Raw genomic sequence first — 56,985 nt, 5'->3', positions numbered from 1 at the left:
AAGGTACGCGGCCAGTTCAAGGACGCTTCAGCCTCCCTCGAAGTTGGCGAAACCCTGGCCGACTCCAAGGTCACCGCCACCATCCAGACCGCCAGCTTCGACTCCGGCGACGTCAACCGCGATGGCCACGTCAAGGGCGAAGACTTCTTCGACGTGGAGAAGTTCCCGGAGATCACGTTCGTGTCCCGCCACGTCAAGGCCAACGGCAACAGCTTCGACCTCGTGGGCGATCTCACAATCAAGGGCGTGACCAAGGAAGTATCCATCGAAACAGAATTCAACGGTGTCGCAGTGGATCCCTTCGGCAACACCCGCGCCGGCGTTTCCGGCGAAACCACCATCAGCCGCAAGGACTTCGGCCTCACCTGGAATGCCGTTCTCGAAGCCGGTGGCGTGTTGGTCAGCGACAAGGTTGTCATCAACCTGGAACTCGCTTTCATCGCACCGGCCGCCGCATAGGCCCTCTCTCCAGACGCGGATTCACCCCAACGGCGCCACCCACAGTCCCCGGCTGTGTGGGGGCGCCGTTTCGCATATCCGGAAGTCACCCCGCAATTGTTCGGCAAACAGCCTGTATTTACCTGCGAGTTGGCTCCGAAGTTCCTATGCAACCTTCAACCTGCGGTCTACAGTGATGCCATGAGTACCCCAGACGAAGCACCACAGCCACAGCAGCCCGGCTCCCAGCCTCCGCAGCCCGGCAATGTTCCTCCTGCGGGTTACCAGCCTCCGCAGGGCTACCAGCCACCCCAGGGTTACCAGCCGCCGTCGCAACCGGGACAATATTCACAGCCCGGCCCCACGCAGCCTGGCCCACCGCAGCCTGGCCCGGGGCAGCCAGCCCCGGGGCAGCCTGGTTTCCACTTCGAGATGCCCACTGACGGGCCCCGCAACTTCAACGACGTCATGCCCCAGGGCGGATTCTCGGGAATGTTCAAGACCCAGGGCCTCCCCACCGAGCTGAAGGTTTCATACTTCATCTGGGTGATCTCCGGACTCCTTGGCCTGCTGTTCGGGCTGATCGGATTCTTCGCGATCATTGCCCTCTTCGCTTTCGCCCCTGGCGTTGCAGCCATCCTGCTGATCATCCTCATCCTCAGCCTGGCGGTGGCAGCGGCACAGGTAGTCCTTGCGATGAAGATGAAGGAAGGCAAAGAGTGGGCCCGCCTCGCCCTCACCATCGTGGCCGGCATCTCCTTGCTCCTCACCATTTTCAGTGCGGCCAGTGCCGGCGGCTCCAGCACGGGCCTTGGCAGCAACTGGTTCGGCTTCCTCGTCAGCGCCGTAGCCGTAGTCCTGATGTGGCTTCCGAATTCCCAACTTTGGTTCAAGGCAGTCAAGGGCCACGCTTAGCGCTGACGCAACTGCCGTCGTCGTGCCTTATCGGCGCCAATACAGGCTGAAGGCCGCGGTAAATCCTGTCGGATTGCCGCGGCTTTCATCATGAAGGCGTAAGCCAACATGATGATTTTTGCCGTGAGCCGGAAATACCTGCGTGGGATCACCTGCAGGGTCAGACCCTGGAGGTACGGTGGAAGCAGAACCACGCTGGGGGCAGGGTCATTTTGCTGATCCCGGCGGCCGCACCAGCAGTCGAACAAGCAAAGGAATGCCATGAGCAACCCTCCCTACCCGCCGTCAAACCCGGGCGATGCCAACCAGCCCGAGCAGCCGGGCACCCAGCCAGCCGCGCCGCAGTACGGCCAGCAGAGCCCCGCCGCGCCGCAGTACGGCCAGCAAAGCCCCGCCGCGCCGCAGTACGGCCAGCAAAGCCCCGCCGCGCCGCAGTACGGCCAGCAGTCATCCCCGTACGGCCAGGCTCCCGGCGCTCCGCAGTACGGACAGGACACCAACTGGCCCAGCCAGCAGCCCGGTCCCACCGCTGTGCCGCCCATGGTTAACTACGCCTTCTGGATGATCGTTGCCGCCGGCATTCTTTCCGCTATCAGCTCGCTTCTGTTGGCCACCACTGGTGCTGATGCCTTCATCAGCGCCATGAACCAGCAGGCAAGCCAGCAGGGTACGGACCTCCCCGAAGGGTCCATGGAAGGCATGCGCGGTGTGATCGGCGTCAGCGCCGTCGTAGGCGCTGTTCTGGCCCTCGGTCTCTACGCCTTGGTCGCTTTCCCCGTCCGCAAGGGCAAGAACTGGGCACGGATCCTGGGCACCGTCTTCGCCGCCATCTCCGTCCTGGGCCTCACCGGCCTGTTCCAGTTCGGTGCCACCTACGGCATCCTGCAGCTCATCGTGATCCTGCTGGGAGTCGCGGCGATCGTCATGCTGTACCTGCCGGCGTCGGCCCCGTACTTCCGCAAGGCGCAGCCCTTCGGCAACCCGTACCAGAACCCGTACGGCCGCTAAACACCCAGAGTTCAAGACGCTTCAAACGCGGGCGCGGACCCGGCGAAGGCTAAACAGCCTGGCCCGGTGTCTGCGCCCGTTGTGCGTGGTACGCCAAAATCTGGAGTTCCGTGGCCATGTCCACCTTGCGGAGGTTCACGTGCGGAGGAACCTGCAACAGCACCGGCGCGAAGCTGAGGATGCTCCGGATCCCGGCGGCAATCACGCGGTCGCATACAGCCTGCGCTACGGTGGCGGGCAGGGCCAGCACCACCATGTTGGTGTGGGTCCGTTCAAGGACCCGCTCAAGCTCCGCGGAGTCGCTGACGCGAAGCCACCCTACTTCGTTACCGATCACCATGGGGTCGGCGTCGAAGATGGCTACAACGTCGAAGCCGCGGGACTCAAAGCCGCCATACCGGGCCAGGGCCTTGCCGAGGTTACCTGCGCCCACGATGGCAACTTTCCAGTCATGGGTCAGACCCAGGGCGGCGGCAATGTGGCGGCTCAAGTACTGGACTTCATAGCCGACACCGCGCGTCCCATACGAGCCCACATAGGAAAGATCCTTGCGCAGGGTGGACGAGCTGACACCTGAGGCTTCCGCCAATGCTTCGGACGAAACCCGCTCCACGCCTTCGGCCAACAGGGAGTTGAGCGCGCGCAAATAGAGCGTCATCCGGGCCACGGCCGCGGGCGGGATCTGCTTTGTGGCAGGTTCGTTGTCCCCGGTTGCAGCCTCCGGGGACGGTTCCAGCGCAGTCACGGTATTCTCCATTGCGTCGCTTTGTTGTTCCACTCTATGACCCCCGGGCGGACTCAACAAAAGCCATTACCAACGGGTAACCCCTCAGCCCTCCAGGACCTTCTTCAGGGTGCGGGTGAGCCGTTCCTCGTCAATCTTCCAAAAATCTCGCTGGACGCCGTCCACCAGCACCACGGGAATCTCTTCCGCGAAGCGCTCTTGCAGTTGGGGGTCGCCGTCGATCAGCTGCTCCTTCCACTGCACGCCAAGACTTTTAGTGACACGCTCGACGGCGGCACGCGCCGCGGTGCACAGGTGGCAGTCAGCTTTGGTGAGGAGAACGACGTCGGGAATAGCCATATCTCAAAGGTACCGGCCAACCCTCTCTCACATCCCGAGCCCTTCCGGCTAACCCTCTCTCGCATCCCGAGCCCTTCCGGCCAACCCTCTCTCACATCCCGAGCCCTTCCGGCCAACCCTCTCTCACATCCCGAGCCCTTCTGTGACGCCACCGTGCGCCCTCGAACGCGGACCGCGGCGATTGACTAGACTCAAGGCATGCCCGAGGAGAAGAACGCCGCCGTGGTCGCAGATGCCTTGGTGCAGAAGCCCATAGTGCAGAAGGCCAACGTGCAGAAGCGCACGGGCGAGGCCGCCTTCTTCGACGTCGACAACACCTTGATGAAGGGCGCCAGCCTCTTCCATGTGGCCCGCAAGATGTACGAACGCAAGGCCTTCACATTGTCGCAAGCGGCCGGCTTCGCCTGGAAGCAGTTCAAATTCGTCATGCGCGGCGAGAACATGGAAGACGTCCACTCGGTCCGCGACTCCGCGCTTACCCTTGCTGCCGGCATCACTGTGGATGACATCAAGGCCCTGGGTGAAGAGGTCTACGACGAAATGATCGAGTCGCGGATCTGGCCGGGGACCAAGGCCCTCGCGGAACAGCATCTCAGGGTTGGACGCAAGGTCTGGCTCGTCACGGCTACACCCATCGAGGTGGCCACGGTCATTTCCACCAGGCTCGGACTCACCGGCGCCCTTGGCACCGTGGGTGAAGTGGAAGGTGGCATGTACACAGGGAAACTTGTGGGCGACATCCTGCACGGGCCGGCGAAGGCAGTCGCAGTTCAGCTCGTCGCCGATCGTGAGGGCCTGGATCTGGATCATTGCTGGGCGTACAGCGATTCCGCCAACGACATACCTTTGCTCACCATGGTGGGTCATCCCGTGGTGATCAACCCGGACGCCAGGTTGCGCCGGCACGCCCGCGAGAACAACTGGCCCGTGTACGACTTCCGTTCCGGTCGCCGCGCAGCAACGCTTGGGCTCAAGGCCGCCACGGTTGGCGGGGCGGTCTACGGCCTGTGGCGGGGTTTCTCAAGGTTCCGCGGCCCCCGCATCTGACCCTCTCTCACATCCCTCGGGCTTGACCCGGGCCCTCTCTCACATCCCTCGGGCTTGACCCGAACCCTCTCTCACATCCCTCGATGGCCTCAACGAGCCTGTGGATAACTTACGATGACTCAAGCGTTTCTGGGCGAGAATGCCAGATATGCAGAACGCCAGGCCCCTTCCGCCCCGACTGACCAACGCACCATTCACCATTGACGAGGCCGAGGCCGCAGGCCTGAAGCAATCGCACCTGTGGAATCGTGTAGGAATAGATGGGGTGAGCCGGGGCCTTTACCGTCCATCGGATTGGGATTTTGAGCTATCGGCGGCTGCAAGGTCACTGTCAGCCGCAAGTCCAGGGGCCTGGATATCCCATGTAACGGCTGCGAGGCTACATGGCGTGTGCCTTCCACCGTGGCTGTCTGATTCCAATGAATTGCATCTCAGCAAGCCGAGGCATCTCCCGTCCGTCCGCCGCAAAGGCGTAATCGGACACACGGTAGTGGCCTCCGCCGACGAGATCGAGAATGTTCAGGGCATCCGGATCAGCACTCGGTCGCGTACCTGGTTGGATCTTGCAAGACGCCTTCCGCTCGCCGACCTGGTCTGCATGGGTGACGAGCTCATTCGCAGACCCAGGCCGGACTTCGAAGCACGCGATAAACCGTTCACCACGCTGGAGGCACTTCGCGGGCTGGTGGGCAGGCACCGCAATCTACAGGGCGTCGTCAGGGCACGAGAAGCATTGGAGCTCATGCGTATTGGCTCCGACTCCGCGCCCGAGTCACTGCTCCGCTTGGCAATGTTGGACGCCGGTATCCCCGAACCGGAGTTGCAGGTGCTACTCCGCCCGAACGATCCTTTTTCGCCGTCCGCGGACTTGGGCTTCCGTGGCCGGCGGGTAGCAATACAGTACGACGGCGGCCATCACCTTGGGCGCGAACAGATATTTAGCGATCGGCGACGCGACAAGGCGTTCGAAGCAGCAGGCTGGACGGTCCTGAAATTCGGAAGGGATGACTTGGCGGACAACTTTTCGTCAGCCACGCAGAAGATCAAGAGCGCTCTTGGATCAGCATGGCGGGACCCCGCGGTCAGTTCGGGTTTCTCCCGAGGGACCTGAGAGAGGAACCCCACCAAACCCGAGGGACCTGAGAGAGGAACCCCACCAAACCCGAGGGATGTGAGAGAGCGTCGGGGACGCAAAAATGCCCGCCACCTCGAGAGGCAACGGGCATTCACGCTTGGTGAAGTATCTCTACTTCTTATTGCGGCGCTGGTGGCGAGTCTTGCGAAGCAGCTTGCGGTGCTTCTTCTTGGCCATACGCTTGCGGCGCTTCTTAATAACTGAACCCACGAAAGTTCCTTACAAACTAGAAGTTCCTGTCTGTTGGAACAGATCCGCGGAAGCAGACAAGTACAACTGACAGATTCTTACATTGACGTAAAACGTTCCTTAACAGAGTACCGCTTCAAAGGGGCACCCTGTGACCACGGTCCGCGGGACGGACCCCGGCAGCCTCAGGCGGTCTCGGATTGTCCGTCCACCACGGCACCCTTGAGGTACTGGGCAACGGCCTCTTCAGGAACCCGGAAGGAACGCCCGAACCGTACGGCGGGCATTTCCCCTGAGTGGACCAGGCGATACACGGTCATTTTGGAAACACGCAGGACGTCGGCCACTTCGGCCACCGTCATGAAACGCGCATTCGAGAAGTTAGTCTCTGCGGACATTTCCCATATTCCTTTGCTCTCAGCCGGTTAGGACACCCCCAGTAGAACGGTGTGCCGATGCTGAGCCATCCAACAACCATGTGCTAGATACTCTAGAGGCTGATGGGGCCAATGTGAAAGCCTTTCCCGTAAGTGGGATGCCGCTCCCCCGGCCGAGCAAGACCATAACGGGGACTCGCTGCGGGCATGCCGAACTTACGGCATGATGCGCAGCGAAGCCAGGAAACGGATCTACTCCGCAACCACCGCGCGGCGTTTCCGGGCCGAGGCAGCGAGCTGCTCCAGCACGGAAGCCGTAACGTCCCATTCCATGCAAGCATCGGTGACGCTCTGGCCGTAAACGAGTTCCTGCTCCCCCGCAAGCTGCTTGGCGGTGTCCAGGTTCTGGGCTCCGCCCACCAGGAAGCTCTCCAGCATGACGCCGGCGATCGGCGAGGTCTCCCCGGCTTCGAGCTGCGCACCGATTTCCAAGGCAACCTCAGCCTGGCGGTGGTGGCTCTTGCCGCTGTTGGCGTGGCTGGCGTCCACGATCAGGCGCGGGTTCAGGCCCTTGGCAGCGAGCTTGGAGGAAGCAGCCGCGACATCATCCTGGGAGTAGTTGGGTCCCTTGCGTCCGCCGCGCAGGATCACGTGGGTGTCAGGGTTGCCTGAGGTGGCTACGAGAGCCGCCCGACCGTCGTCGTCGATTCCCAGGAAGGCCTGCTCGGCGGCAGAAGCGCCGCAAGCGTCGATGGCCACCTGGAGGTCGCCGTCGGTGCCGTTCTTGAAGCCGATGGGCATGGACAGTCCGGAAGCGAGTTGGCGGTGGATCTGGCTTTCGGTGGTGCGGGCACCGATCGCGCCCCAGGAAACGAGGTCAGCCATGTATTGCGGACTGATCGGTTCGAGGAACTCGGTGGCCGTGGGTAGTCCGAGGGCGGTGACCTGCTTCAGGAACCCACGGGCCGCGCGCAGTCCGGCGGCGATGTCGTGGCTGCCGTCCAGGTGGGGATCGTTGATGAGGCCCTTCCAGCCAACGGTGGTGCGCGGCTTTTCGAAGTAGGTCCGCATGACGATCAGCAGGTCTTCCTTGTGCTTCTCCGCCTGGCTCACCAAACGGCGGGCGTATTCGAGGCCGGCCTTGGGATCGTGGATGGAGCACGGCCCGACGATCACCAGCAGCCGGTCGTCCACGCCGTCCATGATGGCGCGGACCTGGTCACGGCCACGGTCGACGACGGCAGCTGAGCGGGCGTCCAGCGGCAGCTCTGCGATGAGGTCCTGGGGTGCCGGCAGCGGCTCGAAGCGGGCGACCCGCAGGTTGGACGTGGAAGGATGCGCGGCATCAGGGGAGTCGAGCGATTCGGTGGGTTCTGCAGCGATGCTTGTCATGTCTGGGTCCTGTTCCGGGATGCGGAGCGGGCCCCTTTTCAGAACCCGCCGGATATGGCGAAGGGCAGAGAATGATCTCTGCCCTGTTGGCTCTGAAGGAAAGTTGGATGCGTGTCAGTTAGACGCGGGCCCCTCCAGAGCCAACGAAAAATACGCATACCAACGGTTTGTCATAGCCACACCATAACCGCGGTTCTTCACACCGGGCAAATCGCGTCCGCCATCATGACAAATGTTTGCGCAGGAACTGCAACTGCTTGATCCAGTGGTGTTCCTGCCCGCCCTCATGGTTGTTGAAGCGGTAGACCTCGATGTCCTTTACGGGCGCACCGCCGGGCACACCCTCGGGCGCACCGCCGGGCGCAGCCGAGGAGCCGGTGCCGTAGCTGTTGTAGCTCGCGAAAACGGTGGACGGAGGGCAGATGTCGTCCATCTGCGCAGCGGAGAACAGTGCAGGAACGGTGGCGGCACGGCCTAGGTGGACGCCGTCGAAATAGTTCAGGACGGCCAGCGTTGGCTCATACTTTTCGCGGTGCCGGCCCAGGAAACCGGCGATCTCCGGATAGGGCCCTCGCGGGGTGATGTCAATGGCGCGGGGGAAGTCCTGCAGGAACGGGACGTCGGGCAGCGCGGCGATGACGCCGTCGAGCCTTCCAGCCGTCAGCCCAGCGGCAGCAACAGTAATGCCGCCACCCTGGCTGACGCCTGTCAGGACTACCTTGGAGGGGTCGACGGCGGGATGGCTCTGCGCCGCTTCTACCGCACGGAACGCGTCCACGTACACCCGCCGGAAGTAGTAGTTGTCCTGGTGGTCGGCGCCCCTGGTCATGAGCCCGGCATAGTTGTTTCCGCCAGCGGACGGATGCGGATCCGGGGTGTCGCCCGAGACGCCGCCGTAGCCCTGCCCGCGGGTGTCCATGATGAAGTGTGCGTAGCCTGCTTGGGCCCACTTGGTGTTCTGGTTGACCAGTCCGCGGCCACCGGAGTAGCCGATGTACTCCACCACCACGGGAAGTTGCTGGCCCGGCTGGCGGTGTGACGGCAGGTGCAGCCAGCCCTTGATGCGGTCTCCCCCGAAGCCGGCATAGGACACGTCGAAAGTGTCGATCACTGCGAGGTAGTTGTCCACGGGTTCGAACACAGCGTCAAGAGGCAAAGCCCTGGCCTCGGTGATGGTGCGGTCCCAAAAGGCATCGAAATCGGCTGGCGGGACCACGCTTGAGGTGTAGTCGCGGAGCTGCTCAAGGGAAAGGTCAAAGAGGGGCATGTGGACATCCTACGTCATGGTTTCGTGTGCGCTGTCACAGGGCGCCAGGGCTGCAACTGGGTAATGGAGAGGTTCCGGTAGGCGGCTCTCAGGGGTGCCATCTGGCGAATTCCGAAGTACCCGCCCCTGAGGGGTGCGCCCGTGGGATCGGTCCATTCAAAGAGCAACAGCTGGTTGATGGAGAAGGCTACCCGGGGGCCGTCCTTGATCACTTCCATGCGATAAAACCCATCGGCATCCCCGGCAGGTGGAAGCGGGTCGGCTCCCTGCGCCACGAGCTCGAAGCCCGCGCTCTTGCGCAGATTGCAGGTTCGGAACGCGCGCTCGGAAGCGTGCTTGTGCCGGAAGTAGGAGACGTGGAGGGCGTCCATGTCTCCCGAATGGTATTGCGGATAGAAGCCTGTGCGGGGAGCCAAAGCGGGAGAGAACAGATCTTCGCCTCTGTGGCCGGCGGCTGCGAAGAACACCATGGCGAGGCCTGGCTCCTCCAACGGGAGGAACTCCCACGAGATCCTCACGTGATCAGGAAGTTTCTCCGGGCACCAGAGCGTCCAATGAGCGTTGTCTCCGTACTCCTCCGCATCGAGGGAGCCCGACAGAACCAGAGCGCTGGTGCCGTCGCCGCACGAGCCCGGGCCGCCGTCGTCGTGCGCCACCTCATGCGTTCCGAACTGAACAGGCCCCTCCGCCACCCAATCAGCCACATCCGCAGGACCGCGCAGCGGGTTGGAGTGAATCATGCACGTGCGCCCGCGTTGAGGGTTGCCGACAGGCCGTAGCCGAGGGATTCCAGCTGCTCCGCCACGAAGGAAGCGATCCGCCGGGCGCCCTTCTCATGGAAGTGGGTGTTGTCCTCAAGGCCGCCGGCCCAGTGTGCGTGCTCGCCCGGAGCAAAGTGGAAGAAGAGCTCCTTGGAACCTTCCTCTCCCAACTCCTGGTAGAGGGAACGCGTCCACTGGTTGAGGTCGATGACGTCCAGGCCGAGCTCGAGACCAAGCTCCCGGACCACCACGGGGTAGTCCCCCAGGGTGACCTCCAGTTGTCCGTCCAAAAAATGCCTGCGTTCCACCGAGGTGCACAGGATGGGAATGCCACCCTTGCTGCGGACCTCGGCCACCATGCGCTTGAGGTTGTCCGCGTAGCCCGTGCGCGCGGCCAGGTGTTCACGTTTCTGGTCGTTGTGCCCGAACTGGATGAGGACCAAATCGCCCTGGACGGTCTGGTTGATGAGCTGGTACCAGAGGCCTTCCTCGCGGAACGACTCCGTGGTGGCACCGCCCTTGGCGTAGTTGTGAACGGCAGCCCACCAGTACGTCTCGGGCGCAAGATGGGCGCCCCAGCCACTCATGGGGTACTCGAAGCTGGGGCAGGCGGCAACGGTGGAGTCGCCCGCGAGGAGGATTTTCATGGGTGTCCTTTCAGATGATGCAGCGGCAATACGCGGCCGCCTTGCTGCAGCGGCGCCTAGCCCTTGACCGAACCGATCAGCATGCCCTTGGCAAAATGCTTCTGCAGGAAGGGGTAGAAGATCAGGATGGGCAGGGTGGCCACCACGATCACGGCGAACTTGATGCCCTGTTCCGGCGGAATATAGGAGGGATCCACATTGCCGGTGCCCAGGAGGTCCGAGGCTGCCGTGACCTGGCGCAGGTACATCTGCAGGGTCCACATGTTGTTATCGCTCAGGTAGAGCAAGGGTGACATGAAGTCGTTCCAGATTCCCACCGCGTAGAACAGCGCGAACGTAGCCAACACCGGCTTGGACAACGGCAGCAGGATCCGCCAGAGGATGCCAATTTCCGTGGCACCGTCCATTTTGGCGGATTCTTCCAGCTCCTGGGGGAGTTCCTGGAAGAAGTTCTTGATGATGATCAAGCTGAACGGGTTGATGGCCGCGGGCAGGATCAGCGCCCAGTAGCTGTTCAGCAGGCCCAGGTCCTTGACCAGCAGGAACGTGGGAATCATGCCGCCGGAGAACACCATGGCGAAGACCACCAGGGACATGATCAGCTTCCGGCCCCGCAGGTTTTTCTTCGCCAACGGGTACGCCATGGTGACAGTAAGGATGAGCTGGATCAAGGTGCCGACCAGCGTCACCAGGACGGTGGTGATGAGAGCCCGTGTGAAGGCGGGTGTGGAGAAGATGTATTCGTAGGCGCCCAGCGTGAATTGCTCGGGCCAGACGAAGAACGCCCGCCGGGTGATCTCGGCCTCGTTGGCGAAGGACCCGGCGATCACGTAGACGAACGGCAGCAGGGTGATGATGCCTACCAGGCTCAGGAAGACGTAGTTTGCGGCATCAAAAACCCGTCCGCCGCGGGTGTTGTGGATCTTCATTAGAAAAGTCCGCTCTGGTTGAACCGCTTGGACAGCCAGTTGGTGCCAAAGATCAGCACGATTCCCACGAGGGACTTGAACAGCCCGACGGCGGTGCTGTAGCTGTAGGCGCCTTGGGTGATGCCCACGAAGTAGACGTAGGTATCGAAGACGTCGGCCACGCTGCGGTTAAGTGCGTTGGTCATGAGGTAGATCTGCTCAAAGCCGGTGTTGAGCATCTGCCCGATGGCCAGGATGAGCATCACAATGATGGTGGAGCGGATGCCCGGCAATGTGATGTGCCAGACGCGACGAAACCTGCCGGCGCCGTCGATAATTGCTGCCTCATACTGGTCCTGGTCCACCGTGGCCAGCGCGGCGAGGAAGATGATGGTGCCCCAGCCGGTGTTCTTCCAGATTTCCTGGAGAACGATCAAGGGCCGGAACCAGTGGGGATCGGACAAGATGTCCACGTTGGTCCCGAACAAACCGTTCACGAACTGGAACAACGGTCCGATGTCCAAGGCGAAGAGCAGGAAGCTCAGCGACGCCACGATGGTCCAGGACAGGAAATGCGGGATGTAGACGAGCGTCTGGACGGTGCGTTTGAGCACCGACAGACGGACCTCGTTGAGGAGCAACGCCAGGATGATGGTGAGCGGGAACGCGATGCCCAGGTTCAGGAACGCCAGGATCAGCGTATTGCCCAGCAGCCGTGGAAAGTCCGGGTTCGAGAAGAAGTCCGTGAAGTGGGTGACACCCACCCAAGGGCTGCCATTGACGCCAAGGAACGGAACGTAGTCCTTGAAAGCGATGGACACGCCGTACATGGGCCCGTACCTGAAGATCGCGAAGTACAGGACTCCAGGCAGCAACAGCAGATACAGCCACTTGTAGTGCGCGAAGTGGACGGCGAACCCGCGCCGCCGCACCGGCGCGGGCGGCTTGGTGGCCGCCCGCTCCGAGGCCTTGGCTTCCATAACCGGGGTTGTCACTTCTTGTTTTCCTGCCAGAGTTTATTAATTTCTTCCTTGACCTTGTCACCGCCGCTGGTGTTCCACAGCTTGATGGCGTCCTTCAGGCCCTGCTCGTCGGTCTGCCCGGCGAGGTACTTGATACGGGCGTCCGCCACGATGTTGTCCAACTGCGCGCCCTTGGCAACGTAGGTGGGCGAGACGAAGGCAGCTGCCGGGTTGTACACGGCGCTCTTGAGGTCCTCTGCCATGACGGCGACGCGGTCATCGAAGACCTTCTGCTCGTACTCGGAGGCCTGCTTGACCGGGTAGAAATTGTTACCCGTGACGTTGGTGCCAAGCTGGGCGAAGCTCTTGATGTCAGTGTTGACCACCTTGCCCTCAGGGGTTTCAGGCTTGATGGTGGCAGCCAGGCCCTCTTCGAGGGTGAAGTTCACGCCCTCGATGCCATTGTTCATGAGCACGGCAACGTCCTTGCTGTTCAACTTGTCCAGGAAGCTGAGGACGTTCTTCAGGTCAGCCTCGGTCTTGACGCTGGACTTGGGAATGGCCAGGAAGCCGGAGTAACCGTCAGTGGGGTGGGCGTGCAGTTCGCCGTCCGGTCCCTTGAGGCTGCCCACGAAGCCCACTTTGTTTTCAAAGTCGTTCGGGTTGGCCTGCTTGAAGAGGTTGATCAGCACGCTGACGCGGGAGTCAACGTCCACGATGATGCCGCCCTTGCCGTTGAAGAACGGTTCGTTCCACTTGGTGCCGTCGAACGTGGCGAAATCGGGGTTGATGAGTTTCTCGTCCACCATCTTCTTGATGAAGCGGTTGGCTTCGAGGAATTCGTCGGTTTCGAAGCTGGGGACCAGTTTGCCGTCCCGCTCGGTCCAGCGGTTTCCGGCGCCGTACCAGGTCTCGATCAGGTCATAGGGGCTGTTGGTTCCCAGCGCGCCCCATTTGGGGATGGTGATCCCGTAGGTGTCGTTCTGGCCATTGCCGTCCGGATCCTGTTCGGTGAACGCCTTGGCTACTTTGTAGAGGTCTTCGGTGGTCTCGGGCGCCTTCAGACCCAGCTTGTCCAGCCAATCCTGACGGAACATGACCGCTGCACGGATCGGGTTGCGGCCGCGGTACACGCCGTAGACCTTGCCGTTGACGCTGGCATTCTGCTGGACCTCCGGGAAGGTGGTCTTCAGGTTCGGATAGTCGTTGAGCTTGTCCGTGAGGTCCCAGAAGGCGCCCGCTTCGGCGTTCTTCACGAAGCCCGGCGTTTTGCCCTGCACCACCAGGACATGCGGAATCTCCGAAGATGCCAGCGTGATGTTCATCTTGTCTTCGTAGGACGCGTTGGGCGTCCACGTGATGTTGACGTCCTTGCCCGTGAGTTCCTCAAGCTTCTTCTGTACGGCGCCATCGGCTGTTGGCGGCTGCGCCTCCAGGAATGGCGCCATGATCTTGACGGAGGAAAGGTCCGACGCCGGCGCTTCGCCACCACAGGCGGTCAGCGCCAGGGCTGCGGAAACGACGACGGCGGCGGCCAGCGTGTGTTTTCTACGGATCATTTTCTTACCTGCTCCACTTCATCGGGGTTGGTGTCTTTCGACTCTTGGTATGACGGCACACCCGGGAATCTTTTGAGGGTCCACATGTGCTGGCCACGTGCATCTTGATACGTTTCATTAGTACTCGCGCCGGAGGCATTCGGGACGAGTTCGCTGCTTCCTTGGACATCGAGGGAACGGTGAAGGACCGGCGGCCCGCTCAATGCGGGGCGGGCGCGGGTGGGTTCAGACAAGGCTGGCCTCCGTACTGTGGGTCGTGGTGGAAACAGGGCCGCCGCCAGTAGCTGACATCGCCTCATCGTTGGCCGTAAAGAAGCGGTCACAGAGCCACCCCGTGACATAAAGCCATGCGCCAACGCCGAAGAACGGAATCAGCCCCGGAACCGACCGGCATACGAACAGGGCGGCCGCTGTGATGAACAAGAGAATCACAGTTCCCGCCAGATGGCGCATCGCAAAGCGTGAGGACATCAGGAAGTACTGCGGAATGGAAAGCTCGTAGCGGGCGAACATGGGGAACAGGTAGCAGACTGTGCCGGCGGCAAACAGGGCCGCCATGAGGATTCCAGCGGAAGCGATCTGCGAGCCAAAGTCCCAGCCTGCAGAGAAGTAGCCCCAGTTCAGGGTCAGGGCAATGCCCACCGCAATCAGGGGCAAGCCCAAGGCGTTGCCCTTGCCGAAGTTGCTGAAGTACTCCTTCGCGAAGCGCCGCATCAACGGCGCGGCATCTCCCCGTACCTTGTTGCGGACCAGGACGTGGGCCGCAGCGGTGCTGGGGCCGATTCCCAGGACAACTCCACCGAGGACAGTGAAGGCAATCCACAACACATTCAGGCAAGCTATCCAGACGAGTGTGTCGAAGAGCGTGTACGCACGGAATCCAAATCCACCCGAGGCCATGGCACTCCCCCTTTCTCCATCGTTGCAGAACAGGCCCGCGTGACCATGGATGGCGATTGTTGAGGAGTCTCATAGCAGCCGCTGCAGCCGGTCAGTTGGGGTCGGCCCATGTGGGCCGCATCACTAAGCAAACGCTTTCCCGTCAACTTAGACGCTGGGCAAGGGTGGAGTCAAGATCATTCTTGAATCGTTACATTAGCTGTGAAGCCGCGCTACACTGGGCGGGAGCCGGAATTGGGAAAGCGCTTGCTGGGTATAGCCTGAACCCGCCGGATACTTACATGAACACCCTGACGACGGCGTCACCGCCTTCGTTGCAGCGCCAGCCGAGGAGAGCCATGGACACCCCTTCCATCGAGTCCATCACCAGCCCGCGCGGGGCCGCACCGTCGCCCGCGCCGGTACCCGCACCCCGGACCGCTCCCGCCAGGATTGCCCTGGTAGGAGTCCACGGCTTCGGAGCACACCACCTCCACAACCTTCATAGGCTGAGCGCGCAGGGAGCGGTGGAACTCGTTGCCGTGGCGGACCCCAATCCCCCGTCCGCCGGCGCGTTGCCCGGGACAACTGCTGTCCATGCCACCCTCGATGACCTGCTGGCCGGCGATCACCACCCGGAGGTGATCATCGTGGCTACTCCGATCCAGACCCACGCCCCGTTGGCTTTGTCCGTCCTCGCATCCCATTCCCACCTCTACCTGGAAAAGCCCCCGGTAGCCTCCATGAAGGACTTCCGCCGGCTCAAGGAGGCCGCAACTGCAGCCGGACGCAGCGTACAGATCGGTTTCCAGAGCCTGGGTTCCCATGCATTGGCCGCTTTGGAGCAGCTGGCCAACGGCGAAGCCACGAAGGAACTTCCCGGCATCGGCACGCTCAAGGGCATCTCCGCTACCGGCCGTTGGGTCCGCGACCGCGCCTACTACAAGCGCTCGCGCTGGGCGGGCAGACGCAGCCTCGACGGAGTGGACGTGGTGGACGGCGTCGCCACCAACCCATTGGCCCACGCGATTGCCACTGCCCTCCGCATCGCAGGAGCCCGCCAAGCAGAAGACCTGGCATCGGTGGACACGGACCTCTATCGCGCCAATGACATTGAAGCGGACGATACCTCCGTGATCCGCATGAAGACCGTCAACGGACTGCCCATCACCTGCGCCCTCACGCTGTGCGCCACCGAATCCGTGGAACCGTACGTCACGCTCCACGGCACCGAAGGAACAGCGGTGTTCCATTACACCGAAGACCGTGTCACGGTCCGCACCGAAGCAGCTGAAACCACCCATGTCTTCGGGCGGGACGATCTGACCGAGAACCTGCTCCAGCACCTGAGCCAGGGCACCGCCTTGCTCAGCCCCTTGGATCACAGTGGCGCTTTCATGCGCGTCCTGGAAGCCATCCGGACAGCCGCGGCTCCTGCCGTGATTCCCCCGGAATTCCTGACCTGGGTGGGATCCGGCGATCAAGCCCATGCAGTGATCCCCCGCATTGAGGACATCCTGGAACGGGCCACCTTGTCCCATGCAACGTTCTCCGAACTCGGCCTGCCGTGGGCGCGACCAGCCGCGGCGGGCTCCGAGGCTCTCTTCGCCCCCGCTGCGGATTCTGAGGGTGCCGGTGATGGAGATCCCAAGGAAGAAGCTCCTACTGCCATCTTCCGCAGTGGAAGCGGGCTCAACACGGCGTTGTCGCCGCGGCCTTACCTTCATCCGGTGACCACCCGGGGCGGCATCGTGGTGACAGACCACCTTGCTTCGGACCACGTGTGGCATCTCGGCGCCGGATTCGCGCTGCAGGACGTCAACGGCAGCAACTTCTGGGGTGGACGCAGTTATCGCCGGTCCGCAGGAAAATACGTGGATCTGAACGACCACGGCAGAATCGAGGTCACCGCAATCACCCAGGGCCCGGAGCACTCCACAGCGGACCTCCACTGGCTGGCCGCCGACGGCGGCTTGCTCCTGGAGGAACGTCGCTCGTTCCGTCGTTCGCTCATCACCCCACGAACGTGGCGGCTGGACATCACAACGGAACTCACCGCCGTCGTGGATGCCTCGCTGGGTAGTCCTGGCTCGCACGGTGCCGCGGGAAGTGGCTACGGCGGCTTCTTCTGGAGGCTTCCTGCCAATGCCTCTCCGCGTGTGTTCTCCTCCACGGCCGAGGGCGAACCCGCCGTACATGGTGCAGTGACGCCGTGGCTGGCGTGGACCGGAGAGTTCGACGGCGGCCCTGCCACTCTGGTGTTTGGCGCACCTTCCGAGTCCCCGGACCCATGGTTCGTGCGATGCAGCGGCTACCCGGCCGTGGGTTCGGCGCTGGCGTGGGACTCCGCCGTGGAGTTGGCTGCGGGCGAAGCACTGACCCGTTCCATCGCGGTGTGGATCAGTGACGGAATACTCGGCACCCCTGACATCGAGGACTTGGTGTCGGCTCGATGATGTCCAACGCCCCGGCATCACCACTCCTCGCGACGAGCCTCACGGTGGAGGGCCGGACGCATTGCCTGATGGCCCCGGCACGGCCCAGGTTCGCCTGGCTGCTGGATGCCGGTCCTTCCGCAGACACACGGCAATCGTTCCAAGCCGCGTACCGAATCCGGGTGATGGACCGCGACGGAACACAGGTGTGGGATTCGGGCACTGTGGTCACAGACCAGCAGCACCACCAGTCCTCCACAAGCCCCGAAAACAGCCCCAACCTCAGCCCTGACAGTGACTACCAGTGGACCGTCCAGGTCACGGACTCCACCGGTGCTGTGGGTGAGCCGGGCGCTCCGGCATGTTTCAGCACAGGGCTCGCCGAATCGGGAACCAGCTGTTGGAACGCCGAGTGGATCCATCGTGCCCCAGGAGGCCGCGCGCCACTGGAAATGGTGGAAGGGTTGCTGCGTGTGAGCGGCTCGCCACATCTTCCCTGGCCTGTATCAGCCAGCGGCAGCACGGTGATCACCGCCCGCTTCCGCTTGCGTCTTGGTACTGCCGGGATTCTCCTCCGCAGCGAAGGACCCGGAACCGGGCTGCTGCTGGAAATGAAACCCAACAGTACAGCCGTCCTCCGGCAGGCTCCCGCCTGGGAGATCGGCGCCATGGCTGCGCCCGCCACGGAGGCACTGGCTGAAACCCCGGACTTTGGGGCAACCGCTGTTTCACGGGCGGGTGCCACTCCCCACGACGGCTGGCAGGACCTGGTGGTCACCGACGACGGGCAGCGCATCACCGTCACCATTGACGGCGCCACGGCCTTGGACTCGGACGTTGAAAACACCGGGGGCACGGGCATCGCCTTCCACCAAGGACCACGGAGCCAGGCCGAATACCTCTCCCTTGATGTCCGGAGTGACGGGAAGACCCTCCTCAGCAGCGACTTCACCGCCCCTGGCTCCCTGGCAGGCTGGACCACCACCAGTCCCCTCCGCCAGCCCGACGAATGGACCCTTGCCAAGGCAACCTGCAACCTCAAGCGTCCTGTGGTCCGTGCCCGCCTCTATGCTGCAGCGAGCCACCATGCCGCGTTCACCCTCAACGGCACTCCTTGCCTGGAGACCACCAACTTCGGCTACCCGGGCGAACACTTCTACAACGCCGCCGACGTCACGGACACACTGCAGTCGAGCGGCAGCGCCACCCTGACCGCCGTCGCGCATTGGTACGGTCCGGGCCAGGGCCGGGCGGCCGGCCGCCCGGGTGTGCTGGCCCAACTGACGGTGGAGTACGACGACGGCACGCGCGACGTGTTCGGATCAGGGCCGGGGTGGCTGGTCGCCGAGGGGCCCTACCGCCAGAGCGGGTACCGCAACGATGAAGGCGACCCGGTTGAGCACTTCGATGCGACTGCGTGGCCGGCCCCGGAAGGCTGGCACCCGGCGCTCTCGCTCGGGGTCCACCCAGTCCCGGATTTCCCGGCCCTCAGCCCCAACCACGCAAGCGTCGCTCGGAACCATGCCCCCGCCGTCGCCATTTTCACGGCCGCGGACGGCACACCGGTGGCGGACTTCGGCGCAGTGATCCCCGGGCGCCCGGTTGTGGAGTTCCTCCGGGGCCGGCACGGGCGGACCGTGATGCTCCGTGCCGGGTACAACCTGCAGTCCGATGGCCGTGTGGACCCGGGAAAGACTCCCAGCCAAAACACGGACATGGCGTTCCCTTACACACAAAAGGACGGCCCGCAGCGCTACGAGGCAGCGGTGCATCTAGGGTTCCGCTACCTCGAATTTCCCGGTGTGGGCATCGAGGACCTCGGTGCGGTGGGCGCAACGGTCATCCATGCCGAACATCCGGCCGAAGGCAGCTTCCACAGCTCCGACGCCACGCTGAACCGGGTCTTCACGCTCCTTCGCGACTCTGCGTTGCTGGGTGTGCAGGAACAGTTCGTGGACACGCCCACCCGCGAAAAGGGCCAATTCCTGGGCGACGCCGTGAACATCTCCTACGCCACCATGGCGTTGTTCGGTGAGCGTCATTTCACGGCCAAGGCTCTGCGCGAATTCGCGGGATCTGCCAGGCGCTACTGGGATTCGCCCGATCAGCGGGGCCGCTACAACGCGGTGTATCCCAACGGCGACGGCAAGCGCGACATCCCCGACTTCTCGCTCATGATGCCCGAATGGGTGGAGGACTACCACCGGCTCAGTGGGGATGACGCCCTGGTCCAGGAACTCCTCCCCTGCCTCCAGGACACGGCCGGTTACGTGCTCCGGCACATCCCCGCCAGTGGTCCCACCGCCGGGTTGGTCACCGAGCTTGGCGGCGGCGCGGGTCCGTACCTTCACGGCATCGTGGACTGGCCGGCACCGGGCCGCTTCGGCTACGACATGGACTGCGCGGCGCGCACCACGGTGAACGCCCAAGCCTGGTCAGTGCTCGACGCCGTCAGCCGGCTCTGCGGGTCTGCAGGCCTTACACCCGAGGCCGCCCGGTACAGGAAAGCTGCGGATGGGTTGGCCGGGCACATCAACACCCGGCTTCGCGTGGACGGCGTGATGGTGGATGGTTTATACGCCGACGGCCGGCCGAGCCTGAATGCCTCACAGCATGCGACGTCGTACCCGTTATCGCTGGGCATTACCCCGACCGTGCACGCGGCCAAGGACGCCGAACGCATCGCCGGAATGGGCATGCGGCAAGGCCCCATGACGGTGCACCGGCTGTTCCGGGCGTTGCTTTCGCAGGGGCGCGTGGACGCTGTCCTGGATCTCCTGACGGAGCCAGGCCGGCCCGGCTGGGCACGCTTGCTGGAAGCCGGCGGGTCCTTCACCTGGGAGACCTGGGAACTCGACGAGGGCAGCGACTACAGCCAGTCCCACGCTTGGTCTGCCTCCGTAATCCGGGAGATCCTGGAGTATCTCCTCGGTGTCCGGGTGACAGCGCCGGGAGCGTCCGCCGTCGTGATCCAACCGCCGGTGTGCCGTCTGGAAGGTGCCGCGGGTAGCGTGCCCACGCAGCGCGGAGCGGTTGCCGTTTCCTGGCAACGGAGGGCCGACGGCATGGAACTGGAGTGCAGCATTCCCGCAGGCGTAACGGCCCAGGTGGTCCTTCCTGACCGTACAGTTTCGGCCGGGCCCGGCACGTGGACCTTTGGCCCACGAGACGGGGTCTGACGTGGGCTAACCCAGCGCGCTCTTGGCTTCGTCCATGGCCTTCTTGGCAGCTTCTGCGGGTGACATCCGGTTGAAGTGCACTTCCAGTCCATAGCGGCCAAAAGCCTCGACGGCGGAACTGGAACCTGCCGGAGGTACCGGCACTGCGTCTCCCAACTCGGAGGAGATCTCGTCAATGAACTTTGCCGTGGCTGCGTCTTCCGGTGTCAGCTTGGGCAGGACTGCGGCGCGGACTTCCGAGTTGCCCGGGATACCGCGGTCTGCGAGGGCAACTTCGCCGGCCTCCACATTGTTGGCCAGGAAATCGATGAACTTCTGCACCTCGGCCGGGTGCTTGGTGCGGGAACTCGCCGACCAGAACTGTGAGGACTTGTAGAACTGCTTGGCACTCGCGGCGCTGCCGTCCGTGCTCGGTGGACGGTGGATCTCCAAGGGCTGGCCGGACGCTTTGGTCAGGGCGCTCAGCTGGTTGGACCAGTACCAGGCAAGCCCGAACCTGTTGGTAGCCAGGCCCTGCTGGTCCACGGAAGCGGTGGCGTCCTCGGTCATCACCGAGGCGGGCGGCACGGCCTTGGAATCGCGGAGTTCGGCCTGGTATTCGTACCAGCCCGTCAGGTCGCCCTCGTCAAAGCCGAACTTGCCGTCAGAGGTAAAGAGCGACTTGCCGTGCTGACGGAACCAGAGATTCATGGGAGCGTCGCCGCTGACGGCTCCGGAACCATAGACGCCGCTGTTGCTGCCTTCGGTGATGGCGGCCGCCGTCTTGTTGTATTCGTCCCAGGTCCAGGTCTTGTCATCGGGCAACGTGACACCGCTGGCCGACAGGAGCGATGGGTTGGCCAGAACTACCTGGGCGTTCACGCCGGCAGTGACGGCATACTGCTTGCCTTCAACCTTGCCTGCGTCTGCAACGGCAGCATCGAACTTGCCCAGGTCTACGTCCTTCAGTTCCAGGAGGGCGCCGCGCTCGGCGTACTCGCCCAGGTAAGCGGCATCCATTTGAATGATGTCCGGGGCGTCCTGCGAGGCAACCTGCGTAGCGAGCTTGTCCCAGTAGCCGGACCAGTCGCCGTATTCGCCCTTGACCTTGATGGTGGGATTCCGGGCCTCGAAAGCGTCAATAAGTTTTTGGGTCATCTTGTGGCGGACGTCCGAGCCCCACCAGCTGAAGCGCAGGGTGACTGTGCCATCGGGGGCGGACTGCGGCGAGCTCCCGCAGCCTGTCATGGTGATGGCTATAACGGCCGTGGCTGCTGCAGCTTTGAGCGCGAACTTCTTTGTTGCACGGATCGACATCTGGGGTCCTTGTCTTGGCATGGGAATCTTGCAGATGCACGTCGGAGAAAACGCTTTCTCAGCCTAGGTGTGCTCTACGTCACCCGTCAAGGAACTTTTGTGTGTTGATCTCAAACGTTCACAAATCCGCTCATCGCGGGGAACGGGCTCATCGCCGGCGTCGTGAGCAGCTCCACAGCACGAAACCAATCACAGCGGCCGAGGCCATACCCAACGCACCGGTCACTACCAATCCGGTACGGACGCCAAAATCCTCCGTCAGCCATCCCGCCAGCAAACCACCCAGCGCGTGCCCACCCAGAAGCAACGGGAAGTAGAGGGCCAGGACCCTGCCACGAACGCTGGCGCCAGCCTCCAACTGGACGGCGGTAGCTGCGCTTGTGAGGAACAGCAGCGTCATGAAGCCCACCACAATGAGCATCACCACAAACGATTCCTGTGTAGGCATCACGGCGGCCAGCAGTTGCGTCAGGCCGAACAGCCCGGCACTGGCCACAATGCCCTTGCGGCCAAAGCGCTTGATCCGGGTGGCCACCAACGCACCCGCCAAGGCCCCCAGGGCGCTGACTGTGTTGAAGAGGCCGAAACCAGCAGGACCGCTGTGCCACACCTGGTCCGCGAAGGCCGCCAGGACCACGGGTCCGTTCATGCCGAAAGCGCCCAGCAAACCTGCCAGCAGCATGGTCAGGAGTAACGGCGGACGCTCCCGGACAAAGCGGAAACCTGCCAGGATCCGGCCCCGCCGCGGCTCGTGCCCACCGATCTCGGGTGAGTGGTGGAGCTCGCCTGGCCGGATGGACACGATCATCACCAGGACGGCCATTCCCAAGCCGGCATTGGCAGCGAACGCCGCGGCCGGACCTGCCTGGGCAATGACCACGCCGGCAAGTGCGGGTCCAACCATGGCACCCAGTTGGCTAACGGCGCTGTTCAGGCCGATGGCTGCGGGGAGTCCGGTATCGCCCACCACCTCGTTGACGAACACCTGCCGCGCTGGTCCGTCGATGGCACTGGTGATGCCCAAGGCGATGCAGGAGGCGTAGACCACCCAGACGTCGGTACCACCGGTGGCGTTCCACACGGCCAGCCCGGCAGCCAGCAAGACGGCGACGGACTGGCAGGCAAGGAGGATGCGTCGTTTGGGGAAGAGATCCACCAGCACACCACTGATGGGCCCCACCACCAGCATGGGAAGGAACTGCAACGCCACGGCCAGGCCCACCGCCGCCGGGCTCCCCGTGAGCTGGAGAACCAGCCAGTCCTGCGCCAGCCTTTGCATCCACACTCCGCCGCTTCCCACCAGGGAGAGTGCCACGAAGATCCTGTAATTGTGGTGGCGCAGCGGGTAGTGCCAGGTCTCTGTGGAGCGTGTCCGTGGGGCGGATGCTTCGTTTGTCGTGGTGGATTTGGGGCGCAGTGGGAACGGGCGCGGCGACACGGGGTGGACTGCTCGATTCAGCGGGTTGGGTGGTTAACTTCGGTGTGAGCGGATCTTGATGGCCGCGGCTGCCAGGACCAGGGTCCCGGGAACGATCACGAACAACGCCTGCAACATCCAGACAAAGACGACCGTCATGAAGAGGGCGGCGAGCAACAGCAAGGAACCGCTCCAGTCACGCACCGAGTCATTTTTGGCGCTGGAGTAGGCAGCGGCCCAGCGTTGCCGGCCTGGTACTTCAGCAGGCTGCAGGCCTGCATCGCCGTCCCAGTTCACGCCACCGCTCCAGTTGGCGGCGGTGCGGAGCAGGAGAACCGCCCCGGCCGCGGCCAGTATCAGCGTGGCCGGAAGGATAACGGCGCGGCCAGGAAGTTGACCCACCAGGGCGAGCAACAGGTTCAGGACAATCACGACGGCGGCTGCCGCCGTCGTGATGCCAAACTTCCAACTGCCGGGAAGCGCGCGACGGAAATTGCCCCACAAGCTGCGGAGGGAATCGTCCCTGCCGCTGAGGTGCCTTTCCAGGTGCGCGACGCCGGCCGCGTAGGCAGCCGGCGCCGTCACCAAGGGGACTGACAAGAGGAGCACGATGACCCCCGCCAGGATGGTCTCGGCGAAGAGGGCAAAGCGGTTGACCGGAATTCCGGGCTTCCCCGATGACGTGCCAGTGGCATTCATAGTGCTCATTCTTCAGTATTCTCTTCCGTGTCCGTCAGCCTTTGAGGCCTTGTGTTGATACGCCTTCTACGATGTAGCGCTGGAAGACGAGGAAGAAGACCAGGACCGGGAGGAGCGCCAGGACGGACATGGCGATCATGGCTCCGTAGTCCGAGGACTGGGTTTGGTCAACGAAGAGCCGCAGCGCGAGTGGGAGCGGGTATTTTTCGGGGGTGTTCAGGTAGAGCAGCGGGCCCAGGAAGTCGTTCCAGCTCCAGATGAAGGAGAAGATCGAAGTGGAGATCAGGGCCGGTTTCATCAGCGGGAGCATGATGGAGCCGAAGATGCGGACGTGTCCGGCGCCGTCGATGCGGGCTGCCTCATCCAGTTCGGCCGGGAGGCCACGCATGAACTGGACCATGAGGAAGACGAAGAACGCGTCGGCGGCGAGGAACTTGCCGATCAGCAGCGGCACGTAGGTGTCCACCAGGCCAAGCTGCTGGAACACAATGTACTGCGGGATGATCACCACGTGGAAGGGCAGCAGCAAGGTAGCGATCATCATGCCGAAGAACAGTCCGCGGCCGGGGAAGTTGATCCGGGCGAACGCGTAGGCGGAGATGGACGCCGAGAGCACGGTACCCACCACTGCGCCAACGGCCAGGATCAGGGAATTGGTGAAGAACGTCAGGGTGGAGACCCCACCTATGCCTTCCATGGCCGTGACGAAGTTATCGAAGCTGAAGTTGGCTGACCACAACGCGTTGTTGGCGCCGCCGATCTCGGAGTTCGGCTTGAAGGACGCGGAGATCATCCACAGTGCCGGGTAGAGGACCATCGCCACCAAGGCCAAGGCAACGACGTGGAAGATGGTGCTCTTGATCCGCTTGACCGTGGTGGACTCGGACTTCGGGTTGTAGACCGGTGCCGTTGAGGGCTTCGTGGGTGCGGGCTGGGTGGGGGTTGCCATGGTTGTCACTTTGCATCACCGCTGTAGTGGACCCAGGACTTGGAGGTCTTGAAGAAGATCAGCGTGATGATGCCGACCACGATCACCAGGAGCCAGGCCATGGCCGAGGCGTAGCCCATCCGGAAATCGGAGAAACCGCGCAAGTACAGGTAGAGGGTGTAGAAGAGGGTGGAGCCTGCCGGGCCGCCTTCACCGTTGGAGATGATGTAGGCCGAGGCGAAGATCTGGAACGCGTGGATGGTTTCCATGAGCAGGTTGAAGAAGATCACCGGGGAAAGCATGGGCCAGGTGATGTTCATGAACTTCCGTACCGGGCCGGCACCGTCCATCGACGCTGCCTCATACAGGTCCGTGGGGATCTGCTTCAGGCCGGCCAGGAAGATCACCATGGGGGCGCCAAACTGCCAGACGGTCAGCAGGATCATCATGCCCATGGTCATGTTGGGGTTACCCACCCAACCGCCGAGGTTGATCCCGAAAAAGGACAAGCCCTGGTCCACTGGGCCGGAATCGCCGAACATGGCCTTCCAGACGATCGCGATGGATACCGAAGCACCGATCAGCGACGGCGCATAGAACGCGGACCGGTAGAAACCCTGGCCCTTGCGTTTGCTGTTGAGCAGCATCGCGATCGCCAACGCCGCCGCGAGCTTGAGTGGGGTTCCGAAGACCACATATTGCATGGTCACGCCCACCGACTGCAGGAACCGTTCGTCCTGGAAGAGGGTGACGTAGTTATCGAAACCGATCCACTTGGGGGCATCGAAGAGGTTGTAGTTGGTGAAGGACAGGTACAGCGAGGAAATCATCGGACCCACGGTCAGGGCGATGAATCCCAGCAGCCAGGGCAACAGGAAGGTGTAACCGGCGCGGGTGTCCGCCCCACGCCGCCGCGATTTGCGCGGCGGCGTGGGAGCGGAGGCGGCACGCCTGCTCAGGGTTGGGCTTTGCGTCACGAGAATAGTCCGTCAGTTGTGAAGGCCGGATCAGACACAGAAGGTCTGCTTAGGCGTTCTGCTTGATAAGGTCTTCGGCTTCCTTGAACCACGCATCAGCTGCGCCGTCCACGGTCAACTTGCCGTAGTTCAGGTCCTGCGTGACCCGCTTGAACGTGGACTCCAGGGTGCCGAAACCAACAATGGGCGGCTCCGGGGCATCCTTGAGGTACTTCTCGATGGACTTCTCGTAGTCCACCACCAGCTTGTCCGTGCCTTCGAACGTGGTGCCATCGCGCTGGGTCTTCGACGCCGGGACACCGCGGGAGGTCTTGAAGATCTGGCCCACCTCCGGATCGTTGACCATGAAGTCGATGAAGCGGGCAGCGGCGTCCTTGTTCTTGGTTTTGGCGCTGGCCACCATCAACATGGAGGGCTTGAGGAACAGGCCCAGGTTGTCCGGGTCGTCCGACGGAACAGGAACGAGCTTGAGTTCCTTCGCGCCACTGTCCGCGAGGTAGCCGGCCATGAAGTTGTCCCACGTGACTTCCGTTGCCGTGACGTTGGAGCCGAACGGGGACTTGGGCAGCAACTGGGTTGCCTTGTCCTCGCCCACAATCGCCGCGGTGCCGCGCAGGTCACCGGTCAGGTTCCACCACTTCTTCAGATCATCCTTGGAGAAGCCGAGCTTGCCGTCCTCGGTGAACGCCTGGATGTTGTTCTGGCGCAACCAGATGTTGAAGTTCCACCAAATTCCGGTGTAGTCGGTGCCGCCAAACAGGGTGCCGTTGCCCTTGGCGCCGACCTCGGCCAGGAAGGCGTTGAACTCTTTGTAGTTCCAGGATCCATCCGGCTCCGCGATGCCCAGGGAAGCGAGCTTGGCGGGATCGTAGTAGACCGCGAAAGCGTTGGTGCTGGTGGGGATGCCGTAGGTCTTGCCGCGGATCTGGCCCGAGGGAAGGAGGGACTTGTCGAATGCGTCCGTGTTGATCTTTACCGTGCCCAAGTCAAGGAGCTGGTTCCGCTGGCCGTAATCACGCAGGTAGGACAGGTCCCACTGCATCACGTCCGGCAAGCCGCCGCCGGCAGCTTCGGTTGCGCGCTTCTGCCAGTAGCCGGCGAAGTCGGAGAAGTTGCCGTTGACCTTGACGTCCGGGTTCTTGGACTCGAACAGGGCAATGGCCTTGCGGGTACGTTCTGCACGGTCATCGTTGCCCCACCACGTGTACGTGATGGTCACGGGGTTCTCCGCCGAGCCAGTCTGGGCCGGCGATGAGGACTGGCCGCACGCGGCCAGGAACGCGGCAGATGCAGTGCCGAGAGCCACCGTACCCAGGAATTTCCTTCTATCGATCATGAGAGCCTCCTTGCTCAGTTGGTGCAAGCTTGTCGAGTTCTCTACAACGTGGCAGTGATCTCGCTTACACTCGTTCTGAATCGATACAATATCCCTAATTGCGAATCTGGGCAAGCGTTTTCCAAAGAACCTGTTTGCCGGTGATTTCATCGGTACGCTGCTCTTATACGCACCAGCGACAGCAGAGACCCAAACCGCCACCATGATGAAGGAGTCCCCTTGACCTCCCCCGAAAACACCGGCAGTCCATCTGTCTGGAACAGCATCAACGGCCTCGCCTACGGTGGCGACTACAACCCTGAGCAGTGGCCCATGGACATCCGGCTTGAAGACGTCGAGCTGATGAAGGAAGCCGGCGTGAACTTCCTGAGCGTCGCCATCTTCTCCTGGGGCCTTCTGGAACCTACCGAAGGCAACTACGATTTCGGCTGGCTGGACGATGTCCTGGACAACCTCCATGGAGCCGGGATCAAGGTGGCGCTCGCCACCGCCACCGCTTCTCCCCCGGCCTGGCTTGCCCGCAAGTACCCCGAGATCCTGCCCGTCACCTCGGAAGGAGTGCGGCTGGAACGTGGCTCCCGACGCCACTACACGCCGTCGTCGGCTGTCTACCGCAAGTACGCCACCGCCATCACCCGGGTTATCGCTGAGCGGTATAAGGACCACCCCGCCCTGGCGCTGTGGCACGTGGACAACGAACTAGGCTGCCACGTTGGCGAGTTCCACGGCGAAGAAGACGCCGCTGCTTTCCGGGCTTGGCTGGAACGCCGCTACGGCTCCATCGAGGCCCTGAACGAGGCGTGGGGAACAGCGTTCTGGTCCCAGCACTACGCTTCCTTCGAGGACATCATCCCGCCGGGCGCAGCACCCACCACGCTCAACCCGGGCCAGCAACTGGATTTTGCCCGCTTCAACTCGTGGGTGTTCATGGACTACTACCGCGAACTGCTGGCCGTGCTCCGCCAGGTCACCCCGGCCATCCCGGCCACCACCAACTTCATGGTTTCCAGCGCCACCAAAACCCTGGACTACTTTGACTGGTCCAAGGACATGGACGTGATTGCCAACGACCATTATCTGGTGGCCGCGGACCCGGAACGCGAAATCGAGCTTGCGTTCAGTGCAGACCTCACCCGTGGCGTAGCAGGCGGCCAGCCATGGATCCTCATGGAACACTCGACGTCGGCGGTGAACTGGCAGCCGCACAACCAGCCCAAGATGCCCGGCGAAATGCTCCGCAACTCACTCGCCCACGTGGCGCGAGGTGCCGATGCCGTGATGTTCTTCCAGTGGCGGCAGAGCAAGGCCGGCTCGGAGAAATTCCACTCGGCCATGGTCCCCCACGGTGGCCGCGACACCCAGGTGTGGCGCAACGTGGTGGACCTTGGCGAGGCACTGGCCAAGCTGGAACCCGTCAAAGGTTCGCGGGTGGAATCCCGAGTGGCGATCGTGTTCGATTACGAGGCCTGGTGGGCGTCGGAGCTGGACTCGCACCCCAACAATTCCCTGAAATACCTCGATACGATGCGGGCGTTCCACCGCTCCCTGTTCCTCCGCGGAATCACTGCGGACTTCGTCCACCCTTCAGCGGACCTCGCAGGCTACGACCTCATCCTCGTCTGCACCTTGTACTCCGTGACGGACCAGGCCGCTGCCTCGATTTCCTCCGCCGCGGACCGTGGCGCCACGGTCCTCATCAGTTACTTCAGCGGCATCGTCGATGAGCGCGACCACGTCCGTTTGGGCGGCTACCCCGGCGCTTTCCGTGACTTGCTGGGCATCCGCAGCGAGGAATTCCACCCGCTGTTCCCCGGCACCACGGTCACGTTGAACGATGGAACTGCTGGCTCTGTGTGGAGCGAGCACGTACACGTTGCCGGGTCCGCCGGCGCTTCGGCGGAGGTCCTGGCGACCTTCACCGACTACCCGCTCGACGGCGTCCCGGCACTGACGCGCCGATCCGTCGGAACCGGTTCGGCCTGGTACCTCGCCACACTCCCGGATGCCGCCGGCATCGATGCCCTGACCGCTCGCCTGGTGGACGAAGCGGGGGTGACGGCCGCGGCCGAGGCGACTGCCGGCGTCGAACTTTCCCGCCGGCGCGCCGACGACGGCCGCAGCTTCCTGTTCGCCATCAACCACAGCCGGGAAGACGTCACGGTCAAGGCCGACGGCGCCGAACTGCTCAGCGGATTGCGCTTCGCCGGCGTCGTCCCCGCCGGAGCCGTGGCCGTCATCGCGGAAGACTGACCCAAAAGCAGGTGGCGCGCGAGAAAAAACCGCGCCCCGGCCGGATCACGAATGATCCGTCCGGGGCGCGGTTGTTTTCTGAGGAAAGCTAGCTGATGGCGGACTTCATTTCATCCACAGCCTTCTTGCCGGCCTCTTCAGTGGAGAGCCTGTTGAACAGGACCTCCGAGGTGTAGCGTTTGATGATTTCCTGGATGGCGCCTGCACCCTTCGGCGGTGCTGCCGGGGCGTCGCCAAGTTCTCCCTTGATCCCGTCGATGAAGCTGACAACCTTGACGTCGGCCTTGGCCAGCTTGGGGGCGATGGCCTCACGGACCTCGGAGTTCGGGTACACGCCGCGGTCTGCCAGCAGTGCCTCGCCGGCCTTGACGTTGTTGGTCAGGAAGTCGATGAACTTGGCAGTCTCTTCCGGGTGCTTGGTGCGCGATGATGCGGACCAGAACTGGGAAGCCTTGTACCAGAGCTTGGCGTCTTCCGCCTTGCCCGTTTTGGACGGGAAACGCAGGATCTGGAGTTCGCCTCCGGCAGCCTTCTCGAGTGCCGGGAGCTGGTTGGACCACCAGAAAGCCAGGCCGTTTTTGCCGGTAGCCAGGCCACTCTGGTCCAGCGGAGCGGCTTCGGCTTCAACAACCTCAGATGCCGACGGAACTGCCTTCTTCTCGCTGAGTTCCTTCAGGAAGCCCCACCATTCGGCGATGTCCGAAGGCTCAAAGCCCAGCTTGCCGTCCTCCGTGTAGAGGGACTTGCCGTTCTGGCGGAGCCATACTCCGAGGGAAGCTTCGTCCGTGCCGTAAGCGGCGGCGCCGTAGGTGCCCTTGGGCGACTTTGCGGTGACCTCGGCGGCAACGCGCTCGAAGTCCTCCCAGGTCCAGGTCTTGTCGTCCGGAATGGCGACGCCCGCTGCCTGGAAGACTGCCGGGTTGGCCAGGATAGTCGCGGCGTTGATGCCTGCAGCGATGCCGGTCAGGCCCTTCTCGCCCTTGCCGGCTTCCAGCGCGGCTTCATCGAGCTTGGAGGTATCGATCTGGTACTTGGAGAGGTCCAACAGGGCACCGCGGGTGGAGTACTCGGTGATGTACTTCTCGTCCATCTGGATGATGTCGGGAGCATCGTTGGCTGCCACCTGGGTGGCCAGCTTGTCCCAGTAGCCGCTCCAGTCGCCGTACTCGGGCTTGATCTTGATGTTGGGGTTCTCCGCTTCGAAGGCTGCGATGGCCGCCTGGGTTACCTGGGCCCGCTTGTCACCGCCCCACCAAGCGAAGCGCAGCTCCACCTTGCCGTCGGCGCTCTTGGCGTCCGATCCTCCGCCGCCGCCGCAAGCGGTGAGGGCGAGGACGGCTGCTGCGGTGGCTGCGACCAGCGCTGAGGCGCGAACTCTGCGCTTCCTGCGCTGGGCCGTGGGGGCCTGGGCTGTGGGAGCCGAAGGTGTTGCCCCTGCTCCGGGGGCGACTGCCTCACCTTTGGGATGTACCGGCACTGTTGTCTCCGATCTTCATTGATCCTGATGCGATTGGGAAAGCGTTTTCTTGCTGAGAATTATGATACAAGTCACAATCTTGTATTACAAGATGCAAACTTGTCTTAGTTGTTGAAGGGTGCGACGCCGGTACCCAGCATCGCCGGTGCGCATGACGACGGCGGTACGCACCGCCGTGGACCCCTGACCCGGGCGGCACCCACCACAAGGGGGGCGGCAACCGCCGCCCCCTTCAGGCGCTGCTCCCGGCCTATTTGATGCCGGTGGTGGCGATGCCCTTGATGAGGAACCGCTGGCCGAACAGGAAGACGAGGAACACGGGGAGCAAGGACACAATGGACATCGCGAAGAGCGATCCCCAACTGGTGGCCGACTGCGAGTCAACGAAGGCCCTGAGGGCCACAGGGACGGTAAACATGTCCGGGTCCGTCAGGTAGATGAGGGCTCCGAAGAAGTCGTTCCAAGTCCAGATGAACGTAAAGATGGTGGTGGTGGCCAGGGCCGGGACCATCAGCGGCAGGATCACGCGGAGGAAGATCCTGGGGTGGCCGGCGCCGTCGATGCGCGCTGCTTCGTCGAGGTCCTTCGGAATACCGCGGATGAACTGGACCATAAGGAACACGAAGAACGCGTCCGTAGCCAGGAGCTTGGGCACGATCAGCGGCCAGAAGGTGTTCACCCAGCCGATCTGCGAGAAGAGGATGTACTGGGGCACAATCACTACGTGGAACGGGAGCATGATGGTCAGCAGCATGATGCCGAAGAAGATCTTCTTGCCGCTGAACTGCAGCCGGGCGAAAGCGTACGCCGCCATGGAGCAGGAGATCAGGTTGCCCAGGATGGAACCCAGGACCACGATTGCCGAGTTGACCATGTAGTGCCCGAACGGGTGCGTCAGCGCGGACCAGCCATCGGTGTAGTTGCTCATTTCCAGGTTTTCCAGCCAGAGGCCGGGTTCGCGGAAAATCAGATCGTTGGGCCGCAAGGAGGAAACCACCATCCACAGCAGCGGGTAGATCATCACACCACCCACGACGATCAGGATGGCGTGCTTGATCAGGCCTTTGATGCGGGCGCTGCGGCTGAAGGCGAGGCTGCCACGGGATTCGCGGCGGCGCGGGCTTTTTCCGGGCTTGCCGGCTTTGGCGTCGTCGGATGAAGCTGCGGGGAGGGTTTGGAGTTTAGTCATCGTAGAACACCCAATACTTTGAAGCGATGAAGTTGATGGCAGTAAAGACACCGATGATGACCAGCAAGAACCAGGCCATCGCTGAGGCGTAACCCATATCGAACTGGCCGAAGCCCTTTTGGTACAGGTAAAGGGTGAAGAACATGGTGGAGTCGGACGGGCCGCCGTTGCCGCCGGAGACGATGAACGCTTGGGTGAACGACTGGAACGAACCGATGATCTGCAGCACCAGGTTGAAGAAGATGATGGGGCTCAGCATCGGCAGGGTGATCCGCCAGAACTTCTGCAACGTGGTGGCACCATCAACTTCGGCCGCCTCGTAATACATCACGGGGATCTGTCGCAGGCCGGCCAGGAAGATGATCATGGGGCTGCCGAAGGTCCAGACGTGCAGCAGGATGATGGAGCCGAGGGCGGTGTTGGGGTCGGAGATCCAACCGGGGCCTTGGATGCCTGCCATCGCCAGGACCTGGTTGACCAGGCCGGTGGTGCCGAAGATCTGCTTCCACAGGATGGCAACGGCAACGGAGCCGCCCAGCAGGGAGGGCAAGTAGAAGATGGACCGGTAGAACGGAAGCCCGCGGAGACCCTTGTCCAGGACCAGTGCAATGATCAGCGCCACCGCCAACTGCAGCGGAACACCCACCAGCACGTACGTAAAGGTCACACCCAGCGAGTTGTGAAGCCGGGCATCGCCGAACATGCGGACGAAGTTATCCAGGCCCACCCATTCAGGCGGCTGCAGAAGGTTGTAGTCCGTGAAGGACAAGTACAACGACATCAACATGGGGCCAACAGTGATGGCCACCAAACCCACCAACCACGGCGAAAGGAAGATGTACGCGGCCTTGTTGTCGCGGCCGTTCGCCTTCTTCTCCTCCTTGGTCATGGGGCCCTTGCGGCGGGTCATCGTTGAGAGTTCGCCTATGGCGCTCATCGCTTCCCCCTCGCCGGCCCGCGAACGCCTTGCGGCGTCCCCGTGTGCAGTACAGCGGCCATGTGGTCTCCTTTGGTCATCGTGGCCATCCACGGACTTCGAGTCTGGTTGGTGCTTGCCTTCCGGGACGCCGACGCTCCGGCCCTTCCCCTTGAAAGACCGGGATGCAACTCCCGGGCTTCAGCGGCTCCGTACCAAAGTAAACGTTTTCTTGACCCATGTACAGCCTTTTGCTAATTTTTGAGAAAGCGTTTTCTGACGAAGCCGCCCTTCCGATTTCCCCCACGCTGAAGAAGTCCGGCGTGCGCCCCCGCACACCTTGACGCATCGAAAAGGCAGGACATCATTGTTCCCCACCGACTGCCACTGCCATGAGCGCGGCTGACATGGAAGATACGCCCGTCCGCCCCAGCGCATTGACGCGCTACGAAGACTGGCCGGACTACGCCGTCCGCCATCGCTTCAACGCGGCTTCTCCGGCCGCCCAGGAACTGGCCGACACACTTGGCGTCCCTTCCGTAACACCGGACCTTGAGTACACGGTGCACTCCGAGACAGTGCACGACGACGTCACCACCTCCCACTTGTCATGGCAGTTGGGCTTTGGGCCGAGGACAGCGGCTTGGTTCGTCCGGCCCGCCGGGGAAACCGGCCCCCTGCCCGGCGTACTCGCCCTGCACTGCCATGGCGGAGTCAAGGCCTACGGCGCGGAACGGCTCGTGTCCCTTCCGGATAACTCCCTCCCGGCCGAGGTGCGAACGAAACTCTATGACGGCCGTGCTCTCGCCACCTGGATGGCGCAGCAGGGCTTCGCAGTGCTGGCCCACGACACTTTCATGTGGGGAAGCCGGGGCTTTGGCCTTGACACCCTGCCTTGGCGGACCGCCACCGCCGTTAACGGGCAGCGGGCACTTTGGCGGGAGTCCGGCGTCGAACCTTCCGCAGCGGAACAATACAACGCGGCCGCAGCCGCCCACGAGGAAACCGTGGCCAAAGCCGCAACGCTGCTCGGCAGCAGTATCTCCGGAACCGTGGCGCATGACGACCTTGCCGCGCTGGGCATCCTCGCGACGCTCCCGGGGGTGGATCCCGGACGACTCGGCTGCCTCGGGTTCTCCGGCGGAGGCGGGCGTGCCATGGTGCTCGCTGCCTTGAGTCCCCTGATCCGCAGCTATGTGGTGACGTGCATGATGACCACCTTTGGCTCGCTGCTGCCGGCGTACCTGGATGCCCACTCGTGGTTGCTGCACTCCCCCGGTCTAGCCAAGCTGGGTGACTGGCCGGACCTGGCCACGCGCTCCACCGCCAAGATCCTGGTCCAATACGGCATGGCTGACCAGCTTTTCCCTGAACAAGGAATGCGCGATGCCCACCAACACCTGGTGGAGAACCTGCCCTCCCGGTACACCGGCAGTCTTTGGCAGGAACCCCACGTCTTCACCCAGGCCATGCAGGACGAGGCCGCAGCATTCCTTGCCGCCGCCCTGAAACCGACCCCATCCGGCAGTTCCCCCGCACCTGACCCCACTAGGACAGCCTCATGACCCAGCCCTTGACAGTCTCCGCTGCGGAGGTTCACTCCCGGCTCCCCCGTGTCGCACTGGTGGGTGTCCACGGTTTCGGCGAACGGCACCTCGACAACCTGGATCGGCTGGCTGCTGCCGGTGCATTGGACCTGGTGGCCGTCGCCGATCCGCGTCCTCCCGCCGACGGAAAACTTGGTCCCGGAGTTGAGGTCTTCCCTTCCCTCGATGCGCTGTTGGCGGCTGGAGTCGAGCCGGATGTCGTGATCATTTCCACGCCGATCCAAACGCATGCGCCCCTGGCCATGGCTGCACTCGAGGCCGGCGCCGACGTGTACCTGGAAAAGCCCCCGGTGGCTTCCATGGAGCAGTACCAAGAAGTCATGGCAGCGGCCGCGAGCGCCGGCCGCTTGGTGCAGGTGGGGTTCCAAAGCCTTGGCTCCGAAGCCCTTCCCGCCATTGAAGAACTGGTGGCGGCGGGGGAAATTGGTGAGGTCCGGGGCCTCAGCGCAACAGGTTTGTGGCTGAGGACCCGGTCCTACTTCAAGCGTTCCCGCTGGGCCGGCAAGCGCAGCCTGAACGGGACAGACGTGGTGGACGGCGTGGTCACCAACGCCCTGGCACACGCTGTGGCGACGGGGCTGCGGCTTGCCGGGGCACGAACGGCATCCGACGTTGCCTCCGTGGAGACGGACCTCTATCGGGCGAATGACACCGAGAGCGACGACACCTCAGTGGTAAGGATCCGAACCACCAGCCGCCCTGGATTGCCGGGAGGACCTGTGCTGATGCCAGGCCCTGTGCTGACGTGTGCACTGACGTTGTGCGCACCGGTGCAGTCGGCGCCCGCAGTCACCATCTACGGCACGTTGGGGCAGCTGACGCTCTTCTATACAGAGGACCGGGTTGAGATCACCACGCCCTATGGTGTCCGGAGCGAGACCTTCGGACGGACCGACCTGCTGGAGAACCTGCTGTCCGCCAGCAGTGAGGAGGATCTCCTCAGCCCCCTCAGTGGCGTCGGCGCGTATGTGTCGGTGCTCGAGGCGATCCGCACGGCAGAGGCTCCCCGGCTGATCCACCCGGACTACGTCACGTGGGAAGGCGAGGGCGACGACGCCCACCCCGTGGTGCGCGGCATCGAATCGTTGATTCGCCGGGCAGCGTTGGGGCAAGCCACATTTGCTGAGCTCGGAGCGCCGTGGACGGAATCCGCTGCCGGCTCTGGGGCCGTCCCCTCAAACCTGGCCGAATTCCGCGTCAATGGCACGCCCGTCGCAATGCTCCAGGACGGAAACAGCATCCGCCCCACGTCGTCACCCCGTCCTTACCTGCACCCCGTTCGAACACTTGCGGGAACCGTGGTGACGGATCACGTCCCGGAAGACCACGTGTGGCATCTGGGCGCGGGCGTCGCCATCCAGGACGTGGACGGCATCAACTTCTGGGGCGGGCGCACCTACACCAGGGACGCCGGCGCCTACGTCTGGCTGAAGGACCACGGCCGTATCGTCACAGACTCCGCGGACCACGCTGAAGGACAACGGCGCGAACAGTTGAGCTGGCTCGGTCCCGACGGATCACCAATACTCCGCGAACAGCGCGAATGGCGCTGGGCCGCCGTCGGGCATTCTGCGTGGAAACTGACGCTGGACTTCACGCTGGAACCCGCCACCGGACGCCCGGTGCAGCTGGGCAGCCCGGGTTCCAACGGGCGGCCACAGGGTGGTTATGGAGGCTTCTTCTGGCGGCTGCCGAAAGTCAGCGATGCCACCATCTGGACCCCCGATTCGCGCGGCGAGGACGCTGTTCACGGCACCACGGCGCCGTGGTTGGCATGGTCGGGAACCTTCGACGCCGGAACGGCCAGCGCCGCGCGCGTCACCGGCGACCCTGGACTGGGGCACCCGGCAACGCTGGTGTTCCTTGCCTCACCGCAGGCACCGGACCCGTGGTTCGTGCGGCACTCGGGCTATCCCGGCGTCGGACTTTCCTTGGCCTGGGACGCGCCGGTGACCACCGCGCCCGGCAACCCGGTCCACCGGACGGTCACCGTGCTCGTCACGGACGGCTTCCTGGCAACACAAGACATTGAACAACTCATCTCACCTTTGGGGGAACCGGCATGACCACGCCCACTCAATCCACGCCGTTCGCCGGCCAGGCACCAACACCGGCATCGACGCCGGCGGGCGCCATAGCCCGCACGGCACCCGGCAACGCCGCAGACCGCGCAGTGAAGCGCCGGCGTGTGCTGGATATCCTGGACGCCGCAGGCCGCGACTCGCTCCTTCTGACGACCAACACAGCGCTCACCTGGTACCTGGATGGGAGCCGTGTCCACATCAGCCTGGCCGGCGACCCCATCGCAGCCCTCCTGGTGGACCGCGACGGCGACCACCTGGTGACGTTCAACAACGAGGCCGGGCGCATCGCTGCCGAGGAATTGCCCGACGGCGTCAGCCTTCACACCGTGCCGTGGCACGGTCAACTGCATGCGGCGGCGGCTGGCCTTGCCGTTGATGGTGACCCTTTGGTGGAAGCAGCCGTCACCGCAGAACTGCGTGCGGCCCGCCAGGAACTGCTCCCGGCCGAGGCTGCCCGCTATGCCGGGCTGTCCGCTGATGCCGCCGCTGCCATGACGGACGTCCTCACCGCGGCAACCCCGGAGACTACGGAGTTCCAGCTCGTCTCGGACCTGGCCGCGCGGATTGTGGCGGCGGGCGCCGAGCCGTTGGTCCTGCTCTGCAACGGTGCTTCCCGCAGCGACTTCCGCCATCCGCTGGCTACGCACTCCCCCATCGGACGGCGCGCCATGGCGGTGGTGTGCGCCCGCCGGAATGGCTTGGTTGCCAACGTGACCCGGTGGGTAGCGTTCGACGCCGGTACGCCGCAGGAGCTCGACGCCGAGGCCCGGATTGCCGCCGTGGAGGCCGACATCCTCCGTGCCACGGTCCCCGGAGCCCGGCTCAATGGGATCTTCGCCGAGATCAAGCTCGCTTACGCGCGGCATGGCTTCGGCGAGGATCAGTGGACGCTGCATCACCAGGGCGGGCCGGCCGGTTATGCAGGCCGCGATCCCCGGGTCACTGCAGAGGCCACGGATACGGTGGTGGTCAACCAGCCCTTCACGTGGAACCCGTCCGGGCCCGGCGTAAAGATCGAGGACACTGTCCTGCTCACGGATTCCGGCGTGCGCGTCCTGACCACCGACGACCGGTGGCCGACTACCGACGTGGACGGCCGCCGTCGTCCGCTGACGCTGCGCCCGTAACGCCTGACTCCTCACACGAAAGGGGCGGGATCACCGGTGTGGTGATCCCGCCCCTTTCGTCTCCCGTGACCCAAGTGGTGGTTTAGCTGAGCGTCAGCACTCCGTCCACACGCCGGGGGATGCCCAGGGGGTTGGCGTCGCGCAGGGCCGGGTGCAGGACGGTCTCCGGAGCATCCTGGTAGGCCACCGGACGCTGGAAGCGGCGTACAGCGGTAGCCCCTACGGAAGTGAACAGCGATGTGGTGGCCGGGTATGGGCCGCCGTGCTGCTGGGCCCAGTTCACGGCAACACCTGTGGGCCAGCCGTCGAACAGGACCCTGCCAGCCAAACCGCTGAGCTGCTCCACAAGTGCGGAGACGTCTTCACCCGGTTCCGCATGCACCGTGCCCGTGAGGCTGCCCGGAACCTTGGCCAAGGCCGCGGACAGTTCCTCCTGGTTGGCGTACTCGATAAGCAGCGTGGTGGGGCCGAAGCACTCCTCCAAAAGCTCGTCGGGGCGCTCCAGCACGTTGGCTGCACTGGTGGAGAACACCACTGGTGCGGCGCCGTCGGCCAGGCTGTCCTGCTGCACGGTGCCACTGACCACGGCGACACCCGGCTGGTCTGCGACGTTACGGAGTCCGTCCGGGTAGGCCTCGGCGATGCGCTCGGTGAGCATGGCAGCGGTGGGCTTGTCCTTGCTGGCCTCGGCCAGGTGCGAGGCGAAGTCAGTACCGGCCGGGATGAACACGAGTCCCGGCTTGGTGCAGAACTGGCCCGCGCCCATCGTGAATGAACCGGCAAGGCCTGCGGCGAGCTGCCGGCCACGCTCGGCCAAGGCCTCCGCAGTGATGACCACGGGGTTCAGGCTGCCGAGCTCACCGTAGAACGGGATCGGCTCCGGACGGGAGGCCGCGAGATCAAACAGTGCGCGCCCGCCGGGAATGGAGCCGGTGAAGCCAACGGCTTTGATGGCGGGGTCCTGGACCAAGGCGGTGCCCGCCTCGCGGCCGCTGACCAGGGCGAAGATCCCTTCCGGCGCGCCGGCCTTGGCCAGTGCCTCGGTGACAATCTCGGCGGTCCGCTCGGAGAGACGGATGTGGCCCGAGTGCGCCTTGACGACCACCGGGCAACCCACTGCCAGTGCCGACGCGGTGTCTCCACCGGCCACGGAGAAAGCGAACGGGAAGTTCGACGCCGAGAACACAGCTACCGGACCGATCGGACGCAGGATGCGGCGCAGGTCGGGCTTCGGCGGTGTGGAGGCCGGGTCGGCGTGGTCGATCACGGCTTCGAGGTAGGACCCCTCGGTGATGACCTTGGCAAACAGCCTCAGCTGGCCACTGGTCCTGGCCACCTCCCCGGTGAGCCGGACGGTGCCCAGGCTCGTCTCGGAATCGGCGATGGCCACCAGTTCGGTGACGTTGGCGTCCAGGGCGTCGGCGACGGCGGTCAGCCAGGCCGCGCGCTCGGCATCGGTTGCTGCTGCGGTCACCTTTGCTGCTGCCGTGGCTGCGGCGGTGATGGCTGTCAGGTCAAGAGTTGCTGTACTCAATGCGGTTTCCTTTACTCTCAGGGGCGGCGCTCTCAGATGCGGGCAGCGGCGGTGCGGGCGCTCCGGCGAAGTCAAAGCCCAGTCCGGGGCGGCCTGTGCTGCTCAGTGTGCTCTGGCCCTTGCTGTTGTTGATCCGTACCGGCGAAGGCCCGGCCAGTATTCCGAGTTGTTCGAAGGACGCGTCTTCCACGTCCTCCACGCTTACGGTTTCGGCAAGGGTGAGCGCCAGCTGCCCGGAGAGCTCCGGAAGCAGGTGCGGCGCCACCCTGATGCTGTTGGCCCGGGCCAGCTCCACGATCCTGCGGAACGGCGTAATGCCGCCCACCCGGACGATGTTGGGCTGGATGATGTCCACGGCTTCGGCTTCGATGAAGTCGCGGAAACGGTAGATGGTGTGGACGTTTTCCCCCAAGGCAATGGGTACCGGAGAGTGCTTGCGCAAACGCCGGTAAGCCCAGAGATCGTCGGCCCGGATCGGTTCTTCCAGCCATTCCAGTCCGTACTCCCCCAAGACGTCCAAAGCACGGAAGGTATGGGCCAGGTCCCAACGCTGGTTGGCGTCGATCATAAGCAACCGGTCCGGGCCGATGACCTGCCGGACAGCGGCAACGCGTTCGGCATCTTCACGGAGTTCGGGCTTGCCCACCTTGATCTTCACGGCGTGATGCCCGGCAGCAACCCATCGCTGTGCCTGCTCCACGAGCTGCTCCAGGGTGTAATGGAGGTTCACTCCGGAGCCATAAACCTCCACCGATTCCCGGCGTTGGCCCAACAGTCCTGTGACCGAGGTGCCCGCCTGCCGTGCTTTCAGGTCCCACAGGGCCAGGTCCACGCCGGCCATCGCGATGGTGGTGAGGCCTCCCCCACCGGCCTCATGCAGCCGCTTCCAGAGTTGGTCCCACACCATTTCCGGGTTGGCTTCGAGGCCAAGGATGAACGGTGCAATGTCGTAATCCAAGAGGGCTTTGACCGCCTGGGGACCAATGGTGGGTGTCCAGGAGAAACCGTGGCCCCTGCCGCCGTCGTCCGTGGTCAGCTCTGTAACGATCACATGGTTCTCGGGTGCCTCGGCGCCCCAGCTTCGCAGCAGCGGAACCGTGATCAGCCGGGTGGTGAGGCCCGTGATGCGGGCCGTCATCAGCTGCCGGCCAGCTCGTGGCCCTTGGCCAGGATGGACTTGAGCTCCAGCAATTGCTCTTCACTGGGGTCCACCAGCGGAGGACGGACCGGGCCAACAGGCAGCCCGGCCAGGCGCAGGCCTGCTTTGATGAGGGAAACGCCAAAGCCCGGGGTCTGGTCGCGGAGCCGGACCAGCGGGGCGTAGAACCCTTCGAGCAGAGCATGGCGGCGCTCTTCATCACCGGAGACGTAGGCGTCGTAGTAGGCCTTGGCGATTTCGGGGGCCATCGCGAACGCTGCCGAGGAGTAGAGCGGAATGCCGAGGCCACGGTAGGCACCCTGGGTCAGCTCTGCGGTCAGCAGGCCGTTGAACAGGGCGAAGTCGGTGCGGCCGCTGGCGTTGATCGCGGAGACGATTTCCTGGGCCAGGCCGACGTCGCCGATTCCGTCCTTGAAGCCAACAACCTTCGGGTTGGCGGTGAGGCGCGTGATGGCCTCGGCGGTGAACTTGGCCGTACCGCGGTGGTACACGATCACGGGCAGGCTGCTCGCGGCGGCGATGGCCTCGACGTAGGCCACTACACCGTCCGTGGGACCTGTGACGAGGTAGGGCGGGAGCACCAGGAGGGCATCCGCGCCGGCTTCCTCGGCCACTTTGGCTGCCGCGATGGCGTGACCCAACGGTCCACCGGCACCGGAGACCACGGGAACTGCTCCAGCAACAGCCTCGACGGCGGCGGTCACCACGGTGCGGATCTCATCGATGGACAGGGCATGGAATTCGCCAGTGCCGCAGGCGGGGAAGACACCGCCGGGACCGAACGGCAGGCGGGAGGTGATGTGCTCCTTCAGCAACGCCACATCTACGGTGCCGTCTTCAGCAAAGGGAGTGACGGGGAAGAACAGTACGCCGTCGAATTTCATGGGGTCTCCTTGGTTGCTCCCGCCGGGACCAGTCCGGCGTGGTTCTCGTCATTGAGTGCTGCGGGGTTGAGTGCTGCGGCGTTCTGGTGGTCAGACGCAGTGTCCGCGCCTTCGTACGGCGGGGTGAGTTCGGTGCGCCACGAACGCTTGGGTTCCCAGCCGAGGAGCTCTCGGGCTTTGTCGATGGAGAACGCCGGGCTGGTGCCGGTCAGGTGTTCAGTGAGCGGTCCGCTGCCAGGCAGGAATCGCGGGAACAATTCCGCCAGGGGCGCGGTAGCCAAGGCATCCTTGGCGCCCACAAAGAAGACCTGGCCGTTGGGGATGCTGTCCATCTTCTGCAAAAGTACGTCCAGGAAGTCAGCCACATCCCGTGCGTCCACATAGTTGAACAAGGCCGGTGCGGACAATGCGGGATCGTCCAGGCGCTGCCGGATGGTGTGCCCCTGTTGCGTCAGGGCGCCTTCCCATTCCTCCGGGGACAGGACGTAGCACGGGCGGAATGCCGCGTACCGGATCTTGTCGCCCTGTGCTGCGGCGAACATCTGCACGGTCTGCTCAGCGATCAGCTTGGACAACGCGTAGGCGTTCCACGGCTTGGGCGGTGTCTGCTCGTTCAGAGGGAACGACGGCGGCAGCCACCCTGCCGGTGAGCCATAACCCAGGGCGGTGGGGCTGGACGCCGTCACGATCTTCGGGACGCCCGCTTCGGTAGCGGCACTGACCACCGCGTAGGCGAGACGGGTGTTCGTGCTGAAAATGACGTCCTCGGGTGCGCTGAAAGGTACGGCAATAGCAGCGAGGTGGATGACGGCGTCGGGCGCTGTTTCGCGGATGAGCCGCTCCGCTTCCCCCGGTGCCAAAAGATCAGCGGTGTACTGCTCGGCTCCGGCGGGCAGTTGCTCCGCGGGGATGGCGTCCCGGTCCACCGAGATCACCTTGTGGCCGGCGTCTGCCAGTCCAGCCACAACGCTGCGTCCCAGGCGGCCGGAACCTCCGGTAACGAAAATCCTGCTCATGGTCTTGTCCTTGATTGGTAGTGAACCGGTCAGGCCTGGCTGCGGCTGAGGTCGGCGCCGAGTCCCAGTTCGCTGATACGAACGGGCTGGCCGGTGTCCAGGGACTGGTTGCCGGCAATGCCCACCGACACGGAACGGAGTCCGTCGATGTAGCCGGACGGACGGCCCAGTGGATCAATGCCGGGACCATTGAAAAGGTCCGAGAGCAGCAGGTTGTCGCCGCCGCCGTGGCCGCCCTCACCGTTGACGATCGGAACTTCGTAGGCAGCTTCCCAGTGGCGCTGGACCACCAGGCGCTCACCGTTGCGGCGTACGGCATCCTCTTCCTCGATGGGAGTGGCGCTCGGGTCCACTACGGTCTTCTTGTCGGTGCTGGACTCGACGGCGGCGCGTTCCACCACTTCGAGTTCAGCCCGGCCTTCGGTGCCGTTGACGGTGACGCGGTAGCCTTCCCACGGGCTGTGGGCGTTAAGCGAGTAGCTCAGCGTCGGGCCGCCCTGGTAGTCCACCACGAGGGCCAGGTTGTCCTCGATGGTGATGCCCTCGGTGAAGACGTCCTGGTCACGGATGTAGCCGTCGAACTTTTCGTTGTCGTAGTACAGGGCCTTCAGGCGCTCGTCGTCGCGCATGTCCAGGCGGAAGGGATCGTGCTCAAGGCCATCTACGGTGCCGCGCTCCGGACGTGCTCCCAAGCCGCGCTCTGCTGCGTTTTTGTCGCCGTAAAAGCGCAGGCCACCGGAGGCAAAAACGCGCTCCGGAACATCGTTGATCCACCAGTTAACAAGGTCGAAGTGGTGGGAGGCCTTGTGGATGAGCAGGCCGCCGGAGTTTTTCTTTTCACGGTGCCAGCGGCGGAAGTAGTCCGCGCCGTGAACGGTGTCCAGGACCCAGCTGAAGTCGATGGAGGTGACCTTGCCGATCACGCCGTTCATGATGACTTCCTTCAGTGCCGTGTTGCGCGGCGAGTAGCGGTAGTTGAACGTCACCACCACGTTCTTGCCGGTCTTCGCCACCGCTTCCGTAATACGGCGGCATCCGTCAACGTCAATCGTCAGCGGCTTTTCAACCACGACGTCGGCACCCGCCTCGAGCGCCTCAACGATGTAGTCCGCGTGGGTGAAGTCGGGCGTCGTGACGATGACGCGCTCGATGTCGTTGGACTGGATGAAGCTGGTGAGCTGGCCCGGCTCAAAGGATGCAACGGGTTCTGTTCCGCCAAGCTCCTTGATGAGCTCCTGGTAGAAGTCCACCCGGCCCGGGTTGACGTCGGAGAGCGCAATAAGTTCCGCAACGTCCGAGTGCTGCCCATAGACGGCCCGGATATACATTTCCGAGCGGCCACCGGTGCCGATGAGGGCGATGCGTGTCCGGTGGTGGCCTTCAGTCCGGGCAGTGGGTGCGGCCGTTTCGGTCTGGGTCTCGGCTGAGCCGACGGTGACCATGTTTGCCATGAGGGATGCCCCTTTCAAAAGGCAGGAGTGAACCGCTTGACGGCCCGGCTTCGTATGGGAAGAATCATGAGAAAGCGTTTTCTCAGAGCGTTATAAGCTTTGTATCAAGACTCTGGTGGTCACGTCAACCACTGCTCCAACGACGGCGCATTCGGGGGACGACCAATGGGAAGGGGCCACATGGCACGCAGGAACACCAACAGGCGCGTCGGGATAGCTGATGTCGCGGAGAAGGCCGGCGTCTCTCACGCCACCGTTTCACGCGTCATGAACGGTAACGCCGCAGTGGATCCCGGAATCGCGGCGCGGGTTCGGACAGCCGCAGCGGAATTGAAGTACCAGCCCAACCCGGTGGGGCGCAGCCTCGCACTGGGAAAGACGGACACCATCGGCATCGTGGTTCCGGATCTGGCCAACCCCACCTTCCAGGCCATCCTCCGCGGACTCAGTATCGCCGCCGCACAGGATGGTTACCGCGTCCTGATTGCCGACTCGTCCGAAGTCACCAGCGAGGAAGCCATCCTGGCCGGCGAAGCCCGGCGCCGCTGCGATGGTGTGGTCCTTTGCGCACCCCGCATGGCCGACGCCGAACTTGAAGAGCTGGCGCCCACCCTGCACCCACTGGTGCTCATCAACCGCACCACCATCGCCACCAACACTCCGAGCCTCAGCGTGGACTACGGGCAGGGCATCCAGGAACTGGCGCAGCATCTGGTCTCCCTGGGACACCGCCGCCTCGTGTTCCTGTCCGGCCCCGAGCACAGCGCTTCCAACCGCCAACGCCTGGTGGGCCTGGACCAGTTCCGCGCCGAGCATCCGGAGACCGAACTGCAGATGCTCCACGGTGGATCCAACTTCGATTCCGGCCATGAGTCCACGGAGGCCATCATTGCCAGTGGTGCCACCGGAATCCTGGCATTCAACGACCTCGTCGCCATGGGGCTGCTCAGCGGCCTGCATGAGCGCGGGGTGCGGGTTCCGGAGGACATCTCCGTGACAGGCTTCGATGACATCCCCTTCGCCAAATACACCACTCCCCCGCTGACCACTGCTGCCGTGCCCATCAACGAGCTCGGAAGCCTCGCTTGGCGGAGAATGCGCGAACAGATCCAGCAAGCCGGCGAAGCCACCACCCAGGCGCAGGACGAGTTCTCGCCCAGGGTGGAAATCCGCAAGAGCACCGCAGCGCCCGCCCTCAAGCCCGCAAGCTGACACTTAGTGCCCATGTCCCGCGCGGACATTAGCCTTGAGTGTCACCTGGATGAGGAATTTGCGCCCACTCCGGCTTCTTTGTAGAAACCCTGGATGTGGGCGGCCACCAGCTCGGCTGCCTTGCCGCCGTCGTGATTGTTCACAGCGTTAAGGATGGCGCGGTGCTCGGCCCGGAGCCTTGCGGACGTCGCGTTCCAGTCGGGAAGGTTGCCGGTCAGCTCACCTGCATAGTTCTCGATCGCGCCCCGGAGCGAGGCCATCATGGCGCTGACCACGGCATTGCCGGCAGCCTGCGCGAGCGCCACATGGAAGCGGGCGTCCAAGGCAAGGAATGTATCGATGTCCGGGGCAGCGTCCATCTGGTCCAGCAGCTCCGCGGCCTCCTCCAGCTCCGGCGCCCCCACCTGAGCCCGTTCAGCCGCCCACGATTCCAGCAGGACGCGGGTCTCCACGATGTCCGCCACGGGAAGATGGCGCGTGGCCACGTGCAGCCGGAGGGTGGAACCCAGCGCGGAGCCCGGCTCGGCGATGACCACGGTCCCGGCATCCTTTCCGGACCCCACGCCGGCACGGACCACGCCCATCGCCTCGAGGATGCGGACTGCCTCGCGCACGGAGGTCCGGGAAACCTTCAATTGCTCGGCCATGGCGCGTTCACCCGGAAGCCTGCCGCCGAGGGCAAGGTCTCCATCGGACAGCTGCTTCTCGATCCATTGCAGGACCAACTCGTGGGTACGCATAACGGAATACTAGTTGATGTGGTCCAACCACATGGATTACAGTGTGGTTAGACCACAGTGGTAAGACCACAGAATTCAAGGGAGAACCGCATGACCGACACCCTCGATCCCAAAATCACGGCCGCCCCCGCCAACGCCGGGAGCGACGAAAACGTGACACGTCCGCCCCAGCCGCGTCCCGCCGTCGTGCTTCCGCCGGCACTGAAGCGCCGCGTCCCCAAGGTTTCCGACCTGGCTCCGCTCATGCAGTTCAAGAAGCCCGAATTCAGCAAGACTGCCCGACTCAAGCGCGCCAGCACCATCTGGGAACTGCGGGACATGGCCAAGCGCCGCACCCCGCAGGCGCCCTTCGACTACACCGACGGTGCCGCCGAAGAAGAGATCACCCTCCGCCGCGCCCGCCAGGCCTTCCAGGACATCGAGTTCCGTCCCGGCATACTGCGCGATGTCTCCAGGATCGATCTCCGCACCGACATCCTGGGCAAGGAATCACGCCTGCCGTTCGGCATCGCTCCCACAGGATTCACGCGCATGATGCAGTCCGAGGGCGAGTACGCCGGCTCGCAGGCCGCTGAAGCCGCAGGCATTCCCTACACCCTGTCCACTATGGGCACCGCGTCCATCGAGGACGTTGCCACGGCAGCGCCGAACGGCCGGAACTGGTTCCAGCTGTACCTGTGGACGGACCGCGACCGCTCCCTGGAACTGATCGAACGCGCTGCCAAAGCGGGCAACGACACCCTCATGGTCACCGTGGACACTGCGGTTGCCGGCGCCCGCCTTCGCGATGTCCGCAACGGCATGACCATCCCGCCGGCGCTGACCATCAAAACCGTCCTGGATGCGTCCTACCGCCCGGCCTGGTGGTTCAACTTCCTCACGCACGAGCCCCTGACCTTCGCTTCGCTTTCGCGTTACACCGGCACCGTGGCAGACCTCATCAATTCGATGTTCGACCCCACCCTGACCTATGAGGACCTGGACTGGCTCCGCGAAACCTGGAAGGGCAAGCTGGTGGTCAAGGGCATCCAGACCGTGGAAGACGCCCGCAAGGTAGTGGACCACGGCGCGGATGGCATCATCCTGTCCAACCACGGCGGCCGCCAACTCGACCGCGCACCCATCCCGTTCCACCTGCTGCCGGAGGTCACCACGGCACTGAAGGCGGACAACAGCAAGGCCGCGGTCATGCTGGACACGGGCATCATGAGCGGCGCGGACATCGTTGCAGCCCTCGCCCTGGGCGCGGACTTTGCCCTGATCGGCCGCGCATACCTTTACGGCCTCATGGCCGGTGGACGCGAAGGCGTGGACCGCACCATCCAGATCCTGGAGAAGGACATGACCCGGACCATGGCGCTGCTGGGCGTCAGCAAAGTAGCGGACCTGAACCCGGACCACGTGCGGCTGCTCCAGCGCTGACCGCACCCATGTAAGTAACAGCAACTGTCGCAATGAGCGTTCATTGCGACAGTTGCTGTTACTCAGTTGGGTAAGGGGGCTAGATCAGGCCCTGGGCCAGCATGGCGTCGGCAACCTTGACGAAGCCTCCGATGTTGGCACCCACCACGTAGTTCCCGGGCGCACCGTATTCATCAGCTGTGGCAGCGCAACGGTCGTGGATGCCCACCATGATCTCGGTGAGGCGCTGCTCGGTGTGCTCGAAGGACCATGAATCGCGGCTGGCATTCTGCTGCATCTCCAAGGCTGACGTCGCCACACCACCGGCGTTGGCGGCCTTGCCCGGCCCGAAGAGGATCCCGGCTTCCTGGAACACGGATACCGCGGACCGCGTGGAGGGCATATTGGCACCTTCGGCAACCGCGATCAGACCGTTGCTGACCAGCTTGGCGGCAGCATCGCCGTCGAGCTCGTTCTGGGTGGCGCACGGCAACGCTACGGTGCCGTTGACGTCCCACACCGAACCGCCCACAACATGGCTGGCCCCATTACGGCGCGCGGCGTACTCCGTGAGGCGGCCGCGCTCCACTTCCTTGATCCGGCTCAGAAGCGCGACGTCGATCCCCGCCTCGTCCACGATGTAACCGGCCGAATCCGAACAGGCCACTACGGTGGCACCGAGGGACTGGGCCTTGGCGATCGCATGGATGGCCACATTGCCGGAACCGGAGACCACTACGCGCTGACCGTCGAAGGACTGGCCGCGGGTCTTGAGCATCTCCTGGGCGAAGATCACCGTGCCGTAACCGGTGGCCTCGGGGCGAACCAGGGAGCCGCCCCACGAAATGCCCTTGCCCGTCAGGACGCCGGATTCGTAGCGGTTGGTGATCCGCTTGTACTGGCCGAAGAGGTAGCCGATCTCGCGACCGCCCACACCGATGTCGCCGGCGGGAACGTCGGTGTATTCACCGATATGCCGGTACAGCTCGGTCATGAAGGACTGGCAGAAGCGCATGATTTCGGCATCGGAACGTCCACGCGGATCGAAGTCCGAGCCGCCCTTGCCGCCACCAATGGGCATGCCGGTGAGTGCATTCTTGAAGATCTGCTCAAAGCCGAGGAACTTCACGATTCCCAGGTACACCGAGGGGTGGAAGCGGAGCCCGCCCTTGTAGGGACCGAGCGCGGAGTTGAACTCCACCCGGAAGCCGCGGTTCACGTGGACGCGGCCGGCGTCGTCGGTCCACGGGACGCGGAAGATGATCTGGCGCTCCGGCTCGCAAAGACGCTCCAGGACGGCGCCCTCAAGGAATTCAGGATGGCGATCGTGCACGGGGCCGAGGCTTTCGAAGACCTCAGTGACGGCCTGGTGGAATTCCTTTTCCCCCGGGTTCCGTGCCAACACGGTGTCGCGGACAGCTTCGAGCCTTGAATCCATGCGTGTTCCTATCCTCAGTGCGCCGACCCGCGGCGAGACGATCAGTCCCGCTCATGGTTGCATCGAGGGAGATGGGATCTCCATCCGGAGCCAATGTGACCCTCACCGCTGAGTTAACACAACTGTAGAAAATCGTTGAAAACACAAGGAAACGCAAGGTAAACAAAAACTCACAATGTGACGAGGATCACGTTAAGTAGGGCTGCGCTACCGCTTACGCCCGAACTTGGGAAGGTTGGGCAGGTTCGGAAGGTTGGCCAGGAGGTCAGCAGCCTTAGTGGCAGCGCGGCCTACGGTGCGGCCGATTTGCTGGGGAACGGTGTCGTCGGAGGCGGGGTCAAGGGAGACGGGCGTTCCACTCGCGTGGACCTTGACGGCCTGGCCAATGGCGTCGGCACGGTTGGGGACTGACGCGACGGCGGCTTCGGCGGGAGCCGCAGCGGCGGGCACGTCCGTGGCGGCAGTCGCTGAAGTCGCCTCAGCAGCAGGCACGACGACGGCGGGAGCCGGGGTTCCGACGTCGAACGTTTCAAGCCAGCTCGCGACGCCGGCAAGCGGCTTGGGATTCAGGGCATAGAAGCGCTTCTGGCCTTGCGCGCGCATGCTGACCAGATCAGCCTCGCGGAGCACCTTCAGATGCTTGGAGATTGTGGGCTGGCTTGCAGCCAGTTCTTCCACCAGTTCGCCTACTGCTTTATCCCCAGAGCGGAGGGAGACCAGGATGTCGCGTCTGGTTGCCTCAGCTATGACGGCAAATACGTCGTCAGTCACCATGCCTCCCACCCTAGCGACATATACGCCAATTGGCATCCCTGTTTCCTGCCGCGACGGGTACCAAATCGTTGACCCATTGGTGGGCCGATGCTACAACGGAGACACGGTCCGTCCGGGCTCCCAGGCCCCGGCCGCCACAAGCACGGGGTGCATGGCCATGACTGAATTTTTCCGGCGTCGCATCTTTGACATCATTGCCGGCGTGTTCCTCGCCTTGTTTGTCCTCGTATGGACCACTGTCCTGGTGCGGGTGGGGACATGGGTGCCCACAGGAACGGCCGAATCTCCGGAGTTGAACGGCGCCTTGGTGACCGCCGCGGGAGTCCTGGCAACGTCGCTGAGTTCACTCACGGCGTCGGCCCTTGGCTTCACCATTTCCGAGGTCAAACGTGACAATGCCGACGCCGGAGCTCCCAGCCCGTTGGTCAGCCCGGCCGACGTGGCCACGAGGCTTTCCGGGCGGGTGATCTTCGCGATCATGGTTTACATGACCATGGGCATGCTGGTCCTGGTGCTGTGGCTCTTCAAGGGGCAGGCCTCCACGGACCTCATTGGCGCGTTCGCGCTCTCGCTGCTCGGGTGGCTGGTAGGGGCCGCCGGGGTGGTTTTCCAGACGGAGAGGACCGGGCTGTAGCTTTCTGGAGCCAAACGTCAGTCGAACCAGGGGTCCAGGCCGTACAGGGGGAAGATTTCCTTGCGTGTGGCAATGATGGTCCGGTCCACTTCGTCCGCGGGGTCGTAGCCCACCTCCCAGGATCGCCACCACACGTCCACGTCGTCGCCCATGGACTCCGGAGCCCACACACCGTAGGTTTCGCGCACATAGGTCCGCCAAGCTTCGGGCACCGGAGTGCTGAGCGGCACTGGGCGTTGCGTCACCATCCCGATCAGGTGGCTCCATGCGCGCGGCACAACACCGGTGACGTCGTAGCCGCCACCGCCCGTAGCGATCCAACGGTTGTCGCAATAGCGGGCGGCAAGGCTTGCGACGGCGGACGCCGCCTCACGCTGTCCGTCGATGCTGAGGGTCAGGTGGGTCAGGGGATCGTCCCGATGGGAATCGCAGCCGTGTTGGCTCACGATCACCTCGGGCTGGAAGGCACCCACGAGCTGCGGGACCACGGCATGGAAGGCCCGCAACCAGGCCGCGTCCCCCGTGAAAGTGGGCAGCGCTACATTGACCGCGGTCCCGGGCGCGTCCGGGCCACCGGTTTCGTTGGCAAAGCCGGTGCCGGGGAAGAGCGAAAGGCCTGTTTCATGGAGGCTGATGGTCATGACGCGGGGATCGTTCCAGAAGATACTCTGCGTCCCATCGCCGTGGTGCGCATCGACGTCGATGCAGACGATCCTTTGCACCCCGCCGTCGAGCAGCCTTTGGATGGCCAGCGCGACGTCGTTGTAGACGCAAAAACCGCTGGCCCGCTCGCGTGCAGCATGGTGCATCCCGCCGCTGAAGTTCACGGCGCGGACGGCCCGACCCGACAGGATGGTGCCAGCGGCCAGCAGCGACCCACCGGCAAGGCGGGCACTGGCCTCATGCATCCCGGCGAACGCGGGATCGTCCTCCGTGCCCAGTCCACGGCCCTCCTCCGGAGTGGACGGATCCTCGCTGACGCGTCGAACGGCCTCAACGTAGCCGGCACTGTGGACCGTTAAAAGTTCGACGTCGGATGCCACAGCGGGTGCCTCGACGGCCACATGCTGGTGTCCGAACAGCCCCAGGGACTCGGCCAGCCGCGCTGTCAGTTCCAGCCGCTGCGGTGCCATGGGGTGGCCGGGGCCAAAATTGTAGGCAGTCATGGCTGGGTCCCACACCACCGTCGTTGGCAGTGCGGAGCGCGTAATGCTGGAAGCCGTTGTCCCAAGCCTGGAGTTCATCCAGAACAGGCTACCTGAGCCTGACGGGCCCTACTGCCCGGTTACGCCGCGGGAATAGTGGTTTACTACTCAGGAAAGCTTGTTCAACCGAGGAAGAGCGCCATGTCTCAAAGCCAGTCGCGGTCCACGAGCCCGGCCAACTGGCAAACCAACCAGCAGGAGCGGGAAGGTCTCTGGATCTTTACCCGCGTGCGCGACTTCATCGACAACATTGCCAACACGTCACCGGCCCGCTTGGCGTTAACCGTCTTCGCTGTGGTGATCCTGGTCTTCACCGGCCTGCTGTCCTTGCCCGCTGCTTCTGCGGCAGGCACTGTCACGCCCCTGCACCAGTCCATGTTCACGGCGGTCTCCGCCGTCTGCGTCACCGGGTTGACAGTGGTTTCCACGGCCACGCACTGGACCTTCTTCGGCCAGTTGGTGATCCTGATCGGTATTTTCGTAGGTGGTCTGGGCACCTTGACCCTGGCCTCGCTGTTGGCTCTCATGGTCAGCAAGCGGCTGGGCGTGCGCGGCAAGCTGATCGCCCAGGAAGCCATGAACAACGCAGGCCGGCTCGGTGAAGTGGGTACCCTGCTCCGGATCGTCATCGTGACCTCAGTGGTGATCGAGGCCGCCTTGGCCATCGTCCTGATTCCCCGCTTCATGGTGCTCGGTGAGAGCTTCTGGCAATCCGTGTGGCACGGCGTCTTCTATTCGATTTCCGCGTTCAACAACGCCGGATTCACGCCGCACTCCGATGGCATCGTCCCGTACGAGACCGATTTGTGGATCCTCATCCCGCTGATGTTGGGCGTGTTCCTGGGCAGCCTCGGCTTCCCTGTAGTGATGGTGCTCCAGCAGAACGGGCTCAATTGGAAAAAGTGGAACCTCCACACCAAGCTCACCATCCAGGTCTCGTTCATCCTGCTGGCCGCGGGCACGGTCCTGTGGGGCCTGATGGAGTGGGACAACGTGCGGACCATCGGCACCATGGACCTTGGCGACAAGATCACCCATTCGCTGTTCGCGTCCGTGATGACGCGGTCGGGCGGCTTCAACCTGGTGGACCAGAACCACATGGAATCCACCACCATGCTCCTCACCGACGCCCTGATGTTCGCCGGCGGCGGCTCGGCGTCCACGGCCGGCGGCATCAAGGTGACCACCATCGCCGTCATGTTCCTGGCCATCATGGCCGAAGCCCGCGGCGACGCCGACGTGAAAGTCTATGGCCGCACCATCCCCCAAGGCACCATGCGCGTGGCCATCTCGGTGATCGTTGCCGGCGCCACCCTGGTATCAGTGGCCGCGTTCCTGCTGCTCTCCATCAGCGGAGCGTCGTTGGACCGGGTACTCTTCGAATCCATTTCCGCCTTCGCCACCGTGGGACTGAGCACCAACCTCAGCGCCGAGCTGCCGCCGTCGGGCGTTTATGTCCTCACCGCTTTGATGTTTGCCGGCCGCGTCGGCACCGTAACCCTTGCCGCCGGCCTGGCCCTGCGCCAGCGCAGCCAGCTGTACCACTATCCGGAAGAGAGGCCAATCATTGGCTAGTACCACGGGGGCTGCCAACCGCCCCGCACACAACGCACCAGTGCTGGTCATTGGCCTCGGCCGGTTCGGATCCGCCACCGCTGAGCAGCTGGTCAAGCAGGGCCGTGAAGTCCTGGCCATCGAGCGCGATCGCACCCTGGTCCAAAAGTGGGCGCCCGTGCTCACGCACGTGGTGGAGGCCGACGCCACCAACATCGACGCCCTGCGCCAGCTCGGCGCCCAGGAATTCAGCTCAGCCGTAGTAGGCGTAGGCACGTCCATCGAGTCCTCGGTGCTCATCACCGTGAACCTGGTGGACCTCGGCATCCAGCATCTGTGGGTCAAAGCCATCACGCCCTCGCACGGCAAGATCCTCACCCGCATCGGCGCCAACCACGTGATCTACCCCGAGGCCGACGCCGGGGTCCGTGCAGCGCACCTGGTGTCCGGGCGCATGCTGGACTTCATCGAGTTCGACGACGACTACGCGATCGTCAAGATGTACCCGCCCAAGGAAACCGTGGGCTTCACCCTGGAGGAATCCAAGGTCCGGTCCAAGTACGGCGTAACCATTGTCGGCGTGAAAACCCCGGGCGAGGACTTCACCTACGCCCGGCCGGAAACCAAAGTGTCCGGCCACGATATGTTGATCGTGTCCGGACACGTGGACCTGCTGGAGCGCTTCGCAGCCCGCCCGTAGTATTCAGCCCAGCTGCTTGGTGATTTCTGCTGCGCGGGCGGCAGCGGCGCGGGCCCCGTCGGCGATGATCCTGGGCATGCCGCCGTCGTCGAAGGCCATGATGGCCCGCTCGGTGGTTCCCTTCGGGCTGGTGACGGCGACGCGAAGTGCGGTGGGATCCGCTCCCGGTTCGGCCAGCATGAACCCGGCGCCTGCCACGGTTTCGCGGGCCAGCATGACGGACAGCTCCTGGTCCAGTCCGAGCTCGACGCCGGCCGCAGCCATGGCCTCGGCCAGATAGAACGCGTAGGCCGGGCCAGAACCGCTGATGGCGGACAGCGCGTCCACCTGTTCTTCGGGAATCTCCACCACAGTGCCGGCACCGGCCAGCGCCGTCTTGGCTTTTTCGAGCTGCTCAGGCGTGCAATGGGTTCCCGGCGAGACAGAGATGACACCGCGGCCCAGCCTTGAAGGCGTGTTGGGCATGGTCCGGATCACCGGCTGGCCGTCAGGCAGCGCTGCTTCGAGCTGGGCGATGGAAACCGCTGCGGCGACGCTGACAACAATCGTGTCCTTCGCCAGGGCCGGGCTGATCTCGCGAGCCAGGTCCAGGATGCCCACCGGCTTGACGCCCAGGATGACCATGCCGGAGCCCTTGGTGGCCAGCTTGTTGTTGTCCGGCTCCTCTTCGCCCGCGATGGCCATGACGCCATGGCGCTGGGCGAGTTCATCGGCCCGCTCAGCCCGGCGGACGGTGGCGACAATGTCTGACGGGTCCGTCCCTGCGGCGAGCAGGCCTCCCAGAATTGCTTCGTTCATGGATCCACAGCCAAGGAATGCGATTCGGTTGCTCATGGCTCCATCATGGCAGTTGGCCTTGGACGGGGTCTAACGGATTCCAGATTCCCAGCTTGCTCACAAGGTTATTGCAGGCAGCACTCATGGTTGGTCCGTAACTTAGTAGTTACCTCATTGAGGGTGCGAGTGATGAGGCGGGCATGGGGATGTCCGCCACAAGCACCGGTGGCCGGGCGGGTTTTCCCCCATTTCCCGATTCGGCCGCCGGTGCTTTCGCTTTTAACCGCTGATACGGCTGCCGTCGTCCCGCAGTCAGCCGCCTGACACACCCGTGAAGGGCGCGTCAGGCGGACAGACTAAGGATCAGCGCTCGACGCCGTTAGTTGTCTACGCTGCGCAGCAGCGGAACGCTCAGGTGCTGCCGCGCGAAGCGCAGTGTTTCCGCCAGCATTTCCTCACGCTCCCCCGCTACCTTCGCCTTGCGGGTGGAAATCTCCGCCACCACCACGCCGTCGAAACCCGTGGATGCCAAATGCTGAAGGGCGTCCGCGCACTGCTGCGTACCGGTACCGGGCACCAGGTGCTCGTCCTTGCCGGACCCCGACCCGTCAGTAAGGTGGACGTGCCGGAGCTTGCTGCCCAGCGCCTTGATGGCTTCCAAACTGTTGGCCCCCGCAGTGGCTGCGTGCGAGAAGTCCCACGTGACGTCGTCGTAATCCTGGCCGAGTGGATCCCAGTGCGGCAGGTACGCCACCGCTTCCCGTCCGCGGACACGCCACGGGTACATGTTCTCCACGGCGATATGCACCTGGTACATGGCCGCGATCTCCCGGACGCCTTCCACGAAATTCTCTGCGTAGTTGGACTGCCAGCGGAACGGCGGGTGGACAACTACGGTGTCGCAACCAACGTCCGCGGCCATCTGGCACGACTTCTCGATCTTGTTCCACGCAGTGCCCCACACCTGTTGCGTCAGCAGCAAGGTGGGCGCGTGAATGGAGACGATTTCCTGGTGGTAGCGGTGGCTCAACTGGATAAGGGCGTCCGGGTTCTGACTCACCGCGTTGTTGGTGACCATCACCTCCACGCCCTCGTAACCCAGGTCCTGCGCCACGGCAAAAGCGTCGTGGACGCTCAAGGGGTAGACGGACGCGCTGGACAGCGCTACGGGGATCTGGCGGTCATTCACTTCAGGTTCGACGTCGTTGCTCATCTCAGGAGGCCAGCCCGCCTGCCATGGGGGCTGGGATTGGTGCAGGGGACGGGGTGTTTACGGGGACAGGAAATTCCTTGATTCCGGGGTGGGGCTCGTTCTTTTCCACCGTTTTGGCACCGTCCTTGGCTGCTTTCTTTTTGGACTTGTCCTTCTTCCGCTTGCCCACATGTGGAGCCGGGTCGAGGGCCTCTTCGAACACCAGCTGGTCCAGTCGCCGCAGGATCAGGCCTTCCCGCAGCGCCCATGGACAAATTTCCATGGTGGGGAACTCAAAGAGCTCCAGCGCAGCCTCGGCCACCAGTGCGCCTGCCAACAGTTGGCGGGCACGGGCATCCGAGACACCCGGGAGGTACAGCCTGTCCTCCACCGTCATGGCGGAAATGCGCTGGGCCCAAAGGCCGAGGTCCGCTGCGTGGAGTTCGCGTTTCACGTATGGTCCAGCTGCACTGGGAGCGGCACCGGCGATGCGGGCCAGCGAGCGGAAGGTCTTGGAGGTGCCCGCGACCAGGTTCGCGCGTCCCAGCTCGTGGAAATTGCGGACCACAGGCTTCAGGGTGGAACGGATGTAGCGACGCAGTTCCTTGACGCTCTTGGCTGTTGGCGGATCATCGTGGAGCCAGTCCCGCGTCAGGCGGCTGGCACCCAGGGGAACGGAGGTGGCGAACTCAGGGAGTTCGTCCGTTCCGTAGGCCATCTCAAACGAGCCGCCCCCGATGTCCAGGTCCAGGATGGGCCCTGCGCCCCAACCATACCAACGGCGTACAGCGAAGAAGGTCATGGAGGCTTCTTCGCTGCCCGTGAGTTCCTGGAGGGTCACCGTGGTTTCGTGTTTCACCCTGGCCAGGACTTCCGGGCCGTTGGTGGCCTCGCGGATGGCGGACGTACAGAACGCCAGGAGGTCCTCCGCTTTGTGGCTGGCCGCGAACTCCCAGGCTTCCAGCACGAACTCGATGAGCTCATGCTGGCCGGCGTCATTGATGTTGCCGTCACCGTCAAGGTATTGCACCAAGGACAGAGGACGTTTATGGGATGCGAAAGCCACCGGACGCGCGCCCGGATGAGCATCCACAAGCAGCAGATGGACGGTGTTGGAACCGATGTCTAGAACGCCAAGACGCATTCTGCCATTATTCACCGATTCGAAGCCCGTGAAGCAACTTGGCGACGACGTTTCGTCGACGGAAGAGTGGCCGGATGGTTGGTCCGCCCTATTCCGTGGGCTCCCCTGCTTCGTCAGCGCGCTTGAAGTCGCGGCGGATGTTGGCGATGCCTTCGGGATCAATTTCGAAGCCGAACTCGCTGCCCGGGTTGATGACCATGCCCAGTTCATCACCGATGTTGCCGAGGATCGCCGAGCCCATGGTGCCCAGGACGTGCGGGGCTGCTTCGAGGAAGCGCTCATCGACGCGGCTCGGGTGGCTGAAGACTGCCAGGACGGGCTGGCCGTCGGCGTTGGAGAGCACCAGCGGCTCCACCGACGAGTCAGGGCCGTCCACGGCTTCGGAGCTGACCAGGTAGACCTCGTTGTTGAGGAAAGCGAGGATGACATCCACCGGGTTGGCGTCCGGCTGCTCGGCCGAGGCTAGCTTCGCCTCGAGGTCGTTCAAGGGTTCGTTGTCCGGTGAAACAGTCTGTTCAGTCATGGTCCTACTCGACCACGATGCCGGCCGGGACGCAATTCGCGCATGCTGTCCCGGCCTTCGCTGAAGCTACTTCTTGGCTGCGGTCTTCCTGGCCGGCGCTTTGCGGGTCGTGGTCCGCTTGACCGGGCCCTTGGCCCTTTTTTCAGCCAAAAGTTCGACGGC

General features: G+C 63.8%; 51 protein-coding genes (2 of these 51 running past the window's edge). 16 read left to right on the top strand and 35 right to left on the bottom strand.

Annotated features, from left to right (window positions below; genetic code table 11):
* The 3 genes from WBN73_RS00505 to WBN73_RS00495 all read left to right on the top strand — a co-directional run.
* On the top strand, window positions 1–459 hold the 3' portion of the coding sequence (locus WBN73_RS00505) for a YceI family protein (RefSeq protein ID WP_337339420.1). Its footprint begins 93 nt before the window's first position; only the last 459 of its 552 coding nucleotides appear in the window; its start codon lies beyond the left edge, outside the window; its stop codon occupies window positions 457–459.
* A 180-nt stretch (window positions 460–639) separates the two neighbouring features.
* Complete coding sequence (locus WBN73_RS00500) at window positions 640–1,353, top strand: hypothetical protein (RefSeq protein ID WP_337339183.1); 714 nt, start codon at window positions 640–642, stop codon at window positions 1,351–1,353.
* Window positions 1,354–1,614: 261 nt separating this feature from the next.
* Window positions 1,615–2,361 carry a hypothetical protein gene (locus tag WBN73_RS00495; RefSeq protein ID WP_337339182.1) on the top strand — a complete coding sequence of 249 codons (747 nt, stop codon included), beginning with the start codon at window positions 1,615–1,617 and terminating at the stop codon, window positions 2,359–2,361.
* A 49-nt stretch (window positions 2,362–2,410) separates the two neighbouring features.
* Here the strand turns inward: WBN73_RS00495 and WBN73_RS00490 are convergent, their stop codons facing one another.
* Both WBN73_RS00490 and WBN73_RS00485 read right to left on the bottom strand, forming a co-directional pair.
* Window positions 2,411–3,118: a redox-sensing transcriptional repressor Rex gene (locus WBN73_RS00490; RefSeq protein WP_089596074.1), complete on the bottom strand. Its 708-nt coding sequence runs from the start codon at window positions 3,116–3,118 to the stop codon at window positions 2,411–2,413.
* Between the two features lie 72 nt (window positions 3,119–3,190).
* Entirely contained in the window at window positions 3,191–3,445 is a 255-nt protein-coding gene (locus tag WBN73_RS00485; RefSeq protein ID WP_337339181.1) for a glutaredoxin family protein, read from the bottom strand.
* A 198-nt stretch (window positions 3,446–3,643) separates the two neighbouring features.
* Here WBN73_RS00485 and WBN73_RS00480 point away from each other — a divergent pair, with 198 nt between their 5' ends.
* Together WBN73_RS00480 and WBN73_RS00475 are read left to right on the top strand one after the other, a co-directional pair.
* Window positions 3,644–4,492 carry an HAD family hydrolase gene (locus WBN73_RS00480; RefSeq protein ID WP_337339180.1) on the top strand — a complete coding sequence of 283 codons (849 nt, stop codon included), beginning with the start codon at window positions 3,644–3,646 and terminating at the stop codon, window positions 4,490–4,492.
* Window positions 4,493–4,982: 490 nt separating this feature from the next.
* Window positions 4,983–5,603, top strand: coding sequence for an endonuclease domain-containing protein (locus WBN73_RS00475; RefSeq protein ID WP_337339179.1), 621 nt, complete (start codon window positions 4,983–4,985; stop codon window positions 5,601–5,603).
* Between the two features lie 135 nt (window positions 5,604–5,738).
* On the opposite strand, the gene WBN73_RS00470 is transcribed toward WBN73_RS00475, so the two are convergent.
* The 10 genes from WBN73_RS00470 to WBN73_RS00425 form a co-directional block, all read right to left on the bottom strand.
* Window positions 5,739–5,837 carry a 30S ribosomal protein bS22 gene (locus WBN73_RS00470; protein WP_003792170.1) on the bottom strand — a complete coding sequence of 33 codons (99 nt, stop codon included), beginning with the start codon at window positions 5,835–5,837 and terminating at the stop codon, window positions 5,739–5,741.
* Window positions 5,838–6,001: 164 nt separating this feature from the next.
* Window positions 6,002–6,214 carry a helix-turn-helix domain-containing protein gene (locus tag WBN73_RS00465; RefSeq protein WP_017199160.1) on the bottom strand — a complete coding sequence of 71 codons (213 nt, stop codon included), beginning with the start codon at window positions 6,212–6,214 and terminating at the stop codon, window positions 6,002–6,004.
* Window positions 6,215–6,445: 231 nt separating this feature from the next.
* Window positions 6,446–7,585, bottom strand: a complete 1,140-nt coding sequence (locus WBN73_RS00460) for a 3-deoxy-7-phosphoheptulonate synthase (RefSeq protein WP_207594496.1) — start codon at window positions 7,583–7,585, stop codon at window positions 6,446–6,448.
* Window positions 7,586–7,808: 223 nt separating this feature from the next.
* On the bottom strand, window positions 7,809–8,852 hold the full coding sequence (locus WBN73_RS00455; protein ID WP_337339178.1) for an acetylxylan esterase: 1,044 nt from the start codon (window positions 8,850–8,852) through the stop codon (window positions 7,809–7,811).
* A gap of 14 nt (window positions 8,853–8,866) precedes the next feature.
* Window positions 8,867–9,592: a DUF1961 family protein gene (locus WBN73_RS00450; RefSeq protein ID WP_337339177.1), complete on the bottom strand. Its 726-nt coding sequence runs from the start codon at window positions 9,590–9,592 to the stop codon at window positions 8,867–8,869.
* Window positions 9,589–10,260, bottom strand: coding sequence for a rhamnogalacturonan acetylesterase (locus tag WBN73_RS00445; RefSeq protein ID WP_337339176.1), 672 nt, complete (start codon window positions 10,258–10,260; stop codon window positions 9,589–9,591). Before WBN73_RS00445 ends, WBN73_RS00450 begins: the two co-directional genes overlap by 4 nt.
* A gap of 56 nt (window positions 10,261–10,316) precedes the next feature.
* On the bottom strand, window positions 10,317–11,189 hold the full coding sequence (locus WBN73_RS00440; RefSeq protein WP_172325940.1) for a carbohydrate ABC transporter permease: 873 nt from the start codon (window positions 11,187–11,189) through the stop codon (window positions 10,317–10,319).
* Entirely contained in the window at window positions 11,189–12,163 is a 975-nt protein-coding gene (locus WBN73_RS00435; RefSeq protein WP_207594500.1) for an ABC transporter permease, read from the bottom strand. Before WBN73_RS00435 ends, WBN73_RS00440 begins: the two co-directional genes overlap by 1 nt.
* Window positions 12,160–13,689, bottom strand: coding sequence for an extracellular solute-binding protein (locus tag WBN73_RS00430; protein ID WP_207594501.1), 1,530 nt, complete (start codon window positions 13,687–13,689; stop codon window positions 12,160–12,162). Before WBN73_RS00430 ends, WBN73_RS00435 begins: the two co-directional genes overlap by 4 nt.
* Window positions 13,690–13,914: 225 nt before the next feature.
* Window positions 13,915–14,589 (bottom strand): YesL family protein, encoded by a 675-nt coding sequence (locus WBN73_RS00425; RefSeq protein WP_337339175.1) that lies wholly within the window; start codon window positions 14,587–14,589, stop codon window positions 13,915–13,917.
* Between the two features lie 338 nt (window positions 14,590–14,927).
* Between WBN73_RS00425 and WBN73_RS00420 the strand changes: the two genes are divergently transcribed.
* The gene (locus tag WBN73_RS00420; protein WP_337339174.1) at window positions 14,928–17,024 is read left to right on the top strand and encodes a DUF6807 family protein; all 2,097 of its coding nucleotides are present in this window, start codon (window positions 14,928–14,930) and stop codon (window positions 17,022–17,024) included.
* Entirely contained in the window at window positions 17,021–20,182 is a 3,162-nt protein-coding gene (locus tag WBN73_RS00415) for a family 78 glycoside hydrolase catalytic domain (protein WP_337339173.1), read from the top strand. The genes WBN73_RS00420 and WBN73_RS00415 overlap by 4 nt, the downstream gene beginning before the upstream one ends.
* Window positions 20,183–20,188: 6 nt before the next feature.
* Here WBN73_RS00415 and WBN73_RS00410 read toward each other — a convergent pair whose 3' ends face one another.
* The 6 genes from WBN73_RS00410 to WBN73_RS00385 all read right to left on the bottom strand — a co-directional run bounded on the left by WBN73_RS00410 (window position 20,189) and on the right by WBN73_RS00385 (window position 26,835).
* Window positions 20,189–21,478 (bottom strand): ABC transporter substrate-binding protein, encoded by a 1,290-nt coding sequence (locus tag WBN73_RS00410; protein WP_337339172.1) that lies wholly within the window; start codon window positions 21,476–21,478, stop codon window positions 20,189–20,191.
* 148 nt (window positions 21,479–21,626) lie between these two features.
* Window positions 21,627–22,916, bottom strand: coding sequence for an MFS transporter (locus WBN73_RS00405; protein WP_207594505.1), 1,290 nt, complete (start codon window positions 22,914–22,916; stop codon window positions 21,627–21,629).
* A 33-nt stretch (window positions 22,917–22,949) separates the two neighbouring features.
* A complete protein-coding gene (locus tag WBN73_RS00400; RefSeq protein ID WP_337339419.1) occupies window positions 22,950–23,594 on the bottom strand; it encodes a Poxvirus protein I5 in 645 nt (214 codons plus the stop codon).
* 34 nt (window positions 23,595–23,628) lie between these two features.
* A complete protein-coding gene (locus WBN73_RS00395) occupies window positions 23,629–24,552 on the bottom strand; it encodes a carbohydrate ABC transporter permease (protein ID WP_207594507.1) in 924 nt (307 codons plus the stop codon).
* Window positions 24,549–25,499: a carbohydrate ABC transporter permease gene (locus WBN73_RS00390; protein WP_337339171.1), complete on the bottom strand. Its 951-nt coding sequence runs from the start codon at window positions 25,497–25,499 to the stop codon at window positions 24,549–24,551. Before WBN73_RS00390 ends, WBN73_RS00395 begins: the two co-directional genes overlap by 4 nt.
* A gap of 49 nt (window positions 25,500–25,548) precedes the next feature.
* On the bottom strand, window positions 25,549–26,835 hold the full coding sequence (locus WBN73_RS00385) for an ABC transporter substrate-binding protein (protein WP_207594509.1): 1,287 nt from the start codon (window positions 26,833–26,835) through the stop codon (window positions 25,549–25,551).
* Window positions 26,836–27,054: 219 nt separating this feature from the next.
* Here WBN73_RS00385 and WBN73_RS00380 point away from each other — a divergent pair, with 219 nt between their 5' ends.
* On the top strand, window positions 27,055–29,085 hold the full coding sequence (locus tag WBN73_RS00380; RefSeq protein ID WP_337339170.1) for a beta-galactosidase: 2,031 nt from the start codon (window positions 27,055–27,057) through the stop codon (window positions 29,083–29,085).
* A gap of 88 nt (window positions 29,086–29,173) precedes the next feature.
* Here the strand turns inward: WBN73_RS00380 and WBN73_RS00375 are convergent, their stop codons facing one another.
* The 3 genes from WBN73_RS00375 to WBN73_RS00365 form a co-directional block, all read right to left on the bottom strand.
* Window positions 29,174–30,562, bottom strand: a complete 1,389-nt coding sequence (locus WBN73_RS00375) for an ABC transporter substrate-binding protein (RefSeq protein WP_207594511.1) — start codon at window positions 30,560–30,562, stop codon at window positions 29,174–29,176.
* Between the two features lie 250 nt (window positions 30,563–30,812).
* Complete coding sequence (locus tag WBN73_RS00370; protein ID WP_207594512.1) at window positions 30,813–31,751, bottom strand: carbohydrate ABC transporter permease; 939 nt, start codon at window positions 31,749–31,751, stop codon at window positions 30,813–30,815.
* The gene (locus tag WBN73_RS00365) at window positions 31,744–32,688 is read right to left on the bottom strand and encodes a carbohydrate ABC transporter permease (RefSeq protein WP_280623466.1); all 945 of its coding nucleotides are present in this window, start codon (window positions 32,686–32,688) and stop codon (window positions 31,744–31,746) included. Before WBN73_RS00365 ends, WBN73_RS00370 begins: the two co-directional genes overlap by 8 nt.
* Window positions 32,689–33,059: 371 nt before the next feature.
* Here WBN73_RS00365 and WBN73_RS00360 point away from each other — a divergent pair, with 371 nt between their 5' ends.
* The 3 genes from WBN73_RS00360 to WBN73_RS00350 are packed head-to-tail and all read left to right on the top strand — an operon-like array spanning window position 33,060 to window position 37,485.
* Entirely contained in the window at window positions 33,060–34,232 is a 1,173-nt protein-coding gene (locus WBN73_RS00360; RefSeq protein ID WP_337339169.1) for a dienelactone hydrolase family protein, read from the top strand.
* Complete coding sequence (locus WBN73_RS00355; protein WP_337339168.1) at window positions 34,229–36,340, top strand: DUF6807 family protein; 2,112 nt, start codon at window positions 34,229–34,231, stop codon at window positions 36,338–36,340. Before WBN73_RS00360 ends, WBN73_RS00355 begins: the two co-directional genes overlap by 4 nt.
* Window positions 36,337–37,485 (top strand): M24 family metallopeptidase, encoded by a 1,149-nt coding sequence (locus WBN73_RS00350; RefSeq protein ID WP_337339167.1) that lies wholly within the window; start codon window positions 36,337–36,339, stop codon window positions 37,483–37,485. Before WBN73_RS00355 ends, WBN73_RS00350 begins: the two co-directional genes overlap by 4 nt.
* An 82-nt stretch (window positions 37,486–37,567) precedes the next feature.
* Here WBN73_RS00350 and WBN73_RS00345 read toward each other — a convergent pair whose 3' ends face one another.
* The 5 genes from WBN73_RS00345 to WBN73_RS00325 are packed head-to-tail and all read right to left on the bottom strand — an operon-like array spanning window position 37,568 to window position 43,520.
* Entirely contained in the window at window positions 37,568–39,019 is a 1,452-nt protein-coding gene (locus WBN73_RS00345; RefSeq protein ID WP_337339166.1) for an aldehyde dehydrogenase (NADP(+)), read from the bottom strand.
* Window positions 39,000–40,157: a mandelate racemase/muconate lactonizing enzyme family protein gene (locus WBN73_RS00340; RefSeq protein WP_337339165.1), complete on the bottom strand. Its 1,158-nt coding sequence runs from the start codon at window positions 40,155–40,157 to the stop codon at window positions 39,000–39,002. The genes WBN73_RS00345 and WBN73_RS00340 overlap by 20 nt, the downstream gene beginning before the upstream one ends.
* Window positions 40,157–41,062: a 5-dehydro-4-deoxyglucarate dehydratase gene (locus WBN73_RS00335; protein WP_337339164.1), complete on the bottom strand. Its 906-nt coding sequence runs from the start codon at window positions 41,060–41,062 to the stop codon at window positions 40,157–40,159. Before WBN73_RS00335 ends, WBN73_RS00340 begins: the two co-directional genes overlap by 1 nt.
* Window positions 41,059–42,078, bottom strand: a complete 1,020-nt coding sequence (locus WBN73_RS00330) for an NAD-dependent epimerase/dehydratase family protein (RefSeq protein ID WP_337339163.1) — start codon at window positions 42,076–42,078, stop codon at window positions 41,059–41,061. The genes WBN73_RS00335 and WBN73_RS00330 overlap by 4 nt, the downstream gene beginning before the upstream one ends.
* A 29-nt stretch (window positions 42,079–42,107) precedes the next feature.
* Window positions 42,108–43,520, bottom strand: a complete 1,413-nt coding sequence (locus WBN73_RS00325; protein WP_337339418.1) for a Gfo/Idh/MocA family protein — start codon at window positions 43,518–43,520, stop codon at window positions 42,108–42,110.
* 189 nt (window positions 43,521–43,709) lie between these two features.
* On the opposite strand from WBN73_RS00325, the gene WBN73_RS00320 reads away from it, so the two are divergent.
* On the top strand, window positions 43,710–44,741 hold the full coding sequence (locus WBN73_RS00320) for a LacI family DNA-binding transcriptional regulator (RefSeq protein ID WP_337339162.1): 1,032 nt from the start codon (window positions 43,710–43,712) through the stop codon (window positions 44,739–44,741).
* 41 nt (window positions 44,742–44,782) lie between these two features.
* Here the strand turns inward: WBN73_RS00320 and WBN73_RS00315 are convergent, their stop codons facing one another.
* On the bottom strand, window positions 44,783–45,481 hold the full coding sequence (locus WBN73_RS00315) for a FadR/GntR family transcriptional regulator (protein WP_337339161.1): 699 nt from the start codon (window positions 45,479–45,481) through the stop codon (window positions 44,783–44,785).
* Between the two features lie 90 nt (window positions 45,482–45,571).
* Here WBN73_RS00315 and WBN73_RS00310 point away from each other — a divergent pair, with 90 nt between their 5' ends.
* The gene (locus WBN73_RS00310) at window positions 45,572–46,903 is read left to right on the top strand and encodes an alpha-hydroxy acid oxidase (protein ID WP_337339160.1); all 1,332 of its coding nucleotides are present in this window, start codon (window positions 45,572–45,574) and stop codon (window positions 46,901–46,903) included.
* Window positions 46,904–46,982: 79 nt separating this feature from the next.
* Here the strand turns inward: WBN73_RS00310 and gdhA are convergent, their stop codons facing one another.
* Complete coding sequence (gene gdhA, locus WBN73_RS00305) at window positions 46,983–48,320, bottom strand: NADP-specific glutamate dehydrogenase (RefSeq protein WP_207594522.1); 1,338 nt, start codon at window positions 48,318–48,320, stop codon at window positions 46,983–46,985.
* Between the two features lie 207 nt (window positions 48,321–48,527).
* Window positions 48,528–49,094 carry an ArsR/SmtB family transcription factor gene (locus tag WBN73_RS00300; RefSeq protein ID WP_337339159.1) on the bottom strand — a complete coding sequence of 189 codons (567 nt, stop codon included), beginning with the start codon at window positions 49,092–49,094 and terminating at the stop codon, window positions 48,528–48,530.
* Window positions 49,095–49,251: 157 nt separating this feature from the next.
* Between WBN73_RS00300 and WBN73_RS00295 the strand changes: the two genes are divergently transcribed.
* Window positions 49,252–49,728, top strand: a complete 477-nt coding sequence (locus tag WBN73_RS00295) for a hypothetical protein (protein ID WP_207594526.1) — start codon at window positions 49,252–49,254, stop codon at window positions 49,726–49,728.
* Window positions 49,729–49,745: 17 nt separating this feature from the next.
* On the opposite strand, the gene WBN73_RS00290 is transcribed toward WBN73_RS00295, so the two are convergent.
* Complete coding sequence (locus tag WBN73_RS00290; RefSeq protein WP_337339158.1) at window positions 49,746–50,972, bottom strand: acetoin utilization protein AcuC; 1,227 nt, start codon at window positions 50,970–50,972, stop codon at window positions 49,746–49,748.
* A gap of 102 nt (window positions 50,973–51,074) precedes the next feature.
* On the opposite strand from WBN73_RS00290, the gene WBN73_RS00285 reads away from it, so the two are divergent.
* Both WBN73_RS00285 and WBN73_RS00280 read left to right on the top strand, forming a co-directional pair.
* A complete protein-coding gene (locus tag WBN73_RS00285; RefSeq protein WP_089596106.1) occupies window positions 51,075–52,508 on the top strand; it encodes a TrkH family potassium uptake protein in 1,434 nt (477 codons plus the stop codon).
* Between the two features lie 40 nt (window positions 52,509–52,548).
* Window positions 52,549–53,187, top strand: coding sequence for a potassium channel family protein (locus tag WBN73_RS00280; protein WP_011775951.1), 639 nt, complete (start codon window positions 52,549–52,551; stop codon window positions 53,185–53,187).
* A gap of 3 nt (window positions 53,188–53,190) precedes the next feature.
* On the opposite strand, the gene proC is transcribed toward WBN73_RS00280, so the two are convergent.
* The 5 genes from proC to topA all read right to left on the bottom strand — a co-directional run.
* On the bottom strand, window positions 53,191–54,021 hold the full coding sequence (gene proC / locus WBN73_RS00275; protein ID WP_089596108.1) for a pyrroline-5-carboxylate reductase: 831 nt from the start codon (window positions 54,019–54,021) through the stop codon (window positions 53,191–53,193).
* Between the two features lie 322 nt (window positions 54,022–54,343).
* Window positions 54,344–55,177, bottom strand: a complete 834-nt coding sequence (locus tag WBN73_RS00270) for a sugar phosphate isomerase/epimerase family protein (protein ID WP_207594530.1) — start codon at window positions 55,175–55,177, stop codon at window positions 54,344–54,346.
* 1 nt (window position 55,178) lies between these two features.
* Entirely contained in the window at window positions 55,179–56,300 is a 1,122-nt protein-coding gene (locus tag WBN73_RS00265; RefSeq protein WP_337339157.1) for a Ppx/GppA phosphatase family protein, read from the bottom strand.
* Between the two features lie 88 nt (window positions 56,301–56,388).
* A complete protein-coding gene (locus WBN73_RS00260; RefSeq protein WP_026541355.1) occupies window positions 56,389–56,823 on the bottom strand; it encodes an SseB family protein in 435 nt (144 codons plus the stop codon).
* Window positions 56,824–56,889: 66 nt separating this feature from the next.
* On the bottom strand, window positions 56,890–56,985 hold the end of the coding sequence (gene topA, locus WBN73_RS00255) for a type I DNA topoisomerase (protein WP_337339156.1). It continues 2,628 nt past the right edge of the window; the window shows 96 of its 2,724 coding nt (coding positions 2,629–2,724); the start codon falls outside the window, past its right edge; it ends in the stop codon at window positions 56,890–56,892.

The organism is Paenarthrobacter sp. CCNWLY172 (assembly GCF_037402035.1).
GTDB lineage: Bacteria > Actinomycetota > Actinomycetes > Actinomycetales > Micrococcaceae > Arthrobacter.
Note: the sequence above shows the minus strand (reverse complement) of the source record. Positions and strands in the feature narration are given on the sequence as shown.

What these genes read in the sequence shown, in the direction of transcription:
- WBN73_RS00500 (WP_337339183.1), top strand. Translation starts at nt 640, where the DNA reads ATGAGTACCCCAGACGAAGCACCACAGCCACAGCAGCCCGGCTCCCAG.
- WBN73_RS00495 (WP_337339182.1), top strand. Translation starts at nt 1,615, where the DNA reads ATGAGCAACCCTCCCTACCCGCCGTCAAACCCGGGCGATGCCAACCAG.
- WBN73_RS00490 (WP_089596074.1), bottom strand. Translation starts at nt 3,118, where the DNA reads ATGGAGAATACCGTGACTGCGCTGGAACCGTCCCCGGAGGCTGCAACC.
- WBN73_RS00485 (WP_337339181.1), bottom strand. Translation starts at nt 3,445, where the DNA reads ATGGCTATTCCCGACGTCGTTCTCCTCACCAAAGCTGACTGCCACCTG.
- WBN73_RS00480 (WP_337339180.1), top strand. Translation starts at nt 3,644, where the DNA reads ATGCCCGAGGAGAAGAACGCCGCCGTGGTCGCAGATGCCTTGGTGCAG.
- WBN73_RS00465 (WP_017199160.1), bottom strand. Translation starts at nt 6,214, where the DNA reads ATGTCCGCAGAGACTAACTTCTCGAATGCGCGTTTCATGACGGTGGCC.
- WBN73_RS00460 (WP_207594496.1), bottom strand. Translation starts at nt 7,585, where the DNA reads ATGACAAGCATCGCTGCAGAACCCACCGAATCGCTCGACTCCCCTGAT.
- WBN73_RS00455 (WP_337339178.1), bottom strand. Translation starts at nt 8,852, where the DNA reads ATGCCCCTCTTTGACCTTTCCCTTGAGCAGCTCCGCGACTACACCTCA.
- WBN73_RS00450 (WP_337339177.1), bottom strand. Translation starts at nt 9,592, where the DNA reads ATGATTCACTCCAACCCGCTGCGCGGTCCTGCGGATGTGGCTGATTGG.
- WBN73_RS00445 (WP_337339176.1), bottom strand. Translation starts at nt 10,260, where the DNA reads ATGAAAATCCTCCTCGCGGGCGACTCCACCGTTGCCGCCTGCCCCAGC.
- WBN73_RS00440 (WP_172325940.1), bottom strand. Translation starts at nt 11,189, where the DNA reads ATGAAGATCCACAACACCCGCGGCGGACGGGTTTTTGATGCCGCAAAC.
- WBN73_RS00430 (WP_207594501.1), bottom strand. Translation starts at nt 13,689, where the DNA reads ATGATCCGTAGAAAACACACGCTGGCCGCCGCCGTCGTCGTTTCCGCA.
- WBN73_RS00425 (WP_337339175.1), bottom strand. Translation starts at nt 14,589, where the DNA reads ATGGCCTCGGGTGGATTTGGATTCCGTGCGTACACGCTCTTCGACACA.
- WBN73_RS00420 (WP_337339174.1), top strand. Translation starts at nt 14,928, where the DNA reads ATGGACACCCCTTCCATCGAGTCCATCACCAGCCCGCGCGGGGCCGCA.
- WBN73_RS00415 (WP_337339173.1), top strand. Translation starts at nt 17,021, where the DNA reads ATGATGTCCAACGCCCCGGCATCACCACTCCTCGCGACGAGCCTCACG.
- WBN73_RS00410 (WP_337339172.1), bottom strand. Translation starts at nt 21,478, where the DNA reads ATGTCGATCCGTGCAACAAAGAAGTTCGCGCTCAAAGCTGCAGCAGCC.
- WBN73_RS00400 (WP_337339419.1), bottom strand. Translation starts at nt 23,594, where the DNA reads ATGAATGCCACTGGCACGTCATCGGGGAAGCCCGGAATTCCGGTCAAC.
- WBN73_RS00385 (WP_207594509.1), bottom strand. Translation starts at nt 26,835, where the DNA reads ATGATCGATAGAAGGAAATTCCTGGGTACGGTGGCTCTCGGCACTGCA.
- WBN73_RS00370 (WP_207594512.1), bottom strand. Translation starts at nt 31,751, where the DNA reads ATGACTAAACTCCAAACCCTCCCCGCAGCTTCATCCGACGACGCCAAA.
- WBN73_RS00365 (WP_280623466.1), bottom strand. Translation starts at nt 32,688, where the DNA reads ATGAGCGCCATAGGCGAACTCTCAACGATGACCCGCCGCAAGGGCCCC.
- WBN73_RS00360 (WP_337339169.1), top strand. Translation starts at nt 33,060, where the DNA reads ATGAGCGCGGCTGACATGGAAGATACGCCCGTCCGCCCCAGCGCATTG.
- WBN73_RS00355 (WP_337339168.1), top strand. Translation starts at nt 34,229, where the DNA reads ATGACCCAGCCCTTGACAGTCTCCGCTGCGGAGGTTCACTCCCGGCTC.
- WBN73_RS00350 (WP_337339167.1), top strand. Translation starts at nt 36,337, where the DNA reads ATGACCACGCCCACTCAATCCACGCCGTTCGCCGGCCAGGCACCAACA.
- WBN73_RS00340 (WP_337339165.1), bottom strand. Translation starts at nt 40,157, where the DNA reads ATGACGGCCCGCATCACGGGCCTCACCACCCGGCTGATCACGGTTCCG.
- WBN73_RS00335 (WP_337339164.1), bottom strand. Translation starts at nt 41,062, where the DNA reads ATGAAATTCGACGGCGTACTGTTCTTCCCCGTCACTCCCTTTGCTGAA.
- WBN73_RS00330 (WP_337339163.1), bottom strand. Translation starts at nt 42,078, where the DNA reads ATGAGCAGGATTTTCGTTACCGGAGGTTCCGGCCGCCTGGGACGCAGC.
- WBN73_RS00325 (WP_337339418.1), bottom strand. Translation starts at nt 43,520, where the DNA reads ATGGTCACCGTCGGCTCAGCCGAGACCCAGACCGAAACGGCCGCACCC.
- WBN73_RS00320 (WP_337339162.1), top strand. Translation starts at nt 43,710, where the DNA reads ATGGCACGCAGGAACACCAACAGGCGCGTCGGGATAGCTGATGTCGCG.
- WBN73_RS00315 (WP_337339161.1), bottom strand. Translation starts at nt 45,481, where the DNA reads ATGCGTACCCACGAGTTGGTCCTGCAATGGATCGAGAAGCAGCTGTCC.
- WBN73_RS00310 (WP_337339160.1), top strand. Translation starts at nt 45,572, where the DNA reads ATGACCGACACCCTCGATCCCAAAATCACGGCCGCCCCCGCCAACGCC.
- gdhA (WP_207594522.1), bottom strand. Translation starts at nt 48,320, where the DNA reads ATGGATTCAAGGCTCGAAGCTGTCCGCGACACCGTGTTGGCACGGAAC.
- WBN73_RS00300 (WP_337339159.1), bottom strand. Translation starts at nt 49,094, where the DNA reads ATGGTGACTGACGACGTATTTGCCGTCATAGCTGAGGCAACCAGACGC.
- WBN73_RS00295 (WP_207594526.1), top strand. Translation starts at nt 49,252, where the DNA reads ATGACTGAATTTTTCCGGCGTCGCATCTTTGACATCATTGCCGGCGTG.
- WBN73_RS00290 (WP_337339158.1), bottom strand. Translation starts at nt 50,972, where the DNA reads ATGAACTCCAGGCTTGGGACAACGGCTTCCAGCATTACGCGCTCCGCA.
- WBN73_RS00285 (WP_089596106.1), top strand. Translation starts at nt 51,075, where the DNA reads ATGTCTCAAAGCCAGTCGCGGTCCACGAGCCCGGCCAACTGGCAAACC.
- proC (WP_089596108.1), bottom strand. Translation starts at nt 54,021, where the DNA reads ATGAGCAACCGAATCGCATTCCTTGGCTGTGGATCCATGAACGAAGCA.
- WBN73_RS00270 (WP_207594530.1), bottom strand. Translation starts at nt 55,177, where the DNA reads ATGAGCAACGACGTCGAACCTGAAGTGAATGACCGCCAGATCCCCGTA.
- WBN73_RS00265 (WP_337339157.1), bottom strand. Translation starts at nt 56,300, where the DNA reads ATGCGTCTTGGCGTTCTAGACATCGGTTCCAACACCGTCCATCTGCTG.
- WBN73_RS00260 (WP_026541355.1), bottom strand. Translation starts at nt 56,823, where the DNA reads ATGACTGAACAGACTGTTTCACCGGACAACGAACCCTTGAACGACCTC.